The sequence below is a fragment of the Serratia sp. root2 genome (assembly GCF_031931805.1).
Lineage (GTDB): Bacteria > Pseudomonadota > Gammaproteobacteria > Enterobacterales > Enterobacteriaceae > Serratia > Serratia inhibens.
Map to the genome: position 1 here is coordinate 1 of NZ_JAUJXB010000008.1, position 56,615 is coordinate 56,615.

Annotated in this window: 52 protein-coding genes, 1 tRNA gene and 7 pseudogenes (1 of these 60 running past the window's edge); 36 read left to right on the top strand and 24 right to left on the bottom strand. The window is 55.4% G+C overall.

What is annotated here, in order from left to right:
- Window positions 1-102 precede the first annotated feature (102 nt).
- The 5 genes from QZQ97_RS22735 to QZQ97_RS22755 are packed head-to-tail and all read left to right on the top strand — an operon-like array spanning window position 103 to window position 3,163.
- Window positions 103-852, top strand: a complete 750-nt coding sequence (locus QZQ97_RS22735) for a fimbria/pilus periplasmic chaperone (RefSeq protein ID WP_311995375.1) — start codon at window positions 103-105, stop codon at window positions 850-852.
- 38 nt (window positions 853-890) lie between these two features.
- Entirely contained in the window at window positions 891-1,550 is a 660-nt protein-coding gene (locus QZQ97_RS22740) for a fimbrial protein (RefSeq protein ID WP_311995282.1), read from the top strand.
- A gap of 13 nt (window positions 1,551-1,563) precedes the next feature.
- The gene (locus QZQ97_RS22745) at window positions 1,564-2,064 is read left to right on the top strand and encodes a fimbrial protein (RefSeq protein ID WP_311995283.1); all 501 of its coding nucleotides are present in this window, start codon (window positions 1,564-1,566) and stop codon (window positions 2,062-2,064) included.
- Between the two features lie 12 nt (window positions 2,065-2,076).
- Window positions 2,077-2,577, top strand: a complete 501-nt coding sequence (locus QZQ97_RS22750) for a fimbrial protein (protein ID WP_311995284.1) — start codon at window positions 2,077-2,079, stop codon at window positions 2,575-2,577.
- Window positions 2,578-2,587: 10 nt separating this feature from the next.
- Window positions 2,588-3,163 (top strand): fimbrial protein, encoded by a 576-nt coding sequence (locus tag QZQ97_RS22755; RefSeq protein ID WP_311995285.1) that lies wholly within the window; start codon window positions 2,588-2,590, stop codon window positions 3,161-3,163.
- A gap of 260 nt (window positions 3,164-3,423) precedes the next feature.
- Here QZQ97_RS22755 and QZQ97_RS24575 read toward each other — a convergent pair.
- A pseudogene (locus tag QZQ97_RS24575) lies at window positions 3,424-3,935 on the bottom strand (transposase); the annotation flags it as partial.
- 117 nt (window positions 3,936-4,052) lie between these two features.
- Here QZQ97_RS24575 and QZQ97_RS22765 point away from each other — a divergent pair.
- Window positions 4,053-4,856, top strand: coding sequence for an MrpH family fimbial adhesin (locus QZQ97_RS22765; protein ID WP_311995287.1), 804 nt, complete (start codon window positions 4,053-4,055; stop codon window positions 4,854-4,856).
- A gap of 4,609 nt (window positions 4,857-9,465) precedes the next feature.
- On the opposite strand, the pseudogene QZQ97_RS22770 reads toward QZQ97_RS22765, so the two are convergent.
- Window positions 9,466-9,762 (bottom strand): annotated as a pseudogene (locus QZQ97_RS22770) (IS3 family transposase); the annotation flags it as partial.
- Between QZQ97_RS22770 and QZQ97_RS22775 the strand changes: the two are divergent.
- A pseudogene (locus QZQ97_RS22775) lies at window positions 9,745-9,906 on the top strand (integrase); the annotation flags it as partial. The pseudogenes QZQ97_RS22770 and QZQ97_RS22775 overlap by 18 nt on opposite strands.
- 457 nt (window positions 9,907-10,363) lie before the next feature.
- On the opposite strand, the gene QZQ97_RS22780 reads toward QZQ97_RS22775, so the two are convergent.
- The 4 genes and pseudogenes from QZQ97_RS22780 to QZQ97_RS24580 form a co-directional block, all read right to left on the bottom strand.
- On the bottom strand, window positions 10,364-10,738 hold the full coding sequence (locus QZQ97_RS22780; protein ID WP_311995288.1) for a hypothetical protein: 375 nt from the start codon (window positions 10,736-10,738) through the stop codon (window positions 10,364-10,366).
- A gap of 962 nt (window positions 10,739-11,700) precedes the next feature.
- Window positions 11,701-12,024, bottom strand: a pseudogene (locus QZQ97_RS22785) (IS3 family transposase); the annotation flags it as partial.
- Complete coding sequence (locus QZQ97_RS22790; protein WP_311995289.1) at window positions 11,940-12,443, bottom strand: toxin HipA; 504 nt, start codon at window positions 12,441-12,443, stop codon at window positions 11,940-11,942. The pseudogene QZQ97_RS22785 and the gene QZQ97_RS22790, both read right to left, overlap by 85 nt.
- Window positions 12,444-12,642: 199 nt before the next feature.
- A pseudogene (locus QZQ97_RS24580) lies at window positions 12,643-12,775 on the bottom strand (transcriptional regulator); the annotation flags it as partial.
- Between the two features lie 665 nt (window positions 12,776-13,440).
- Between QZQ97_RS24580 and QZQ97_RS22800 the strand changes: the two are divergent.
- From QZQ97_RS22800 to QZQ97_RS22820, 5 genes are all read left to right on the top strand, one after another.
- Window positions 13,441-13,764 (top strand): hypothetical protein, encoded by a 324-nt coding sequence (locus QZQ97_RS22800; protein ID WP_311995291.1) that lies wholly within the window; start codon window positions 13,441-13,443, stop codon window positions 13,762-13,764.
- Window positions 13,765-13,852: 88 nt separating this feature from the next.
- A complete protein-coding gene (locus QZQ97_RS22805) occupies window positions 13,853-14,212 on the top strand; it encodes a hypothetical protein (RefSeq protein ID WP_311995376.1) in 360 nt (119 codons plus the stop codon).
- Between the two features lie 113 nt (window positions 14,213-14,325).
- Window positions 14,326-14,928, top strand: coding sequence for a DUF3085 domain-containing protein (locus QZQ97_RS22810; RefSeq protein ID WP_311995292.1), 603 nt, complete (start codon window positions 14,326-14,328; stop codon window positions 14,926-14,928).
- 72 nt (window positions 14,929-15,000) lie between these two features.
- Complete coding sequence (locus QZQ97_RS22815) at window positions 15,001-16,008, top strand: ArdC family protein (protein ID WP_311995293.1); 1,008 nt, start codon at window positions 15,001-15,003, stop codon at window positions 16,006-16,008.
- Between the two features lie 11 nt (window positions 16,009-16,019).
- Entirely contained in the window at window positions 16,020-16,283 is a 264-nt protein-coding gene (locus QZQ97_RS22820) for a TA system toxin CbtA family protein (RefSeq protein WP_311995294.1), read from the top strand.
- 417 nt (window positions 16,284-16,700) lie between these two features.
- On the opposite strand, the gene QZQ97_RS22825 is transcribed toward QZQ97_RS22820, so the two are convergent.
- Window positions 16,701-17,606: a LysR family transcriptional regulator gene (locus tag QZQ97_RS22825; protein ID WP_311995295.1), complete on the bottom strand. Its 906-nt coding sequence runs from the start codon at window positions 17,604-17,606 to the stop codon at window positions 16,701-16,703.
- Window positions 17,607-17,661: 55 nt separating this feature from the next.
- Here QZQ97_RS22825 and QZQ97_RS22830 point away from each other — a divergent pair, with 55 nt between their 5' ends.
- Window positions 17,662-18,708 (top strand): zinc-dependent alcohol dehydrogenase family protein, encoded by a 1,047-nt coding sequence (locus tag QZQ97_RS22830; RefSeq protein ID WP_311995296.1) that lies wholly within the window; start codon window positions 17,662-17,664, stop codon window positions 18,706-18,708.
- 45 nt (window positions 18,709-18,753) lie between these two features.
- Window positions 18,754-19,044 (top strand): DUF1330 domain-containing protein, encoded by a 291-nt coding sequence (locus QZQ97_RS22835; RefSeq protein ID WP_311995297.1) that lies wholly within the window; start codon window positions 18,754-18,756, stop codon window positions 19,042-19,044.
- Between the two features lie 210 nt (window positions 19,045-19,254).
- Here QZQ97_RS22835 and QZQ97_RS22840 read toward each other — a convergent pair whose 3' ends face one another.
- From QZQ97_RS22840 to QZQ97_RS22855, 4 genes are all read right to left on the bottom strand, one after another.
- Entirely contained in the window at window positions 19,255-19,998 is a 744-nt protein-coding gene (locus tag QZQ97_RS22840) for an SDR family oxidoreductase (RefSeq protein ID WP_311995298.1), read from the bottom strand.
- Between the two features lie 341 nt (window positions 19,999-20,339).
- Entirely contained in the window at window positions 20,340-21,092 is a 753-nt protein-coding gene (locus tag QZQ97_RS22845; RefSeq protein ID WP_442995459.1) for an SDR family oxidoreductase, read from the bottom strand.
- 76 nt (window positions 21,093-21,168) lie between these two features.
- Complete coding sequence (locus QZQ97_RS22850; protein WP_311995299.1) at window positions 21,169-21,612, bottom strand: lipocalin-like domain-containing protein; 444 nt, start codon at window positions 21,610-21,612, stop codon at window positions 21,169-21,171.
- Between the two features lie 293 nt (window positions 21,613-21,905).
- The gene (locus QZQ97_RS22855; protein WP_311995300.1) at window positions 21,906-22,847 is read right to left on the bottom strand and encodes an AraC family transcriptional regulator; all 942 of its coding nucleotides are present in this window, start codon (window positions 22,845-22,847) and stop codon (window positions 21,906-21,908) included.
- A gap of 277 nt (window positions 22,848-23,124) precedes the next feature.
- On the opposite strand from QZQ97_RS22855, the gene QZQ97_RS22860 reads away from it, so the two are divergent.
- From QZQ97_RS22860 to QZQ97_RS22910, 11 genes and pseudogenes are all read left to right on the top strand, one after another.
- Window positions 23,125-24,159: an alpha/beta hydrolase gene (locus tag QZQ97_RS22860; protein WP_311995301.1), complete on the top strand. Its 1,035-nt coding sequence runs from the start codon at window positions 23,125-23,127 to the stop codon at window positions 24,157-24,159.
- Window positions 24,160-24,442: 283 nt separating this feature from the next.
- Entirely contained in the window at window positions 24,443-25,435 is a 993-nt protein-coding gene (locus tag QZQ97_RS22865) for an aldo/keto reductase (RefSeq protein WP_330696730.1), read from the top strand.
- 204 nt (window positions 25,436-25,639) lie between these two features.
- Window positions 25,640-26,776, top strand: a complete 1,137-nt coding sequence (locus QZQ97_RS22870; RefSeq protein ID WP_311995378.1) for an MFS transporter — start codon at window positions 25,640-25,642, stop codon at window positions 26,774-26,776.
- The gene (locus QZQ97_RS22875; protein WP_311995303.1) at window positions 26,776-27,909 is read left to right on the top strand and encodes an MBL fold metallo-hydrolase; all 1,134 of its coding nucleotides are present in this window, start codon (window positions 26,776-26,778) and stop codon (window positions 27,907-27,909) included. Before QZQ97_RS22870 ends, QZQ97_RS22875 begins: the two co-directional genes overlap by 1 nt.
- A gap of 21 nt (window positions 27,910-27,930) precedes the next feature.
- Window positions 27,931-28,866, top strand: coding sequence for an aldo/keto reductase (locus tag QZQ97_RS22880; protein WP_311995304.1), 936 nt, complete (start codon window positions 27,931-27,933; stop codon window positions 28,864-28,866).
- A gap of 24 nt (window positions 28,867-28,890) precedes the next feature.
- Window positions 28,891-30,189: an NTP/NDP exchange transporter gene (locus QZQ97_RS22885; RefSeq protein ID WP_311995305.1), complete on the top strand. Its 1,299-nt coding sequence runs from the start codon at window positions 28,891-28,893 to the stop codon at window positions 30,187-30,189.
- 29 nt (window positions 30,190-30,218) lie between these two features.
- A complete protein-coding gene (locus QZQ97_RS22890; RefSeq protein WP_311995306.1) occupies window positions 30,219-30,944 on the top strand; it encodes an NADPH-dependent F420 reductase in 726 nt (241 codons plus the stop codon).
- A 348-nt stretch (window positions 30,945-31,292) separates the two neighbouring features.
- A complete protein-coding gene (locus tag QZQ97_RS22895; RefSeq protein ID WP_442995475.1) occupies window positions 31,293-32,471 on the top strand; it encodes an MFS transporter in 1,179 nt (392 codons plus the stop codon).
- A 300-nt stretch (window positions 32,472-32,771) separates the two neighbouring features.
- A pseudogene (locus tag QZQ97_RS22900) lies at window positions 32,772-33,137 on the top strand (DNA helicase); the annotation flags it as partial.
- A 23-nt stretch (window positions 33,138-33,160) separates the two neighbouring features.
- Window positions 33,161-34,876, top strand: a complete 1,716-nt coding sequence (locus QZQ97_RS22905) for a TraI domain-containing protein (protein WP_311995307.1) — start codon at window positions 33,161-33,163, stop codon at window positions 34,874-34,876.
- Between the two features lie 67 nt (window positions 34,877-34,943).
- Window positions 34,944-35,957 carry a tyrosine-type recombinase/integrase gene (locus tag QZQ97_RS22910; protein ID WP_311995308.1) on the top strand — a complete coding sequence of 338 codons (1,014 nt, stop codon included), beginning with the start codon at window positions 34,944-34,946 and terminating at the stop codon, window positions 35,955-35,957.
- A gap of 198 nt (window positions 35,958-36,155) precedes the next feature.
- Here the strand turns inward: QZQ97_RS22910 and QZQ97_RS22915 are convergent.
- A tRNA-Phe gene (locus QZQ97_RS22915) sits at window positions 36,156-36,231 on the bottom strand.
- Window positions 36,232-36,937: 706 nt separating this feature from the next.
- Here QZQ97_RS22915 and speF point away from each other — a divergent pair.
- A complete protein-coding gene (speF, locus tag QZQ97_RS22920) occupies window positions 36,938-39,100 on the top strand; it encodes an ornithine decarboxylase SpeF (RefSeq protein ID WP_311995309.1) in 2,163 nt (720 codons plus the stop codon).
- 26 nt (window positions 39,101-39,126) lie between these two features.
- Here speF and prpR read toward each other — a convergent pair whose 3' ends face one another.
- Window positions 39,127-40,731 carry a propionate catabolism operon regulatory protein PrpR gene (gene prpR / locus QZQ97_RS22925; RefSeq protein WP_311995310.1) on the bottom strand — a complete coding sequence of 535 codons (1,605 nt, stop codon included), beginning with the start codon at window positions 40,729-40,731 and terminating at the stop codon, window positions 39,127-39,129.
- Window positions 40,732-40,990: 259 nt separating this feature from the next.
- Between prpR and prpB the strand changes: the two genes are divergently transcribed.
- The 3 genes from prpB to QZQ97_RS22940 are packed head-to-tail and all read left to right on the top strand — an operon-like array spanning window position 40,991 to window position 44,590.
- Window positions 40,991-41,881 (top strand): methylisocitrate lyase, encoded by an 891-nt coding sequence (gene prpB, locus QZQ97_RS22930; RefSeq protein ID WP_311995311.1) that lies wholly within the window; start codon window positions 40,991-40,993, stop codon window positions 41,879-41,881.
- Window positions 41,882-41,914: 33 nt separating this feature from the next.
- Window positions 41,915-43,081 (top strand): bifunctional 2-methylcitrate synthase/citrate synthase, encoded by a 1,167-nt coding sequence (prpC, locus tag QZQ97_RS22935; RefSeq protein ID WP_311995312.1) that lies wholly within the window; start codon window positions 41,915-41,917, stop codon window positions 43,079-43,081.
- 57 nt (window positions 43,082-43,138) lie between these two features.
- On the top strand, window positions 43,139-44,590 hold the full coding sequence (locus tag QZQ97_RS22940) for a bifunctional 2-methylcitrate dehydratase/aconitate hydratase (protein ID WP_311995313.1): 1,452 nt from the start codon (window positions 43,139-43,141) through the stop codon (window positions 44,588-44,590).
- Between the two features lie 77 nt (window positions 44,591-44,667).
- Here QZQ97_RS22940 and mltC read toward each other — a convergent pair whose 3' ends face one another.
- The 3 genes from mltC to mutY are packed head-to-tail and all read right to left on the bottom strand — an operon-like array spanning window position 44,668 to window position 47,168.
- Window positions 44,668-45,744 (bottom strand): membrane-bound lytic murein transglycosylase MltC, encoded by a 1,077-nt coding sequence (gene mltC / locus QZQ97_RS22945; RefSeq protein ID WP_311995314.1) that lies wholly within the window; start codon window positions 45,742-45,744, stop codon window positions 44,668-44,670.
- A 54-nt stretch (window positions 45,745-45,798) separates the two neighbouring features.
- Window positions 45,799-46,071 carry an oxidative damage protection protein gene (locus QZQ97_RS22950; RefSeq protein WP_311995315.1) on the bottom strand — a complete coding sequence of 91 codons (273 nt, stop codon included), beginning with the start codon at window positions 46,069-46,071 and terminating at the stop codon, window positions 45,799-45,801.
- Window positions 46,068-47,168 carry an A/G-specific adenine glycosylase gene (gene mutY / locus QZQ97_RS22955; protein ID WP_442995461.1) on the bottom strand — a complete coding sequence of 367 codons (1,101 nt, stop codon included), beginning with the start codon at window positions 47,166-47,168 and terminating at the stop codon, window positions 46,068-46,070. The genes QZQ97_RS22950 and mutY overlap by 4 nt, the downstream gene beginning before the upstream one ends.
- Window positions 47,169-47,344: 176 nt before the next feature.
- Here mutY and trmB point away from each other — a divergent pair, with 176 nt between their 5' ends.
- The 6 genes and pseudogenes from trmB to QZQ97_RS22985 all read left to right on the top strand — a co-directional run bounded on the left by trmB (window position 47,345) and on the right by QZQ97_RS22985 (window position 50,865).
- Window positions 47,345-48,064, top strand: coding sequence for a tRNA (guanosine(46)-N7)-methyltransferase TrmB (trmB, locus tag QZQ97_RS22960; RefSeq protein WP_004948035.1), 720 nt, complete (start codon window positions 47,345-47,347; stop codon window positions 48,062-48,064).
- Entirely contained in the window at window positions 48,064-48,390 is a 327-nt protein-coding gene (locus QZQ97_RS22965; protein WP_004948032.1) for a YggL family protein, read from the top strand. Before trmB ends, QZQ97_RS22965 begins: the two co-directional genes overlap by 1 nt.
- Window positions 48,391-48,633: 243 nt before the next feature.
- Window positions 48,634-49,557 carry a glutaminase B gene (gene glsB, locus QZQ97_RS22970; protein WP_065506855.1) on the top strand — a complete coding sequence of 308 codons (924 nt, stop codon included), beginning with the start codon at window positions 48,634-48,636 and terminating at the stop codon, window positions 49,555-49,557.
- A 30-nt stretch (window positions 49,558-49,587) separates the two neighbouring features.
- Window positions 49,588-50,304: a DUF2884 domain-containing protein gene (locus tag QZQ97_RS22975; RefSeq protein ID WP_311995317.1), complete on the top strand. Its 717-nt coding sequence runs from the start codon at window positions 49,588-49,590 to the stop codon at window positions 50,302-50,304.
- Window positions 50,305-50,401: 97 nt separating this feature from the next.
- Window positions 50,402-50,633, top strand: a pseudogene (locus tag QZQ97_RS22980) (DUF4160 domain-containing protein).
- Entirely contained in the window at window positions 50,617-50,865 is a 249-nt protein-coding gene (locus QZQ97_RS22985) for a DUF2442 domain-containing protein (RefSeq protein ID WP_020439741.1), read from the top strand. The pseudogene QZQ97_RS22980 and the gene QZQ97_RS22985 overlap by 17 nt, the downstream one beginning before the upstream one ends.
- Before the next feature lie 52 nt (window positions 50,866-50,917).
- Here the strand turns inward: QZQ97_RS22985 and hemW are convergent, their stop codons facing one another.
- From hemW to QZQ97_RS23015, 6 genes are read right to left on the bottom strand one after another with little or no spacing between them, the layout of a single operon-like run.
- The gene (gene hemW / locus QZQ97_RS22990; RefSeq protein ID WP_311995318.1) at window positions 50,918-52,057 is read right to left on the bottom strand and encodes a radical SAM family heme chaperone HemW; all 1,140 of its coding nucleotides are present in this window, start codon (window positions 52,055-52,057) and stop codon (window positions 50,918-50,920) included.
- Window positions 52,050-52,643, bottom strand: coding sequence for an XTP/dITP diphosphatase (locus QZQ97_RS22995; RefSeq protein ID WP_041416652.1), 594 nt, complete (start codon window positions 52,641-52,643; stop codon window positions 52,050-52,052). Before QZQ97_RS22995 ends, hemW begins: the two co-directional genes overlap by 8 nt.
- Before the next feature lie 17 nt (window positions 52,644-52,660).
- Window positions 52,661-52,951, bottom strand: coding sequence for a DUF167 family protein YggU (gene yggU, locus QZQ97_RS23000; RefSeq protein ID WP_004948014.1), 291 nt, complete (start codon window positions 52,949-52,951; stop codon window positions 52,661-52,663).
- Window positions 52,948-53,502: a YggT family protein gene (locus QZQ97_RS23005; RefSeq protein ID WP_004948012.1), complete on the bottom strand. Its 555-nt coding sequence runs from the start codon at window positions 53,500-53,502 to the stop codon at window positions 52,948-52,950. The genes yggU and QZQ97_RS23005 overlap by 4 nt, the downstream gene beginning before the upstream one ends.
- Window positions 53,503-53,533: 31 nt before the next feature.
- Window positions 53,534-54,352: a pyrroline-5-carboxylate reductase gene (gene proC, locus QZQ97_RS23010; RefSeq protein ID WP_311995319.1), complete on the bottom strand. Its 819-nt coding sequence runs from the start codon at window positions 54,350-54,352 to the stop codon at window positions 53,534-53,536.
- A 19-nt stretch (window positions 54,353-54,371) separates the two neighbouring features.
- Complete coding sequence (locus QZQ97_RS23015) at window positions 54,372-55,079, bottom strand: YggS family pyridoxal phosphate-dependent enzyme (RefSeq protein ID WP_311995320.1); 708 nt, start codon at window positions 55,077-55,079, stop codon at window positions 54,372-54,374.
- Between the two features lie 20 nt (window positions 55,080-55,099).
- Between QZQ97_RS23015 and QZQ97_RS23020 the strand changes: the two genes are divergently transcribed.
- Window positions 55,100-56,110: a type IV pilus twitching motility protein PilT gene (locus QZQ97_RS23020; protein ID WP_311995321.1), complete on the top strand. Its 1,011-nt coding sequence runs from the start codon at window positions 55,100-55,102 to the stop codon at window positions 56,108-56,110.
- Between the two features lie 8 nt (window positions 56,111-56,118).
- Here the strand turns inward: QZQ97_RS23020 and ruvX are convergent, their stop codons facing one another.
- Entirely contained in the window at window positions 56,119-56,541 is a 423-nt protein-coding gene (gene ruvX, locus QZQ97_RS23025) for a Holliday junction resolvase RuvX (RefSeq protein WP_065506518.1), read from the bottom strand.
- Window positions 56,541-56,615, bottom strand: the 3' end of a protein-coding gene (locus QZQ97_RS23030) for a YqgE/AlgH family protein (RefSeq protein ID WP_065506517.1). Its footprint extends 489 nt past the window's final position; only the last 75 of its 564 coding nucleotides appear in the window; its start codon lies beyond the right edge, outside the window; its stop codon occupies window positions 56,541-56,543. Before QZQ97_RS23030 ends, ruvX begins: the two co-directional genes overlap by 1 nt.

Here is a 56,615-nt window from a genome sequence, read left to right on the forward strand (position 1 = left end):
TCTTAACCGAAATTGTGTGAGGCTGTTATGGCCGGGAATAAAAACATGCGTAAGAGCGAACTGAACATGAAACAACATCACGAAGGCCATCCGGCAGCGTTTATGCGAAATAGTGTCCTGAAGTCGGCGGTTGTGACCGGAGCTCTGCTGGGCGCATTGGTAGCCCAGCAGGCCCAAGCGGCGATAGCCCTGGACCGTACCCGGGTGATTTTTGACGGCAGCCAGACGTCGGTGAGTCTTAGCGTAAGCAACCAGAACAAACAGTTGCCGTACCTGGCGCAGGGCTGGATTGAGGACGATCAAGGCAACAAAATTCAGAGCCCGCTGACGGTCCTGCCACCGGTGCAACGTATTGAGCCGGGTAAGCCGAGCCAGGTGAAAATCCAGGCGTTACCGACGGCGAAGTTGCTTAAGCAGGACCGTGAGACGGTGTATTACTTCAATCTGCGGGAAATTCCGCCGAAAAGCACCAAGCCGAACACGCTGCAAATCGCGTTGCAGACGCGCATCAAGCTGTTCTACCGCCCGACGGCCATCGCAATGGACAAGAGCGCCCCGCCGCCGCAGGAGCAACTGACACTGACGAAGCAAGGTGACAAGTACGTGGTCAATAATCCGACGCCGTATTACGTCACCCTGGTGGATGCCGCAGTCAAAAAAGGCGGCCCGGGTATCAAAAACTTCGAGCCGATGATGGTGCCGCCGAAGGGCAGTCTGCCACTGACGGTGAGCGCCGCTAGCGTGGGGGGGAGCCCGGCACTAACCTATGTCAATGACTACGGTGGCCGACCGGTACTGAGTTTCAGTTGCAGTGGCAGTACCTGCACGGTGGTACCGGAGAAGAAAGCGTAACCCACATGCAAGCATGGCTTGGGATAAGGGGCATGGGTATGACCAACGAAAGTACCCGTCGTCTGCAATACAGCGGGCGATCGGATGAACTGAAGTACTACGCCACGCTGGCCGGATTGGCGCTGATGGTACCGCTGACGCTGGGCATGATGCTGTGGCTGTTGCCCGGTGCGCAGGCGAAGGCAGATAACTGGGACGTTGAAGGGGCCAATGGCTCTCTGTATGTACACGGCGCACTGACGGAAAGCGCCTGTCGGCTGGACATGACCAGCGCCCATCAGGATGTTGCTCTGGGCGAGGTGGGGACGGGGCGCCTGCAAACCCTTGGCGCCCGTGGTGAACCGGTACGGGTCGAACTGCGGTTAACGGATTGCCTGCGCAGCCCGGCGGGCAGCCGCGACGAGCGCACCGGCGGCCTGACCTGGGCGGACAATCAGCCGGCGGTGACGGTGAGCTTTAACGCCACCCGCGACGCCGATAACCCGCAGTTGGTGAAGGCGCAGGGTGTCTCGGGGCTGGGGCTGCGGCTGGAAAGCGCGCAGGGTGAAGATGTGCGGCTGGGCAGCCGGGGAAAACCGCTGCTGCTGACACCGGGACAGAACACGCTGAGCTACACCGTGACCCCGGAGCGTACCCCGGCCCCCCTGATGGTCGGCAGCTATCGGGCCGTGGTGGATTTTCATCTGAGTTATGACTGAGGTGGGCAGGACGATGAAGGAAACCCTGACACGGCATCAGAATGCCTGGCAATCGCTGGCCGGCATGCTGGTCACGTTACCGATGCTGGTATTTGCAGCTTCGTCTACGGTCACGGTCAAGGTGACCGTGGTGGCACCGCCACCCTGCGTGATAAACGATGACCGCCCGATTGAAGTGGAATTTGGGGACGTGATGACCACCCGGGTGGACGGCAGCAACTACAAGATGCCGGTCAATTACACGCTGTCGTGTACCGGGGGCACGTCCAATGCGATGAAGCTTCAGGTGAAAGGCATTGGCGCTGCGTTTGACGCCACGGTGCTGCAGACCAACAAGGCAGAGCTCGGTATCGAACTGCGCCAGGGCGACAGCAAGCTGGCGGTCAACGACTGGCTGAACTTCACCTATCCGAACAAGCCTGAACTGTGGGCGGTGCCGGTGAAACAAAGTGGCGCAACCCTGACGGGTGGCGAATTCAGTGCGGGTGCCACGATGGAAGTGGCTTACCAGTAACGGGAGCGGAACATGACCAGAACGATAAGCGTCCTGTTGCTGACCTGCGGCCTGATGGCGGGCATTGCCCCGGCACAGGCCAAGGACGGAGAGGCGGACATGACGTTTCACGGCACCCTGATAGAGCCGCCGCCTTGCACCATCAATGATGGTAATCAGGTGGATGTCGACTTCGGAGAGCGGGTGGGCATCAACAAGGTGGACGGGGTGAACTACCGTCAGCCGTTGAATTACCAGATTACCTGCGATAAAGCCATCGGCGGCAGTTGGGCGCTGACGCTCAGCCTGAGTGGCAGTGTGGTCGGGTTCGACAGTGACGCCTTGCAGACAGACAAGACCGACCTCGGCATCCGGGTGTACCAGAACGACAAACCCTTTACCCCGAACAGCACGCTGAAGATAGACCTGGACAGCCCGCCACGTCTGGAGGCGGTACCGATAAAACAAGCGGGTGCCACGCTGACCGAAGGGGCCTTTGAGGCCTGGGCCACGCTGCGTGCCGACTATGAATAAGGTGCACGAGATGAAAAAGAAATTGGGCAAGCGTCAGCGTGCAGGACATTCCCACTCCGGGGCCGCCGCCCTGCTGTTGGCACAGGCGCTGATTGTTGCGCCGCCGGTGACCCAGGCCGCGGATGACAACAACGTGCACCTGCACGGCGCTCTGGTGGCAGAGCCCTGTGTGATACCGCCGGGCGATGAAGAAATCACGCTGGATTTTGGCACCATCATCGACAAGTACCTGTACCTGAACACGCGCACGTTGGGGCAAGCCTTCGAGATACACCTGGAGGAGTGTGACCTGACGCTGGGTAATACGGTGAGTGTGACCTTTACCGGCATCGAAAGCAGCGCTTTGCCGGGCCTGCTGGCCCTTGGCGGCGGCAGTGAGGCCACGGGGATTGCCATCGGGCTTGAGACGCCGTCGGCCCAACCGCTGCCCCTCAATCAGGCGAGCGATAAATCCCTGCTGCAGGAAGGTAGCAACATCATTGCGCTGAAGGCCTATGTACAGGGCGAGCCGGATGCCCTCAGGGAGCAGCGTATCGAACGCGGGCCCTTCAGCGCGGTGGCGACATTCAATCTGGAATATGAGTAAGAGAAGCCAAATAGGCAGTGACAGAGAAGCAAACAGAAGAAAGCACAGCGCGGAACTGGGAGATGGCATACCGCTGGTTAGGCCGGCGACGGCCACATGCGCCACCGAATGCTGATGTGTGGGATTTGCGCTTCGCCTGGCCACAACGGAAAAGCGCAGTGGTTTAACAGCGTCCTGGCTGGAGGGTATCGGTTCTTACTCATGGTGGTGTTCAATCACCGCAGTTGGCACTGGGTGTAATGGTTGGCTCATGATGCGCTGGCGAAGCCGTGGCGTTTGGGTTTCTCACGCGTAGTCATTTCCAGCGCGTCGCGCACCTTCGGCAGCAACGTGCCCCGTTTGCGGTTGGCCAGAAAGCCGTAATAACGCACCATCGTAAAATGCCGTGCCGGGATATGGCTGACATAGCGCTGCACATCTCTTCCTGGCCGATCTTTTGACGTTTGTGCTGTTGTGTCCAGCGATCGTAATGCTGATGTACCACGGTACCGCCGCGATTATGCCGTAGCTGGGGGCTGCCACTGGCGGGCGTTTAAGGTATTGACCCAGGTATTTTCACGCTACGCCAGACACCGCAGATCTTTTTGGCAAAGTGCACTTTCCAGACGCGCCGGTATTGGGCACGCAGATATTGGTGCTACCGAAACCCCTCGCGGATGCGACCGAGACCTGGCAGGGCACCGGGGATGATACGTGCGTAGTTGTTGAAGAGCGGCCATAGCAGGTGCGGTATGGCAAACGTGATGTGCTGCCAGTTGCAATCGGGCAGGATGAGGCTGAAATGTACATCGGCTTGCAGGCGAATAATACATTTGCAATATATCCTATAATTTTTTTGGGGGAGGGGGTTACTTCTATTACCCTGGAAAACTAAAGAAACTGAAACATTATGAAACTAAGTTATATCGTCATCTTCCTGAGTCTGATTGGATCGAGTGCCAACGCTGCTATTTTGCATATCTGTAATAATGTTGCAACGCTCCGCGGAACAACTGCCGGTTCGAGCATTCAGACAGAATATGTCTACCAACCTCAATTCAGTTATGATGGAGTGTTTGTTCGTGGTGACACTGCAACTCGTTACACCAGTAATAGTTTATCGGGTACAACAGGACAGTATGGTTGTACTTGGTGTACTGCTGCATGGATGACAACCGCAATGGGTAATGCTATGAGCGGGAATGGACACCTGTTACCAAACCGCATGACTGTAGGACCTGTGTTACAACCCCGGGAGGCTCAATACCGGGAGATTATTCAGGTCGGGCAAATTTGGGGGGGGCAAATGATCTCACCTAGTATCTTTAATGTTATGTATATTCCGATAACCGAAGTTCAGGGATGCCCGACGGAATGCTCTGTGACAGCTGATAACGTGCTTGACTTTGGTACTATTGCAAACAATGAAATTGATGGTCGCAAAAAGACCCTACCTGCCCAGTTACAGTGTAGCGGTGACGCCAACGTGAATATTAAACTTACCTCATCATCCGGAACCGGAACAATCCAGCTGGGTAACAATATAATGGGTAAACTGAGCGTCTCTGGGGAAAGCGGTGAGGTCGGATTTAACTATAAAATCACTGGAAATTCATCTATACCGATTATTCCTGATGTTACCCTGAATTCAATCGGTACTGCGGAACCGGGTACCTATAGCGCGATAGCAATATTGGAGTATTCGGTGCTTTAGGTCACTGAAAGGCCGTCCATTAAAGGCAAGCTGAGTTTCGCAGGGCAAAGTGATCGGGGGGTCAGTGGTGCCCCCGAATAACACCGGAGATTTACTGGACGTGCTTTTGATGGCTGAACGGCGACATAATTGCGCGGCTTTATGGGTTCGCACGTACGCGGACACTGTCGAAGGCAGAGATCCGAAATACGTGTGCGAAAATATCAGGCCCTGTGGATGAATTGGGCAAAATACCACTTACTGAGTATGGAGTGATTGCCTGATAAAACAAATTCAAACCAGCCCTCCGCTGGTCAACCGGATACGCATGTAAATTACGCATGGTGGCTGGTTACGACCCCGCGCCGCGACATCCTCCGTGGCCCTACGGGTCCGTGCCGAATACCACGACGCTGTAATAACCGATAAGGACATCACAACCCGTGCACACAATACTCCGCCTCGCCATGATATTACCTCTCCTCGTCATCCCACTGTCGTACGGGTATGACGCCTGGGTTGGGCCTTACGCGCCGACCGTGCAATCCGGGACGCTTTATTCCCTAACCTATGATTACGGTATCAGTGGTAATGCCGACCCCGCGCAGTCTGGGAACGCGTGTAGCTACGCGCAATGCCACTTCGGCCCTATGCCTCGCACCGGCCTCGGCCCATACGGACCCACGTGCGACGCCGGGGGCGCATGCGCTGGGGGATCAATCGAAGACAGCGTGGTCATTCCCTCGGGGACCACGTGGAATGATGCCTTCGCCCTCTTTCTTCGAAAGTACGGTTCCTCCGGGACGTTCACGTTCCGCAACTGGATCCACGCCCAGTACTTTTCCTACGTCCGGTGGGATTACCTCTGTGTCGGATTCGCCTCCCTCCCGACGAGTGTGGTTACCGTGTCGGTGCTCGCCCCCGCCACAGTATGTGGCAGCGTTCCCCGGCCCGACCTTTATTGCACTGTCAACGTGCCTGGGATCTTAGATATCGGAACTGTCGCTGTGGGGACCTCTGATGCAAGCGGTAATGCGGAGGGGGCTGTCGAGTGCGATCGCACCGCGACGGTGACTGGGAATCTATTGAATCGCCCCCAAATAGACGGGCATGACGTGGCGATCGATATCAATGACCGAACCATGGGGAGTGCTGCCGTTACGATCGGCACGGGAACGAGTGTACCCCTGATGATCAAGGCGACCGTACTTGGTGTCGTACGTAACGCTGGGGTCTACTCAACTGATGCGATACTGCAGATCTCCTATCACTGAATATACCGTGCATTGTCCCGTATGTTCGAAAGCTGTGGCCGGGTTTGGGTGTAAACCCAAGGTAGTAGGAGCTTTAGACCCAGGAGCTTGCGAAATAGCCGGCACGGTGTTTTGTATCGAGTATTTGTCCAGACACACGTGTAAACCGTGCCTGGAGATCTGCTTGAATTTTTTGATTTGGGTGGCTTTGAAACCCACCCGGATAAAACCCAATTAGGCAGATTGAACATGGATTTGATTGGTTGGGAGTATGGTTCACCCCCACGGGGACCTCCATAGCACCCAGAGCATTAGAAAACCATCGTGCACGGCGCACGCGGCTTTACGAGCAGGCCAGAGCTAAAGGGCTGACAATGTCAGCGACAGAGGCAAAGGTGCGGGCGTATGAGGTTCGGTGGAACATATGGGCAGACGGGATGTTAAGAAGGCTGACTTACACCTGACCCTGCGCCCACCCTTCGTCACCCCTACGGTAGATACATGAAAACCATACTCGTACTCCTGAGTCTGCTCGGTCTAACACTTTACGTCACGCAATGTGCCGCCGACGCTGTACCCTTCCCATCACGATTCTACATCAACCCCGGCGCTCTCCTTAATTACTATGGTGAAACCCCTGCGACCACAATCGACATCCCGGCCTCGCTTCTAGACTACCGGATCCCATCCAAACCCGATTTCGTCTATCGCGGGCTGTTCTCCCTAGGGGTCACTGCTACGGGAGTGCGCTCTCGGGAATCGCTGGTCGGCAGCGTCTGGACTGAATCGGGCCGAGCGCCACTCCGTCCACTGGCCATGGCCCTGACCCCACGCGATTACCACTTCTATAGTGCGGGCGTACCCGTCTGTGTCATTGTACAAATACGCGGGCAAACGCACCATACTACAGGATTCGACCGCGTCATATGGGAGTCCCCATGCAAACCGATCGACACGTCTGTCCCAACCGAATGCACCCAAACCGGGAATGTACTTCTTGACCATGGTGTGGTGACCCTCGGGGATTCCATAAGCGTGACGTCTGCAGAACTCATCATCACTTGCAACGCGGCTGCAACGGGCCATCTCACTCTGTCTGCGGCCAACGACCGTATCCCCCTTGGCTTAGGTTACTCAACCATAAAAACGTCCAATGGCCCGCTGAACGCGCCTCTCTCTTTAACCACAGGCGCCAACATCGTCGTCCTTACGTCTGAGCTCACCGGGGTCGGTGCTGGCTCTTGGTCTGGCAATGGCGTACTCAGCTTAAATCTCGACTGACGCGGTATACAACGGGCCGGTCCAATGCCTGTCCCTTGCCCCCTGTAACGAGTCGCCAGTACGCCCCTGAGGCGTTCCGCGATAGAGGGAGGGGCTCCATTCTAAGCCTACAGGTGTGTAAACCCAAGGTAGTAGGAGCTTTAGACCCAGGAGCTTGCGAAGTAGCCGGCACGGTGTTTTGTATCGAGTATTTGTCCAGACACACGTGTAAACCGTGCCTGGTGATCTGCTTGAATTTTTTGATTTGGGTGGCTTTGAAACCCACTCGGATAAAACGCAATTGGGGAAAATTGAACATGGCTTTGACTGGCTGGGGCTATGGTATGCCCCCGAAGGGCCCCGGATAGCGCCGAGAGCCATAGAGAACCATCGGGCACATATTGCGCGGCTTTATGAGCAGGCACACAGGAGGAAACTGTCGACGACAGAGACCGACCTGCGTGTGCGGGAATATGAGACCCGGTGGATGACATGGGCAAAACACCTTCTGAGAAATGGAGGGTGATTGCCTGATTTCTATCATCCGCATCGAGATTGAAAAAACCATGAGACTACTGCCTCTCATCATTGCCGTAGCACTCGCGCTCCCGTGTCGCTCCCTCGCGACCCTTGTAATCACGAGTATCGAAAATAAGTACCAGTACGAACCCGGGTTCGGGTACCACCAGAACGACTACAAGATCACGTGGGCGCAAGTACCGGGTCCCAAGGACAATGAATTGATCGGGGACGGGATCAACATGTACGGCGCGATGGAAGAACATGATCACTCGGTATTCGCCTGTGATTCCCGCGGCTCTGGGATGTTTCCGGGGGTACCGGGGACCACCTGCGTGATGGTTCATAAGGGCATGACGTGGGGGCAGGCCGAAGAGCTCTGGATGAGTACCTACGGTGCTCGTGGGCCGGGCGTTGTGGGGCACTCCTCGAGACTCCCCGGGTCCCGGGAGTGCGTGATGTTCGCTGGGCAGTTCGGCACCGGTGCGGCCATCGGCGGACAAAAAAACAACGGGGAACTCGTGTGCGTCGGCGCCCCGACAACGCCTGACCCCCTGTGTTACGTGGATTCTAGTCCCGTTCTTGAGTTTGTCACTTCCCCCGACCGCATTGCGGATTATGCCGAAACCAGCGCCCAGCTCATCTGTGGACATCCCGCCTCCGTGGTCCTTATGAGTGGGACCGGGGTATCGACCATCACCTTCCCCTGGGGGCGAGCCGACGTCACCGTCAATGGCCGCCCCCTGCCTGCGCATTTGGCGCCCGCCCCTATCGCCAATATCACTGTCGGCGCAAGTATCTCAGGGGCCCGTGCGGAACCCGGCCTGTACACCGGGTCTCTTGTCCTGGTCGTGGGGTACGAATAAAACTGTCAGGCGGGAGCCGGCCCAGCCGTGGACTGACACTCCCATACCTCGTCCTCTCGACCGTAGGAATTCCTCCTGGTTGTGTGTTCGTACGTAGTGGGACTCCGCACCCGGTGTCAATCCCATGGTGTGACGTACCTGCCTGGGTCACGTATGCGCACAGTTGCGGCCTATACTTCGCCCGGGTACGGGTGGACAAGCAAAGACAAGGCCCTGATGGATGCAATTGTAGTGACCGCCTCCTGGTACCCGGGACCAAGTGGGGTGGTCCTGTCAGTCGTGTCCAAAAGACGAGTGCACGATCGGGCAAAAACACGCTCGTGGCTGCGCGGCGTTCGCCCGTCGGTCATGCCGGTAGGGTCACTTGGGCAAAATGAAAGGGGCTGAAAAGCCCCTTTCTGCTGTAACCACCGGCGAAAGGGATTCTTCGACACGGTACGCTGACGATCTCCCAATAGAGGTCAGACAACAGACCGTCGCCTAGATACGCGCCGCGCGTACCTATTATATTAGCTGCGACTCTGGCTGTGCTGCTAAAAAGCGAGGGGAACATGCAATTTAAAACATAGGGCTGCAGCAGGCTAATAAAATATTCGAAAGCGATCCTAGAATTTTCTAACTGAACACTCACGGTATTCTTTGATCAAGAACTGAATGCTGATATTGATGATAAGTGCTGCGTATTACCGCTCTGAGAGATCGCCTAATAACATCCATCGAGATCGGGTAATAACATGTAAGGCACTTGATCCTGCGACCGGTGGCCAATGCGTCCATGACGAAATCCATCGACCAGGTCAGATTGGGCGCCGCCGGACGAAGCAGCGGCAGATGTTCTGTTGCCAGCCCTTTACGACGTCTTCTGCGTTTTACGCCCAGGCCACTGAGGTGATAAAATCGGTACACGCGCTTATAATTAACCTAAAACCATTCACTGCGCAGCAACGGCGCGATGCGACGGTCGCCAAAACGCCTGCGCTCCAGTGACAGCTCAGTGATGCGCCCTGATAAATGCGCTTTGCCACGTGGGGAGAGATCGACCTTGAGCGTGCCATCTGGGAGCTTCCTGTCGAACGTATGAAAATACGCCGCCCACATATTGTGCCGCTCTCTACTCAGGTGGTTGAGCTATTTAAACAGCTCCAACCTATCACTGTTCACTATCCTTACATTTAGGATCGACTTCCCCTAGCCGCGAGCCCGGCAGACAACGTTACGTGTAGTGGTCAACTAAAACTAGCCACCATTTTAGAGCTTTCAAGCATCGATTTTCCGATTCATTAGGTACTTATCCACCGTTATATTTGTGGGCCTGAACGTAATGTAATCTGTGATTGAGGTTTCAGTGAAATTCATGTGGCCCATTACCGGTATCCACTTCAGTAGCAAATGCGGGCTTGACTAATTATGGAGTTTCATATGGATATCAAGATCACAGAAATTATTTTTTCATTTAAACCACAGTTTTCTCATTAATCTGCGGTGAGACGTGCTATTAAACCCTCAAGAATGACCAAGTGTGAGAGTGGGATGAAATTTCATCCCACGCCAGAACGTTCGTTGCATATGGTCTTTTAGAGTCAAGTCTGGCAGGGAGTATAAGAAACTACTGGATACGTCTTAGTCTGGTTCAATAGGGGGACGCTATTACAATGGCAATCCCTGCATAGTCCCCTGGTTCTGCTTTTATTGCAGTAAGTGTTGAGGTAAGACGTATTCGGTCTTCCCCAATCATTTCCGGGGTTATCAGAGTGTACAGTCCCGGAGCGAGGTTTATTTTTCCGCCTCCTATTATCTCCAAAAGAGGAGCAGCTCCGCAATTTACTGTCCCATCAATAGCAACTACCGAGTGATCGGTGGTTTTAATTAGCTCATGATCAATAACAGAAGGAACAGTGATAGCGCACGTTTGACCAGGTGGAGGAGGTTTCTGGCAGAAAGTGTTTCCAGCGTTGGCAATCATATCAGGGGTCAAAGTTCCATATATAGTATAGATAATATTCATGGAGTAGCCGCGTTCTTGCACAAACAGTACACACTCTCCTCCAGGTCCGGCACCAATGTGCTCTCCCCAACTATATGTATCAAGCTTACAGTTGGATGTGTCATCCAATTCCCACGACTCGGTTGATTTCAGACGGCAATTACTAATATTCGGGCGATGTGAAAGGTCAGTTCTGAAATCACATCCTGTGAACGGGATCCCAAGTTGGCCGCTACCCTTTGAACAGTGCAAACCAATGGCTATCAAATTAGTTCCCTCATCCTGTTTTGGTGGTAAAACTTCAGGTATATCAATTAGTTGTAATCATTCCGCACGATAATTGACATTGTCAGTGCATGGTATTGCGGAATTACTGCAGGAGGTGATTGTGGGGTTAATAAGGGCGGGGTGCAGCGTTGCATGGGAGTAATTCCCTACGAAGATGATAATCGTTGCCAAAAGTGAGAAAGACCTCATAATCATACCTGTTTGTATTGTTTGATAAGGGAGAGATTCATCTGTCGCATCGTAAGTGATTTTATTCTTAATTGATTCCCGGGTTTAAAATCCTCTGTACAAGCGTGATTGTAAAATCACTTCTATGGAGGCCACAACAGAGTACATCTGTCGCTCTTATCGGCACCTTATAACTGTTGCCGTCGCAGAGGGGAGCAATACGGTCAAGAAATCTAAGTCAATAGACCTGTCATTTCTCTGGCAGGCATTATTATATCTCAAAAAAACATCTCAACATATACCTTTCATCTAACAGAAAGAAAAAAAACATAAAATCTATCAATCTTAGCTTTTAAAGAAAACAGAGAAACATAAAACTATCAACAACCAAAAAAAACACTAATCTAAAGTGTGTGAAAATTAGGGGTAAATTTTGTTAATCTAGATGACCATTATCTATAACTTTTACAAGTATAGACCCCACCATTTTTAATAATGATATTACCACGCCTAATGTGGGCACAGCGCTAAGCGAGGGTCTGGTTTTCAAACTGTACCGGGCTGAAGCCACCGCATGCACTGTGGCGACGCCAGCGATTGTAGTTGCACTTAATATAACTGAATACTGTCGTTCGCATTATTTCCCGGATGGTAAAACGCTCCCCATGGATACATCCCACCTTCAGGGAGTGGAGGAAACTCTCTGCGCAGGCATTGTCATAGCAGTTGCCTCTGGCACTCATGCTGCCGCGCAGATTGTGTCGTTTCAGCAGCGCCTCATAATCCGCTGAGCAGTACTGCCCTCTGCGATCCGTGTGAATAATGGCATTTGTTGGGCGCTTACTCCGCCAGTCCTGTCATCGAGAAATTCACCTTCATCTTCAAGTTTATAACGTAGAGCGCCTACCCGATAAAGGTCATGCACGCCCAAGAGATAATCTGATTCGTATAGCCGAGTTCCCACCGCTTTACTGCCTGCACGAATATCTCGTTCAAGGCGCCGCTTCATCAGCAACCGGCCCCAGCGATCGGGGCTGGAATCGCCAAATACCCCGAACTTATCTTTTGGCGGAGTGGGGTACCGGGCGCCGGTAAACAACAGTATCTCTGGATCAAGTTGCAAACGATTGAAGCAGGGATCGGTCAACGCCAGAGGGTCGTACTCAAATTCAAAGAGTTCTCGCGTACGCGTTTGTCGACTATGCAAGAAACCCATCCGTTTTGGTTCTGGTAATCCATCCCAGTCTGCGTATACACCGATCATTGCCATTGTTAATTGCCTTTTATTGGTTTCTTCAATGGTTTTAGTAAGGACGCCAGATCAGCCGAGGTAGTGCCTGTCGTTTTTCGGACGGTATTGTTTGGAGGCAAACTGGCTTTTGCTGTTACTTGTTTGTCTGACTCTGCGTTCCCGGCATCAGTCATGGGTTTGTTGCGAGGTGGAGTAACGTTAAAAGGAAAAGCGTTTACGTTCTTTATCAGGCGAGAATCCTGAAGCTGGCGACCCATTTCGTCTTCGGCTGCCAGCTTATTCAGGTCATTTTCAAGCCCCAGCACCTGCATGACGGAGAGGTAAGCGCCAATCGTGACGCCTGCGCCCCCCTTGCTCTGAGCGGCTAACATTGATTACAGAGCGCTATTTTTCACGAGAATTTTTATTTAAATATTATCAGCATGATAAATTTAATTACACCCTCATGATTCTTAATGCAGTTATTATAAATGCAATCATAATGGTTTTTTATGATAATAAAAAAACTACTCTGTATTTAAATAAACTCATCACGTTTCTGAATCAGAAAGCGTTCATCCGTGCGGATAAGGAAGCATGATGAAAAAAGAGCGACGCTTGACGCAGGATTACGCCTGCACGCTACGCGATATTTGCCTGGAATATCACGCTGTGCATTGACCCACTATACTTTGTATGCCTGAAGCGCTGGAGAATGGGATGCGCTGTCGCCTGTGTCAGGGATGTTTCCCAGCCCAGAGATTCAGGGCTCCTGGCCAGAAAGCGAAATCGGACTGATACTGATTGACTCCATGATGACTGCGGTTGATTACCCTTCCAGTGAGGGAGGTAATGAACTGATTCTGATTAAAAACACAGCGGCTAGCTCAGCAGGACATTGAGCTTCGCCGTCGAAACAGTAAACCGGAGCACATATGTTCGAGCCATCCTTTCCAGAGAATGAAGCCGAACGTCTGTCGGTTCTGAATTCGTTGAACGTATTGGACACGAATTCAGTGGAGAAATTGGACCGTCTGTGCGCGTTTTGGCACCGAATTCAGCGGGGCCAGCCGGGGCGGAGGACCTCATTGATATAGAGTGGTTCACCAATGAAACAGGCAATGTCAGCTGTAAAGCCGTTATTTACCCAATGACGTCCGGCGGCTGGGGAGCGACTGTCGTTTCGCGTAACGGTTATCACAAAAGGGATTTTTCCTACGACTATAAATGCTTTACGACCCTCTTCCCCTCTCAGGTCGCAGCGCTGCGTGCAGCTGAACAGCTTGCAAAGCAGTTTGTCTGTCTGCGTCATCGTTACTATTACGGTGTAAAACACCTGGTATGCGCGCCGGCGGCGTAAGCGATAGGCAGTAACACACCCTGACGGGGATTTATTCCCGTTCGGGGATAGATCCCCCTTCATTATTTCCGGAGGATTTATCGTGAAAATGAACGTAGCCTTTTTAACAACAGCGCCTCAGTCACTTACTCAGGATTTGTGCGATCTGGCGAACCTGGAAGGGCATTTGTTGGCCGTACGCGCGCTGATGCGTCTCGATACGGGTAATGAAAAGGGCGAAGGCGAAGCCTACTCGCTTAACCAATGTGGGGTGGCTAATGCCGCCTATCGTTTTGGTTTTGCCTGGTATGGGGGACGCTTCGACAGCTCAGCCTGCGAGCCTCTTATCAAGGTACTGCACACACTCGGGACCGATATCGATCCGGCAGTGTGGAAGAGCTGCTTTGACGAAGGGTGTAATGACGCAGAGATTGAACAGGAACAAGTGAACCTGATCTCACCCATGTAGTACGCACTGTCGGTCTTGTTGATCGCAACAGGACTTCAACGATTTAACTGATTTTCCCTGGAGGGGCCTTCCCCTCTCAGGGAAGTCCGTCTCCCTAACACAGGAGACTTACCATGTTGCATTTTAACCCCGCAGAACTGCGCGCTGTTGTTGCCGAAATCCGCACCAATCAGTGCGCGCTGGTGTTGGCCAAAGACGACGGCGTTTATCTGATGCCGGCCGAGGGTGAGCGAAACGCCACAGGCCGTATTAAACACCTGGCGTATGCCGATGGGTGCCATCCCCAAAAGGATGATGCCTGGTATGAAACGTCCCGGCAGCTTGTCGGCGGCGATGACTTTGGCGAGGAGCTGGTGCTGACCGGCAGTTGCATCGAACGAATACTGTCACAAGGGCATGAGCTCTGGATACATCTGTTACCGGAGACGGTCTATATGCACGTCGCTCTAGTTAACTGGGTGTGTGTCGCCGACTACCGCCGTATGACCGCCCGCATGCTGCAGCTGGCCGAGGTCCATTACTCGGTCTGTGTCAGCCAGGATGAGTTTAAAAGCTGGCGTGAACGGGCTATCAACCTGCTGGCCACTGCCTGCCATACCGATTGCAAGCGGGCAAAGCCCGCCGATCGGGAAGACTATCTGGCCATGTTCGAACGGCTGAAACAGCGTGTTGACACCGTTAACCCTAAAGGGGCGCTGCGTTACCCCGCGTTCTAACCACTTTTTTGTCCCCTGGGCGTATTCTTCGCCGCCAGGGGAGGAATGCGCCTTTTTTACGAGGAGCACTCCATGACAAAAACATCATCACGTCGGCCGGCAAAAGCCCGTCGAGAACGTCCCGACTTGTATCAACAGGTGACGGACAAAATTATTGCCGCCATCGAGACGGGAACGTTGCCCTGGCGCAAACCCTGGCGGACCGGCAAGGCCCGCGGCGCGTCGACTGCCATCATGCCGCAGAACGGCACGACCGGTTACCACTACAGTGGCGTGAATATGCTGCTGTTGTGGATGGCCGCGGAAGAAAGGGGATTTCACGCCAATCGCTGGCTCACCTACAAGCAGGCGGAAGCCGTCGGTGGCCATGTACGTGCCGGCGAAACCGCGACCCTGGCAGTGGTATTCAAACCCTGGGACAAGCAGGTCGAGGATGCTGATGGCCGGCAGCTGTTTGACGAAGAGGGGAACCCGCTGAAAACGCGAATACCCATGCTGAAGCCGCTGTACCTGTTTAACGTTGCCCAGTGCGACAACCTCCCGGAAACCGTTGTCGGCATTACGCCTGCAGAGGATCTGGAAGAGGATGGGGCGTTGGTCGATGCGAGAACGCAGGCTCAGGTCAACACCCTCGTTGATGCCTGTGGTGTTCGGCTCGAGCAGGTTTACCAAGACAGGGCATTTTACTCCCCGTTCCGCGACCAGATTGTTTTGCCGCAGGTTCAGCAATTTCGAACCGAGGCGGATTACTGGTCGACGTTATTGCATGAACTGGTGCATAGCACCGGTCATGCAACACGCCTCAACCGGGAGGGGATCACGTCTTCCTCTCAGGCGTTCGGAGACCCGGTGTACGCGTTCGAGGAACTGGTGGCGGAGCTGGGCAGTGCCTTTATGTGCGCACAGCTTGGCGTCTTTGGCGACGTCCAGCACGATAGTTACCTAGAGCACTGGCTCAAGGTATTACGTAAGGATAAGCGCGCGCTGTTTCGGGCGGCCAAACAGGCCCGTGAGGCTTCAGAGTTTCTGCTGAAGCCCCTGGTGGTACCGGTGATAACAGATCCTGCCGTTGCGGCATGAGGAGTCAGGTGATGACGATTGAACAGTGCTATTGGCAGACCATTGCTGGCAGGTTACTGGCCAAATACTTTGGTCTGACGTTAAACGATACCGATCTGTGTGAAGCAGATTGCGTGATGGCTTTACAGGAAGCGGGTGTGCGGCCGTTTGAGGCGATCAACAACCTGGTGGATAAATACCACCTGGTACGCCTGGGCGCCAATCCCTTTACCCCATCATCACCGTATTTGCGCCAGGTGGAAGAGCAGGGCGTGATCGGTGAGCATGAACTCTAACGACAGGGCAGTACCCTTGTCCTGGCCATCATGATTTAACACCTAACCCATCGGGGGAGACTTTCCCCCGCTGGGGAAAGCTTCCTCTTTTTTAAGAAGAGGAGAACTACCATGTCGAACTGGTGCAAAAACCGGTAGGAATTGCACTGAATGCTCAGGCATGTGATTTTCTGGAGATGACCTTCATGCTGTTGGAGCTCTAGGATAAACACCGTGGACAGTTTCTCACGGCCCTGTAGCGTGGCATCCATGAGGGTCAAGCTGCAGTTCACCGGGCGGGAGTAAAAGTTGCAAACTCAGCCGTTTATCACCATCGGTGAACCTGGCTGTGGTGCTGGCAGTTGTGCCGTGCTCACAAACGTCACCTAACCTATCATTGGGCTTCTTCCCTCCGCCGTTCATTCTGGCCGTACCGGGTCAGACCTTATTCGCCAGCACAAAATCTACAAAAGCGCGCAGTTTTGGAAGAACAGAACTACGACTAGGGTAGTAGAGAGCCAATCCCGGAAATTTTATTGAAAAGCTGCTGAGAGTAACTTCCAGAGTTCCCGCATGAATATTGCGCGCGACAATGGAACGAGGAAGCCTGAAAAGGCCGACGCCTTGTTCTGCCGCGTGGACGCAGGCTGCAACGTCGTCGAGTATTAAGGGGCCGCTCACGTGGATGCTAAAGGGTTCTCCTCCTAGATTGAATGCCCACTCGTCAAGCACTATACCGGCCTGTTTGTACGTGATGCATGGAATGTTTCGAATGTCTAGGGGGGTTGCTGGTCGGCCGTAGCGTGCCAGAAACGCAGGTGAGCCCACTACTACTTGCGGTTCCTCAGGGGTAAGTGGTACCGCCACCATGTCTGCATGGACGACCGAACGGGGACGCACACCTGCGTCACACCCCTCAGCAATGATGTCAATCATGCGGTCATCGCTGACGAACTCCAGTTGCAATTGGGGGTATGCGGCAAGAAGTCCCACAGCGTACCTCTCAGTCAGTATCTGCACACTTGCTTTTGGGACACTGATTCGCAACAACCCTGTGACTGAATGGCCCAGGCTGCGAGCGGACTCTATTCCTTGGAGCATTTGCTGAGTTGCCGGTCCCACTTGAAGCAGTAGGCGCTCTCCCGCCTCGGTCAGGCCAACACTGCGAGTTGTCCTGGCCAGCAATGTCACTCCAATCCTTTTCTCGAATGCGCGGACAGCCTGGCTAACAGCGGAAGGCGTTATGCCCAAGCGTTTGGCTGCTGCTCGAAAGCCCCGCTCCTCGGCAACAGCCAAGAATACTACCACGCCGTCAAGATCACTTCGACCAATTGTGTAGTTCATCTTCACAGTATGAGCAGTTGCATGCGGATTGTCAAAAACGAACTGCTGGTGAAATATGGAGTACCCAATTATCGAGGACTTTCATGTGTACAATAAAACCAAACAATCCCGAGCTTATGGCATTGACGAAGCAGTTGGTGTCACTGGCCTTTCCGTTCGCACGCTTCCCATTCCCGAGCCCGCACCCGGTGAAGTACTTGTGAATGTAAGGGCGTCTACATTGAACTACCGAGACCTGATCATCCTGGAGGGTAATTACTACGTGCCCATCCCGGCAGGCCGTATTCCTCTTTCGGATGGGGCTGGCGAGGTGGTGGCCGTTGGGCAGGGGGTTACTAGATTTAAAGCAGGCGATCGTGTGGTCAACGCATTCTTCCCTGAATGGATCGATGGTCCCTTCACCGGAAAGTATTCGCAGTACTCCGGTGATGTGGATGGCTGGCTTGCTGATTATCGCACCGTGGCTGCAGAAGCATTGATCTTGATTCCAGACGGTCTGGATTTCGACCAAGCAGCTGCGCTGCCGTGTGCGGGTGTTACGGCATGGTCTGCCGTCAAAGGTGTGAAGGCAGGCGATACCGTTGTTACTTTGGGAACTGGCGGTGTGTCGTTATTTGCAGTCCAACTGGCGAAGGGGCTGGGAGCCAGAGTGATTGCGACCACGTCCAGTGATGCGAAGGCCCAGCAACTTAAAGCGTTGGGCGCGGACGAAACGATCAACTACAAAGAACAGCCCGAGTGGTCCACGCGGGTGCGCGAACTGACGGGCGGAGGCGGTGCGAACCGCATCGTGGAAGTTGGTGGCGCAGGAACTTTTGAACAATCGATCAAGGCTATCGCAGTGGGTGGACAGGTATCAATAGTGGGCGCGGTGGCAGGTTTGCAGGGCAAGGTTGAATTCATGTCTATGTTCATGAGCCATGCGTGTTACCAGTGCATCGCACTGGGCAGCCGCCAGGACCTCGAGGACCTGGTGCGATTCATCGCCGAACACAAGATCCGCCCAGTTATTGACAGCCGTTTCGCATTCGACGATGCAAAGCTTGCATATGAGCGGCTGATGACACGCAACGTGTTCGGAAAGGTGGTTGTCAATCATTGACTGTAGAGTTGACCGCTACGAACATTCACAAATTAGGAGTCCATCATGACTGCTTACGTTATATTTATTCGAGAGAAAACGCTGGATCAAAGTGAAATGGACATATATGCCGAAAAGGTCACATCCACGTTACCCAGTGTACCCGTCCAGATGCTTTCTGCCTACAGCCGTCTGGAAGTGTTCGAGGGTGAAACGCCAGAGGGCGTTGTACTGTTCTCATTCCCGACTATTGAAGACGCCAAGGTTTGGTACTACAGCGAGGCTTACCAATCGGTTGTAAAGCACAGGCATGCAGGTGCAACGTACAGGGGATTTGTTGTAGAAGGTGTGACATGACAGATAACAATACTTACTGAATAAGGACGTTATTCTGCTGATTTCAAACTTCTGGCGGTGAAGGAAGCTTAAGATGATAGTTTTTCCATCCGCCAGAAGATTGTAAAACATGAGTTAGCGTTGGCGCCCAGCGCTTTTTATACCTGTGTGCCGATTAATACGTACAAGAGTACCCCTTCGCGTTTTCGTAGGGTTGTTATACCTTGGTTCTCACCAAGGCTGATTGGACGGCCCTACGGTGAATTCGTTGATAGTGGTGTCGCCAGGTTGACCAATTGCAAAAGCGATGATATCCGCGATGCGGTCAGGTGAAATGCCGTAGGTGTCATAGATCCCCTGCATGGATTCGCGGGTCTGATGCTGGGAGATCGTTTTAAGCAACTCGGTGTTGATGGCTGCGGGGTATATGATCGCTGTACGGATGTTGGTGCCTTCCTGAGCTGATTCCATCCGAAGTACTTCCATGAAATCACGGACAAACCACTTGGTGCCGCCGTAAACGGCACCATTAGGGTATGCCTTCAGGCCTGCCACTGATGAGGTCGCGATAACATGACCTGATTTCTGTTGGGTGAACACTGGTAGCACAGCGGCTACGCCGTTTAGAACACCCTTGATATTAACGTCGACCATCTGGTGCCATTCGTCTGTCTTCAATGCGGAGAGCGGAGAGTTCGGCATGATGCCAGCATTGAGGAAGATTACATCCAGATTGCCAAACGTATCCAGGGCCAGTTTGACGATGGCATCATTTTCCGATTGGTTTGTGACGTCCAGTGCCTGGTAGACGGCATGGCCGCCTTCTTTGGTAATCTCTGCGGCGAGCTGCTTCAGCTTGTCCGTGCGACGTGCGCCGAGTACAACTTTGACCCCTTCGCGGGCAAGACGCCGTGCGGTGGCTTCACCGATACCAGATGATGCGCCTGTGATGATGACGACTTTATCTTTAATCATAGTGTTTTTCTCTTTAAGACGGGGCAACTTGATTCACCAGATATGAAAACCGGGAGGCTCGTTCTTAGGTACAGTTACGTCTGTGTTGGGTGTCCAATTTCGCTGTTGATGACTATTTGTTCATTGACGAACTAGTCTAGTTCTAGGTTGGACACGCGTTTTAGCAGGAACGAAGTCGCTCAGGTTGCCTACTGTATCAGTCTTAATCACGATATGAGCCGGTTAATAGATTAAAGCTCATCGCAATGGGTGCCTCAAACAGAGTGCACATCAGACTCACCCTGAGCGGATTCGGTTTCGATGTAGGACCTGAACTGCAGGCCCCCAGTCGATTAATGTGGTTACTCAGATTGCTTTGTCGGACGGAACAGGATCTCGTTGATATCCACGTCGGCAGGCTGTGCGATGGCAAACGAAACTGCGCGTGCAAAGCTGTCAGCAGGAATGGCGATTTCGGCGACAAAGTCCTTTATCTGATCCACAACATCCTTCTGACCAATGCTGTTGAGCAATTCTGTCGCCACTGCACCTGGAGAGATGATGGTGGTGCGAATGTTGTACGGTTTGGCCTCTTGGCGGAAACCTTCGGAGATCGTCCGCACTGCGGCCTTGGTCGCGGAGTAAACGCCCGAGCCGGGAACAACAATATGACCGTACACTGACGAAACGTTGATCAGGTGACCCGACTTCTGCTTCTGAAAATGCGGCAGCGCAGCAGCAATGCCGTACAACACACCCTTCAGATTAACGTCAATGACCTGTTCCCACTCATCAACCAGCACGCGCTCGAACGGCGCCAATGGCATTACGCCTGCGTTGTTGAGCAACACATCGATCTGGCCGAACGTGTTCACTGCGGTATCGACAAGGTTCTTCACATCCGCGCGCTTGGTCACATCGGTTGCTACGGCGATGGCTTCGCCTCCGGCGTCTCGGAGTTCCTGAACAAGCGCTTCAAGTCGCTCGGCGCGGCGTGCACCAAGGACCACCTTGGCACCTTCGGTGGATAAACGACGTGCGGTGGCAGCACCCAAACCTGAACTAGCACCAGTAATGACGACTACCTTGCCTTCAATTCCTTCGATCTTAGACATGGAAACTTCTCTCTATAGTTGATGGGGTTGATGGGGACGAACGCGTGGTATCCCCGGATGGCCGGCTAATTGCCGGTCACTTCTGGTAGCGTTCGTAAGTGACCCGCCAGCCTTCGCTCGGATCAATCGGTGAAAGCACCATTCGATTGCCGGAGACTTTGAACGTGCGTTCCATCTTCTTACCAATGAGGTTGCGTACCAGTGCAGATTGCACGGTGGCGACAAACGTATTGGTTGAATCGTTGATAACGACAGTTCCATATAGGGCCTCATATCCATTGGCCGTGAAGGGGGTGGGTGCGGCATTCGGGTCCGGGTTCATGGCTTGGGCCGACAATGTGCCTGCTTCTGTGATGATGAGCTGACCAGAATAGGGGACAGGCTGGAGCTTTCCTTTAGAAGCTACTTCAAACTTTATCATCCGCCATGCGCCTTCCAGGGGGGACTTGTCTTTAGCAAAAGCTGGCGACGTGCTCGCCAATGCTAACAGCAGGGCTGCTAACTTCATCTTCACGTGCATTATCCGTCACTCCTGTCTCATGGTGATTGATTCATTCTAAGATGAACATTTTCCATAGCAGTGGTGCATTCAGTTAGCACATTTCGATGTTTTTCTTGCCTAATACTATGTGGTGATTGCCTTAGTGTGAAAGTGAAAAGTAGCTTGCCTCCGCACTGGTAGTACAGATAGCGGTTTGCTATCTACGTATGTACATAGGGACTAATATTCCGAAATCGGCACATTGAGAAATGTATGCAAATGTACCAACGGGCTCATGTGACGCTGTTCACTGCGCCACATGAGAGTGCTATCTAACCCCCTCCAGCTGATTGGGACTGAGAGCGCAGTTGAGTAATGTCCCGCTTGGGTGCAACGCCAAACTGTCGGCTGTATTCACGGCTGAACTGCGAAGGGCTTTCGTAGCCAACTTTGAACGCCGCACTAGAGACATCCAAATGTTCATTCAACATCAAGCGCTTGGCTTCGCTCAATCGAAGCCACTTCTGATACTGCAGCGGGCTCATCGCGGTTAACTGCCGAAAGTGCTGGTGAAACGTCGGGGGACTCATCTGCACGCGGGCCGCAAGTTCTTCCACACGAAACGGCGCACAATAGTTCACCTTGAGCCAGTCGATGGCTCTTGCGATGCGGTGGCCTTGGCTATCCACCGCAGCGATCTGTCGTAGTTTGATCGCCTGATCGCTCAGCAACAGACGGTAGTGTATCTCGCGCTGAATCAGCGGTGCCAGCACTGGGATCGCATCGGGCTCATCCAACAGCTCCATGAGGCGAACAAGAGGTCCCAGAATGTCCATCGTTGCGGTGCCGATGCCTGCGCTCATGCCTTCGGTTCGGTCGCGACGCGTCGGAGGACAGCCTTGTGCAAGCAGTTCCGCCATGATGCGAAGGTCAAGCTTTAACATCAGGCCCAGGCACGGTTCCTTCGCACTAGCCGCTAACACCTCCGAATCACCTGGCAGTTCCAGCGACGTCACAAGGAATCGCGAAACGCCGTAGGGATAAGGTTCACCACCCAGCCACATCTGCTTGGTGCCTTGGACGTTCAGCACGATGCTAGGGGGAATGATGCATGACGCAGGTGCTGAAGGTTTCTCACGCCGGTACAGGGCTAGGCCATCGATGATCGTGCCGAAGTCACCCGTTCCTTTTGTTCTAGTGCCGATAGCATGCGCAAGCTCAGCCAACAACGTCTTGCACTGTTGCTGTTCATGATTGTTTCTTTCAGTTGTCATGGTTAGAGACCTCCGAAGCTTATGGTACTTATTGCGTCGCACGCTGGTTACGCAAAATCAGATCATTCATCGGATCGGGCAAGAAATCCATAGAAACGTGCTAACGGGAATTAAGGTAACTACGGAAAATGCTTAATTATCGTAGTCGGCCTCAGCGAATTTTCCTGGTTGAAATATCCAGGCATGAGGACAAAAGCGATATCGTCTGCCGCGACGAAGCTGCACATGGGCATCGTCGATAACGCCGCAGTGTTTGATAGATAAGGAGAGAAAATCTATGAAGCAACTTAGCCTCGCCATGGCGCTTGCCTTGAGCTTTGCCTCGTTCACCGTTGCAGCACAGGATATGTCCCGCGGTGCGGACAATTTTTACAAAAGTGACATCGTCAGCGTTGAGAAAATCTCCTTTAACAACCAACTGCGCATGAAGATCGTTGGTAATCTGTTCAGACCGAAGGATTTCGATCCGAATCGCAAGTATCCGGCTATTGTGGTCGGTCACCCTATGGGGGCCGTAAAGGAGCAGAGCTCCAATTTGTACGCACAAAAGCTGGCGGAGCAAGGATTCGTCACGCTCGCGATTGACCAGTCGTTCTGGGGGGAGAGTGAAGGTGAGCCACGTAATGTGGTGGTGCCCGATATCTATGCGGAAGCGTTCAGCGCGGCCGTGGACTACCTAGGTACGCGGACCTTTATTGATCGTGAACGTATTGGCGGGTTGGGTATCTGTGGCAGTGGCAGCTTCATCATCAGTGCGGCTAAGATCGATCCACGGATCAAGGCGATCGCAACCGTCAGTATGTACGATATGGGCGCAGCCAACCGCGATGCGTTGAACCACTCGCAGACCCTGGAGCAGCGCAAGAAAATTATCGCGGACGCCGCGCAACAGCGGTATACGGAATTCAACGGCGGCGAAATCGCTGTAGCCGGGGGCACAGATCTTGTGCTGAACGCACAGACTCACCCGATTCAACGCGAGTTCTTCGATTTCTACCGCACACCGCGTGGTGAGGTCACGCCTGCAGGCGCATCCAGTGAGCGCACGACAAAGCCCACAGTGACCAGCAACGTGAAGTTCATGAACTTCTATCCGTTCAACGACATTGAGACGATCTCGCCGCGACCAATGCTTTTCATCGCCGGGGATCAAGCACACTCACGCGAGTTCAGCGAAGAGGCTTATCGCTTGGCTGGCCAACCCAAGGAACTGTATTGGGTCAAGAACGCTGGCCACGTAGACCTGTATGACCGTACTGACGTCATCCCCTTTGCCAAGCTGACTGAGTTCTTCAGCGGCAATCTCAAATAGGACACGACCTCCGAGCGAGTACCGAGTTTCACTCTGTTTCAGACTGGGTTCCGCGCGGCACTACTGGTCTTTCATTCTCAACTTTAGGGGTATAGGAATCATGACTTCATCGCCGATCAACAAGGCAGATTCGAATGAGGCGGCACGAAATCCCGCTCGTCGCGGATTTCTCAAGGTGGCCGGCGTAGCAGCCGCCGCTGCGGTACTTCCGAGCGGTGTAGCCTGGTCCGGGCTGGCAGCCGCACAGTCGGCAGCACCACGCGGAGTCAGCGGACAGTACGCGATCAGAACACGCAAGCTAGGCAGCCTGGCGGTTTCTGAGCTGGGCTATGGGTGTATGACGAACACTGCCGGCCCATACGGGCCGGGCGTGGATCGCGCTCAGGGCATCCGCGTCATCCGTGACGCCTACGACCGGGGCATTCGCTTCTTCGATACAGCTGAGGTCTATGGTCCCTACCTCAACGAAGAGCTGGTTGGCGAAGCTTTGGGGTCTGTGCGCAACGATGTGGTCATCGCAACTAAGTTCGGCTTCAAGATCGATGGAACCAATGGACTGAACAGCCGACCGGAACATATCCGCCGTGTGGTCGAGGAGTCGTTGCGCCGCCTCAAGACTGACCGCATCGATCTTTATTACCAACACCGCGTCGATCTGACCGTGCCGATCGAGGACGTGGCCGGCACTATCAAAGACCTGATACAGCAAGGCAAAGTGTTGCACTTTGGCCTCTCTGAGGCGAGCGCTAAAACTATCCATCGTGCGCATGCGGTGCAGCCGGTGTCGGCGATCCAAAGCGAATACTCGATGATGGAACGCAGTGTGGAGCACAACGGTGTGCTGCAGGCGTGCGAAGACCTAGGCATCGGCTTCGTGCCGTGGGGACCGCTGGGCCAAGGCTTCCTGCCTGGCAAATTGCCGGTCGACGTCCAGGCCAGTTTCGACAAGACAGACCTGCGCAAAGGATTTCCTCGATTTACTCCCGAGGTCATTCGAGCCAATCAGCCAGTTCTCGATTTCCTCAAGGCCTTTGGCGAGAAGAAAGGGGCGACGCGCGCGCAGATTGCACTGGCATGGTTGATGGCACAAAAGCCCTGGATCGTCCCGATCCCTGGCACGACCAAGATCGACCACCTGCGTGAGAACTTGGGTTCGATTCAAGTGAACCTGACGCCTGATGATCTGCACGAAATCGACGTAGCATTCGCCAGGCTCCGGGTACATGGCGGGCGTATGAACGCCACTGAGATGGATCAGATTGGCAAGGACAACTGATCCGACTGACAACCGACCATTTTGCGATCTCCATGACGCCGTACTCGTCCGTGAGGGTAGGCACTGCGTTTTTTGTTTTACCTGATCACCAGTACTAAAAATTATGAGGATTTGATGGACAGACAACACGCAGTAGTCTCAGCCGGCATTGCCGACCGTCAAGGTGCCTCAGAGAAGCCTTCCTACTGGAGCGGTGTCGTCGCGATGTCGCTGTGTGTCTTCGCGCTGGTCGCGTCGGAGTTCATGCCCGTGAGCCTGCTGACGCCGATCGCGCAGAATCTGCATGTAACCCAGGGGATGGCTGGCCAGGGCATTGCCATCTCTGGTGCATTCGCGGTCCTGACCAGTCTGTCAATTGCAGCCATCGCGGGCAGTATGGATCGAAAGACCCTGCTGCTCGCCATGACCGCGTTGATGGCCCTATCGGGTGCCGTCGTTGCGTTTGCACACGACTATCCGACCTACATGATCGGTCGTGCACTCCTTGGCGTGGTAATTGGCGGGTTTTGGTCGATGTCAGCGGCGACGGCCATGCGCCTGGTCCCCAACCACCAGGTACCCAAGGCGCTGGCGATCTTTAATGGCGGCAACGCCCTGGCGGTCGTCGTCGGCGCACCCATGGGAAGCTATCTGGGTGCTATCATCGGCTGGCGCGGGGCCTTCTTCTGCTTGGTTCCCGTTGCAGCGATCGTGCTGATCTGGCAGTGGGTCAGTCTGCCAGCGATGAAGACCCAGCCTCGCGGGTCGCGATCGGTCAATGTACTGGGCCTGCTCAAGAAGAGTTCTGTTGCGCTTGGTATGGCTGCCTGTGGTGCGTTCTTCATGGGGCAGTTCGCGCTCTACACCTATGTGCGGCCCTTCCTGGAGAACGTGACGCACGCGCCGGTATCGACCTTGTCGCTCATCCTGTTGACGATTGGTGTGGCCGGCGTTATCGGCACAGCGCTGATCGGTGTGTTTCTCAAGCGTGGCCTTTATCGGACGCTCATGCTGATTCCCGTTCTTATGGCGGTGATTGCTTTGTCCCTGATCCCGTTCGGTGGCGGCGTCATCGCCGTAGCCGCTTTGCTAGGCCTATGGGGGCTGGTCGCCACTGCCGCGCCAGTTGGGTGGTGGACATGGGTCTCGCAAGCCATGCCGGAGAATGCTGAGCTCGGTGGCGGGCTGATGGTGGCGGTGGTCCAACTGGCGATCGCGCTAGGCTCAACCGTGGGTGGATTGCTGTTCGATGGAGGTGGCTATAAGACAACCTTTGTTGCGAGTGCGACAGTACTGCTGATATCCGCCGGGCTGACCTACCTCACGTCGCGCACTGTTTCGGCGCAGCGGGCACAAGGCTGATGGCAAAGCGTCGCTCCCTATTGAGCGGGCTGTTTCCCACCACTCTGATGTTGATTGGGGTTGGAGCGTTGGCAGGCCTCGCGTATCTGCAGCAACCTCTGTTCGGGAAGCTACCCGAAGGAGAGAGACTTTCCCGGATCAGCACGTCTGGCAACCAGGCCGGTGGTACCTTCCGCAACCAGGTCGATACGCCATTGCTGACGACCGACGAGTCCCAGCTCGAGCTGTGGCTGAGCAACTTCAACAAGCAGCGTAATACGCGCCCGCCAGCTGCGATGCCGTCCATCAGAACCGATTTGAAGGCGCTGGATCCCGCGCAGGACTTGGTTGTATGGCTGGGGCATTCGTCGTACTTCGTCCAATTGGGAGGCAGACGCCTCCTCATCGATCCGGTGTTCAGCACCAATGCTGCACCGGTGATGTGGGCCAACGTCGCGTTCGAGGGAACCAGCATCTATAGCGCTGATGACGTTCCTGCAGTTGATGTGCTTCTGATCAGCCACGACCATTATGACCATCTGGACTATCCGACGGTCCGCGCCCTACGGCCCAAGGTCAGGCAAGTTATCGCCGGGCTTGGCGTTGGCGCGCACTTCGAATCCTGGGGATACGACAAGCGCACCGTGTATGAGGCCGACTGGTACGAGACCGTCCAGGCCGGTCCAGAGCTGCAGGTCCACGTTACACCCGCGCGGCACTTCTCTGGCCGAGCCTTCACGCGCGATCGGACCGAGTGGGTCGGCTTCGCGTTGACGACACCCCAGCATCGGATCTTTTTCAGTGGAGATTCGGGCTACGGTCCGCATTTTACCGAGATCGGCAGACGCTACGGCCCCCTGGATTGGGCCGCGCTAGACATGGGCCAGTACGACGGGCGCTGGGCCAATGTGCATATGAATCCTGAGCAGGCGGCACAGGCTGCAGAAGACCTTGGGACGCGGGTACTCACTCCTGGACATGTCGGGCGCTTTTCGATCGCACCGCATGACTGGGACGATCCATTCAAGCGGATCGAAGCAGCAAGCCGGCAACAACGCTACGCCTTATGGACGCCGGTAATCGGGCAGCCTGTCTATCTGGACGGACGTCCACAAGAGTTCTCCCCTTGGTGGGAGAGCGTGAAACCTCACTGACCCAACCCGTTGGAGCAGACCATGAATTTTCAATCTATGACACGCCGACAAGTTACCCTTCTTGGTCTTTCCGCCATGGTCACCGGCAGTTTCACCATGGCCCAAACCGGCGGTGCCGGTGGTAGTGCAATTCCTACTACGACGACGCGCAGAATCCGCCTGCCCGATGGAAGCCTCGCTCCGTCGCTTGGCATGGGGTCCTGGCGGCTTGGGCAGGGCAGGCGTCCGATCACTCAGGAAGAGGACGCTATGCGTACTGGTCTCTCGCTGGGCATGGACCTTATTGACACTGCCGAGATGTACGGTAGTGGGGCTTCTGAGGAAATGGTCGGTAGGGTCATTGCTGGCCGGCGTTCCGAGGTCTTCCTGGTTTCCAAAGTGTTGCCTTCCAACGCGACTACGGCGCGCGGTATCCGTAATGCCTGCACCAGCAGCCTCAAACGCCTGGGTACCGATCATCTTGACCTCTATCTGCTGCACTGGCGTGCTCAGGTCCGCGATTTGGCTCTGGTGGTCGACACCTTCGAGGGGCTCAAACGTGAGGGGCATATTCGACGCTGGGGTGTCTCCAACTTCGACGTTTCCGACATGGAAGAATTGTTCTCTGTCGCGGGCGGCAAAGCCTGTGCGACCAACCAAGTGGAATACAGCCTGGCTAAACGTGACATCGAGCACGACTTGATCCCATGGAGTCGCAAGCACGGTGTTCCGTTGATGGCGTATTCGCCACTGGGCAGCGACGGTCGACTGTTGCGCAATGCGGCTCTGTCTGAAGTGGCCAGCAAGCACGGGGTGACGCCTGCGGCGATCGCTATTGCATGGACCCTGCGTGACGGGTCCACCATATCTATCCCTGAATCCGGGTCTGCGAGCCACATTCGTGAGAATGCCCGCGCGGTGACGCTGTCGCTGGACGCGCAGGATCTCACTGTTTTAGACCGGGTATTTCCCGTTTGAGCGCAACAGGAGGGAGATTGAACGATGCCAGCTTTCTTGCAGCGATTGACCGGGGTCAGGCCCGAGGAAGCACCGGCCATCCTCTGGTCGATGCTATATGTGGTGTCCCTGTTCCTAGCCTATTACGTGCTTCGCCCGATCCGCGATGAGATGGGCGTGGCTGGCGGCGTAGACAATCTGCCGTGGTTGTTCACGGGAACCCTGATTGCCATGCTGGTGGTCAGCCCCCTGTTTGCCCTGGCGGTACGCAAACTGCCACGTAATCAGTTCATCGCCCTAGCGTACCACTTCTTCGCGGCCAATCTGGCGCTGTTTGCCCTCGTGCTGCAGTTTGCGGATGCGCAATGGCAGGTGTGGATCGGCCGAGCATTCTTCATATGGGTCTCGGTGTTCAACCTGTTCGTGGTGTCGGTCTTCTGGTCCTTCATCGTGGACATCTTTGACAGTGAGCAAGGCAAGCGATTGTTCGGTATTCTGGCTTCGGGGGCGACGATCGGCGGCATCCTCGGCTCGGTGCTCACCTCATTGCTCGTTACGAATCTCGGACGCTCGTGGCTGATTATCGTGGCCGTTGTCTTCCTTGAGCTTGCAATCGTGGTGTCGCGCAGGTTGTCCTTTGCTGCGACAGCAATTGAACAGCCTGGCCGTCACCGGGATGCTAACAAGCCCATGGGCGGCGGTATCTTTGCTGGCTTTCTGCATATGGTTCGCTCACCCTACTTGGCTGGTATCGCTGTTTTCATCCTGCTGTACTCGATTACTTCGACCTTCCTGTACTTCCAGCAAGCCAGCATCGTCCAGGCGAGTTTCCCTGATCGGGCGGCGCGAACCGCTTTCTTCGCCAACATCGACCTGCTGGTCAATTCGATCACGCTGTTCTTTCAGCTCTTTGTCACAGGGCGGTTGATCGCCAGGCTCGGCATCGTGACGACATTGTGCATCCTGCCGCTGATCAGCGTGATGGGTTTTGTCGCACTAGCGGCCAATCCAAGTGCGTTGGTCCTAGTGATGGTTCAGGTCGCACGTCGGGCTGCCAATTTCGCCATCGCCCGGCCCGCACGCGAAATTCTGTTTACGTCCAGCGACCGTGAGGATCGCTACAAGGCCAAAAACTTCATTGACACTGTTGTCTACCGCGGCGGGGATCAGGTTGCAAGCTGGAGCTATGCAGGTCTACTGGGTGTGGGGTTTACCCTAGCGCAAATGGCCGTCGTTGCCATCCCCCTGTCTGTTGCATGGCTCGTGCTGAGCTTCTGGCTTGGGCGCACCCACCAACGGCAGGAAGCACAGGCTTATCCAGCGTTGCTGGCTGGCAAGCCCTGATAGCCGATGTCAACCAAGAGGACTTTAATATGATCATTTCTCGTCGAAAGCTATTGCAATCCCTGAGTGTCCTGGCTGCTGCACCCTGGTTTCTTCGCGGTGTCGCTTACGCAGCACAGCCAATGCGGATCGGTGTGCTCGGTGCTGGCTCGCTGGGCAGCACCGTAGGAAGCCTGTGGGTGAAGGCCGGGCACGAAGTCATGTTCTCTTCACGCCACCCGGAAGAACTCGAATCCTTGACGCGAGAACTGGGGCCGCGAGCTTCCGCGGGACTGCCTGTTGCAGCAGCTGAATTTGGCACCGTCCTGTTGCTGGCAGTGCCCTTCGTCGCTATCCCCCAAGTGGGGCACGATCTACGCCACCTGTATGCCGGCAAGGTGATGCTCGATTCCACCAATCCATGGGGGGCGAGCGACAGCGAGGTGTACAGGGAAGCCCTGGATAACGGTGTTGCACAGACAGTGAATAGGTATTTCGCTGGCGCACGACTGGTTCGGGCTTTTTCATGTGTTGATGCGTATGTGGTGGCAACATCAGGAAGACGCTCGGGCGGACGCATTGGCATGCCCATCGCTAGTGATGATCCCCTGGCGATGCAGGTCGCTGCCGGGCTCGTGCGTGACGTTGGCCTAGATCCTGTTGTTGTAGGCAATCTTGCTGCTGCTTCCGTCTTTCAACCTGGAGGCCCAGGGTGGCGAGTACATCTGACCGCCCCCGAGTTGCGCCATCGTCTCTATCTTCCTGCCGATGCCTAGAACTTGAAGTCCGAAACCGTGAGCAACTGCTCTGCTGGTTGCGTAAGGACTCTGAAGTTCGTTTTTATGGGTATTCACGGCATCGCTCCATAACTGCTACGCCCGGCATAACGGTTATGGAGCGAAATAGATAAATCTGGCTCCTTTGGATGCGCCACCCTTTTGGGCTGGCTCTCTTTTCAATTCGGACTGCGTCGCTTAACGAATTAAGTTAGCGCTCCGTATGAACATATATATCGCAGCGCGGTGCTCCCACAAAAGGGCATTGCCAACAGTCACTAACCCCTTAATACAGGATTTTTTTACGTGTCATCAACTGATTCTCTGGTTTCCACAATTGACAAGCATATGCCTTCTGACCAGCTCCCTGTAGGAGCACTTCTGTCTCTGGCTATGACAGGACTCATATCCATCATGACTGAAACCCTTCCGGCTGGACTGTTGCCTGAGATTTCAGCAGGACTTGCGATCACGCCTTCTCAGGGGGGGCAGTTGGTTACTGCTTATGCTCTTGGGTCGATGCTTGCGGTCCTTCCGTTAACAATTTTGACTCAGCACTGGAATCGGCGAACTTCGCTGCTCACTGCAGTTTTCGGCTTCCTAATCTTTAACATCGCCACGGCACTTTCGACAGATTACGTGTTCACGCTTTTCGCAAGATTTATGGCTGGCGTGGCGGCGGGGTTATCTTGGAGTCTGATAGCGGGCTATGCTCGCAGGCTGGTCAAGCCCGAACTACAGGGCCGTGCCGTCGCTGTCGCCATGCTTGGCACACCCCTTGCGCTGTCCTTTGGTGTCCCTGTCAGCACATGGCTCGGCCACATAGTGGGTTGGCGGCAGGCCTTTCATGGAATGTCGTTATTTACCGTCGTTCTGGTTATCTGGATCCTGTGGAAATTGCCTGATTTCCCGGGACAAGTGCAAGCTCAGCGCTTGGGGTTGTGGCGAGTGCTGCGTACACCTGGAGTGCGCCCTGTACTGGTGGTGATTTTCGCCTGGATGCTGGGCCACAATATCCTGTACACCTACATTGCGCCATACGTCGCACAGGCTGGCCTGGTCAGCCAGGTCGACGTTGTCTTGCTGGTATTTGGCGCCGCAGCGCTTGGTGGAATCTGGCTCATCGGACGGTTGGTTGATCGATATCTTCGTATTACCACGTTAGCTAGTCTGGCAGTTTTCAGCCTCGCACTGATAGTGATGGGGGGATGGGCGGATGTAAGCCCAATTGTATATGCATTTACCGCAGTTTGGGGCTTGACCTTCGGCGGTGCAGCTACATTACTGGTCACTGCAGTCGCGGATGCTGCTGAAGAAGGCGCTGACGTCGCAGTGTCATTGACAGTAGTGGTGTGGAACGCCGCGATCGCTGGCGGTGGCTTCTTCGGCGGCGTACTTCTCCAACAAGTAGGTGTGAACGCGTTTCCCTGGACGGCTCTGTTACTCATCATTATTGGATTGGTCGTGGTAGGCACTTCTAATCGGTATGCCTTCCGGTCTGGACCTCGCGTGCATGTAAATCACTAATGGTTGTGGAGCGTATCGATAGCCTCTTCAATCGATAATGTTATATGAGGATCGGTATCAACTCCTCATCCTGTGCTGAAGTGGTCATCAGAGGGTGAATCAAGGAGAGTTTTTTGCTGCGTTGAAATGTACGAGTGAATACACGAATAGACGCCAGCAATGCCAGGTTGATAACTGCCTATCAACCTGAAAACGGCTGACTACGGGAAACTTTTTATTTTGGGAAAAGGGTTTCCTGTGGCGATAGCCGTATTGACCTGCGCAGCATTAGCGCCGGTCAAGTTTTACGGAGTGCTGCTGATGTCTTATTGTGATACGCCTGAACAGGCCGCCATCATCGGTTGGTCTGGAAGCAAACTGGTGGTAAAGGTTTTTGCCGGCACCGGCAGAACGTCCATACTGGTGCGGTTCGCATTTGCGAATCCTGACACCTGGATGCTCTATCTTGCCTATAACCGGGCAGTCAGGAACAATGCAGAGCAAAAACTCCCATTTAATGTGGGATGTAACCCCCCCCATCAACGGGCCTGGCCCGACCTCGGCCGCCACTATCAACAACGGTTGACTGGCAATCTGCGGATCACCGCCGTTGCCCGCCAACTTAATACGCGTTACTCGCCTCTGGCTCGTGTAGCCATTACGACCTTCAATGCCTTTCTCTGTAGTGCTGTTATCACTGGAGGCCAGGTATGTTGAAGACTATCAAAGAGCTGCTTGTCGGGACCCGGGATATGTCAGCAAAGCCAACGGCAATCACTTCAGCCTCACGGGGCCCTGCTGGCTACTATATGCCCGCGTCAGCAGAACAGCTGTTGAGCACGGTATCTCGTAAGCAGTGTTTACAGCAGTTATGGGAAAATTGTGCACTTCCCAAAGATCTCTATGAACAATTTTATCTGCAGCCATTGAAGCAACTAATGACGTTGATGCAGGTGTTGCCGGCTACGTCTCTGGGCGAGTATGCCAGAGAAGGGGGGTTGGTTGATGTCACCCTGCAGACGACGACATATGCGGTGCGCCTGGCCAAAGGACACATGCTGCCTCCCGGGGCCGTACCGGAAGAACAATCGGCCCAGAATGTGCAGTGGAATGTCGTGGTGTTTTACGCTGCGCTTTGGCACTACCTACCGCAGTTGAGCCAGCTGCAGGGGGAGTTTCAAAGTGGCCGTGCCTGGTTACCCGGTCTGACAGTGCCGAGTGAACCCTACCGTTTTCGATTCAGGACGACCCTATCAGCCCCGAAATTGGCGACAAGTCAAAGTGCGATGATTGCTGCACGGCTGCTGCCGGCAGAGGTCATCGACTGGCTATCAACACTGCCGGCGGCTGCACACTCGTTGATGACAATCGCTTCCCGACAGCCCAGTGCTTTATTACCTGTGATAGACGACATTATCCAGAAGGCGGCCAAGCTGGCGCGCGGAGATAGCCTGTCCATAGCATCCTCTCCGGCACCCATCTCCGACACATTGACAGTAGTCTTACCATCGGTGGCGCCGACAACAGAAAATACCACCTCTTCAGTACCCACAATTGATTTGCAAAGTGCAGTCAGTAGCACCAACCCTTCGCGTGTTGAGGAGCAGCTGCCGGCAGAGACATTAAATCCGCCCAAAGAAAATGCAGCGTCAGCAACGGAGGTATTACTGAGCTCGGTTCTGGATGCACCGGTCAATGATCAGCCTTTGGAAGAGATGGTCCTGGCGCCTGAAACGGTGGCCGGCGGCGAAGAGGAGGATATGCAAGCCCTATTGTCATTAATGACGGGTGAGGTGTCTGCTCCGGTGGATCAGACAAAACAGGAGTTCGGGGACGCCCCTCACGAAGATGAAGGCCCTATGACTGCCGATAACCCTGCGCTTACAGCTGAAGTGACACAGGTAGTTGAGGCTGCCGAAATAAACCGGGAGTCAGACGCCATCGATGATATCGCTCCCGAAGCGGCATTTTCAACAGCCGAATTTTGCCCGCCTCAAACTACTGACCTCGTTCCCTCGCAATCACAAAAGCTGGGCATTGAAGGCGATGGGGGCATAACTCCAGGAGAAGTCTTTTGGCGGTGGTTAGCTGATGGACTCAATTCTAATGAGATCCCCATCAACTCCGTAGGAACGCGGGTTCATCTTGTGTCTGGTTTTGTCTTTATCACCGTACCTGGAATTTTTTATCTGTACCTGAAAGAGGCTGGTCTGGATGGCTCTCAACGAGAAGTCCTTCAGGAGGATTTTGAACGTCTGGAGAAACATCGTCGGGTCAAAGGTAAACGATTCTATTTTGCACACCTGCATGAAACATCAGAGCGCACAGGTGCGTTTAAACGAACCAAAGGTTACCTCGTTAAAGCAAGTTTGCTCTATCGGGTGAAAAGCATGCCTGACGACAGTCCGGTACTGGTGATCCCTTGATAGGGATTAATCGCGTCTTATGACTACATTATGTTCACAAGACTTCTATTTAAACTAGGGGGATATCATGCATAAATCGCGTGTTATGGATTGGGACACTTTGCTCGAAGAGTATTTTTTTTCAAAGGCGTTACGTCCGGAAACTGAGAAGAGCTATCGCAGAGTGGTTGCTGTTTTCAGGAAATTTATTGGGTATGACACGTTACCGGATGAAGTCACGAACAGAGAACTGATTTTATGGCGTAGGGACATGTTGGGGAGAGGGTTAACAACAAGTACATGGAATAATAAAGCTCGGCATTTGCGCGCAATTTACAATCAGGGAATAAAGAAAAAATGGCTCAACGTAGAGGAGAATCCACTAAATGAAACGCAAGTACCGCCGGGTAGCAAACGTAAAAAGATACTGAACCGTGACCAACTGGTTAGAGTGAATCTGGTGTTAGAACAATTTGAAGAACGCGAAAAGTTACGGGTAGGTAAATGTCGTCCTTGTGCGCTCTTTCCTGTGTGGTATTGGCGAACTGTCATCGATGTGTTGCGTTCGACGGGGATGCGGCAAAACCAGTTATTACATATACGGCTCGTGGATGTAGATCTGGTGGCAAACTCGATATTGCTATGTAAAGAAGGCAGTAAAACGCATCGCGAGTGGTTAGTTCCTATTGTGAGCTTTGTCCGTGAACGTATGCGAATACTTCTCGACCGCGCGATAGCACAAGGGGCCGAACCGGCAGATTATCTGTTCGATGTGGCGCGATTCTTGAGTCCATTGGGTGAGGTTGACTCAGAACCTGCAATCCAACCTGTTCGCTCATTCTTCACCAGGCTGACGAAAGAGTGTGGCTTTAAGGTGAGTCCGCATCGATTCAGACATACCCTGGCTACCGAAATGATGAAGTCACCCGATCGTAATTTGGCAATGGTTAAAGGTTTGCTTGGGCATCGGAGCGTCAGCACAACAATGGAATATGTCGAACTGGATTTAAAGGTTACCGGGCAAGCGTTAGAGAATGAGCTGTCACTGTATATGGATGTGATACCAGTGCGTGAAAGTGAGGCCAGACTCGTCTTGACATGACTTTAACAAGCTGTAAAAATCAACAGTGATCGAGAAAAGGACGCTTGTGCGCGAACACAAGCATCCTTTTTAAGAGGAACCTAGTTATTAATATCGAGTGTGCAAATTCGGAAAGCACTGCGATATCAACCTGCCAGTTCCTTTGTTCCGCCCGTTAAAGGGTGTACCTCTAACCAGCGTGCTTTGATGCAGAATTAGTGGTGCCCGGACTCGGAATCGAACCAAGGACACGGGGATTTTCAATCCCCTGCTCTACCGACTGAGCTATCCGGGCAACGGGGCGCATTTAACCCTATTGGCCGGATATCGTCAATCGCTTTCTGTCACAAACCCGATCGGTTGCTCTATTTTCATTCAATGGGGCGGGGCGCTGCCGGGTGTCTGCATCGGCCTGCGGCAATAGATATGCAGAAAATATGTGTATTTATACCGTTTTGATTTTACAGGTATTTATTTTTATATATTAAATAACAATAAGTTACAGAAATACTGATTCAGGGGGAGGTAACATGATTGTTACTTGAACCTCATAAAAAAACATGCAATCATTGCGCAAATTTTAGCACTCTTCGTCTCTTAACGGTGTTTGCGCTCATTTAAGTCAGAGGGTTACTGGCATGACTGGTTTTGTTACTCAAGCGCCATTGCGCACCAGACATCTGATGATGCCATCACGACGCCGTTACCTTTCCCGAACACAGTACGTCAAGAACGCCCTGCCGACCATGCGGTAAGGCATCTTCTGATGCTCGCTGTTAGGCATTATTAAAAATAGAGCTGCGGCTCTGATTTTACTGATGTCTATCGGACGCTGCCGATACCAGTCCCCGATAGCTGCCTGATGATCTCGCGATCATGAGCCGGTCACGGTTGCGCTTTATGCTGCAACGCCGGACATCACTTTGCCGGGATAACCTTTGTTATCTCATCGCCGTGCCCCGTGGCACCACCTCATCCTTAACCGTTTGAGAGTTAGCATTATGAAAGAATTGAAAATAGCAACAAGCGCCAGCCTGGTCGCCACCATTGAAACGCTGCGCCAGATTGTCCGCATTGAACAGACGGACTATACCGATGTGGCCGCGGTAGTCGTGTCGGTTGATGACGTTAACGCCGGGATTTTGGCGCAGTTGAAAGCCACCGGATTCGAGATCCCAACGTTTGTTGCTGTTGAAGGGGATGAACATCTTTCCCCGGACTACCTGCCGTTTATTACCGGCGTTTTTGCCCTGGCAGGCGCCAGCAAGGCGTTCTATATGGCGCAACTGGAAGCCGCCGCCGACGCCTACGAGCAGGCGTTGCTGCCGCCGTTTTTCAAAACGCTGAAGACTTACGTGGAGATGGAAAACTCCACCTTCGCCTGCCCGGGGCATCAGGGCGGCGAGTTTTTCCGCAAGCACCCGGCCGGCCGGAAGTTTTTCGAATTCTACGGCGAAACGCTTTTCCGTTCCGACATGTGCAACGCCGACGTCAAGTTGGGTGACCTGCTGATCCACGAAGGCTCGGCCAAGGATGCGCAAAAGCATGCGGCGCGGGTCTTCAACGCCGATAAAACCTATTTTGTGCTCAACGGCACTTCGGCGGCCAACAAGGTGGTGACCAATGCGCTGCTGACCCGCGGCGATCTGGTGCTGTTCGATCGCAACAACCATAAATCCAACCACCACGGCGCGCTGATCCAGGCTGGGGCGACGCCGGTATATCTGGAAACCGCGCGCAACCCGTTTGGTTTTATCGGCGGCATTGATTCGCGGTGCTTTGACGAGCGCTACCTGCGTGAGCAAATCCGTGAGGTGGCGCCGGAGAAGGCCAATGCGGCGCGGCCGTTCCGCCTGGCGATCATTCAGCTCGGTACTTACGATGGCACTATCTATAATGCGCGTCAGGTGATCGACACCATCGGCCACCTGTGCGATTACATCCTGTTTGACTCCGCCTGGGTGGGTTACGAAGGCTTTATCCCGATGCTGAAAGAGTGCTCGCCGCTGCTGCTGGAGCTGGATGAACTCGATCCGGGTATTTTCGTCACCCAGTCGGTGCATAAGCAGCAGGCGGGTTTCTCGCAGACTTCGCAGATCCACAAGAAAGACGATCATATCAAGGGCCAGAAGCGCCACTGTAATCATAAGCACCTTAACAATGCTTTCATGTTGCACGCCTCGACCAGCCCGTTTTACCCGCTGTTCGCCGCGCTGGACGTTAACGCCAAGATGCATGCCGGCGCCGCCGGCCGCCGCATGTGGATGGACTGCGTAAAGCTCGGCATCGAGACGCGCAAGCAACTGCTGGCGCGCTGTTCGCAGCTCCGACCGTTTATTCCCCTGCAGGTGGCGGGCAAGGACTGGCAGGATTACGATACTGATCTGATCGCCAACGACGCCCGTTTCTTCAACTTTGTGCCAGGCGAGGCATGGCACGGTTTCGAAGGCTATGCGCAGGACCAGTATCTGGTCGATCCGTGCAAGCTGCTGCTGACCACGCCGGGCATCGACGCGGCCACCGGCCACTACACCGAGTTCGGCGTGCCGGCCACCATTCTGGCCAACTTCCTGCGCGAGAACGGCATAGTGCCGGAGAAATGCGATCTTAACTCGATCCTGTTCCTGCTGACCCCGGCGGAAAATCCGGCCAAGATGGAGCACCTGGTCGATATGCTGGTGCGGTTCGAACGCTACGTGGAAGAAGACGCGCCGCTGAGCGAAGTGTTGCCGACGGTGTACCGCAAGAACGAGCAGCGTTATCGCGGCTATACCCTCCGCCAGCTGTGCCAGGAAATGCACGATCTGTACGTCAGTTTCGACGTTAAGCAACTGCAAAAAGAGATGTTCCGCCAGAACCATTTCCCGCAGGTGGTGATGAACCCGCAGGACGCCAACGTGGAGTTTATCCGCGACAACGTCGAGCTGGTGCCGATCGGCCAGGCCGAAGGGCGCATTGCGGCGGAAGGCGCGTTGCCGTACCCGCCGGGCGTGCTGTGCGTAGTGCCGGGGGAAGTATGGGGCGGAGCGGTGCAGCGTTACTTCCTGGCGCTGGAAGACGGCATCAACCGTCTGCCGGGCTTCTCACCGGAGCTGCAGGGCGTGTATATCGAGAAAAAAGATCACGGCTGGAAACGCATCTTCGGCTATATGATCAAGCAGTAAACGCGCCTCGGGCCGCTTTGCCGCAATTAAGAGCGGCCTGCTTCGCGCAGGCGCCGCCACAGCGTGGTGCGGCTGATGCCGAGGTACTGCGCGGTCGCGGCGCGATCGCCATTAAATTGCGCCAGAGCAGCCTGAACGTCTGATATGACGGGCGCAGGCGGCTCGGGCGATAACCCGACGCAAACCAGCTCCGGCAGCCAGCCACAGAGCTTCTGTTCACTCAATGCCTCCGAGGGTTCGGCGCTTAAAAACAGCGCCAGCCGCTCCATCATGTTACGCAATTCGCGAATATTCCCGGGCCAGCTATAGCTCTGCAACCGTTGTAGGCAGGAAAAAATGCCCTGCATCCAGGCGGCGGTAAAAGGCACGCTCAGCTCTGCCAGTGCCTGTTTCAGATACCACTGGGCCAGTTCCATCACGTCCTGTTCTCGCTCACGCAGCGCGGGCAGGCTCAGGCGCAGCGTATTGAGCCGATAAAACAGATCGGGGCGAAACTCGCTGCGGCTCACCGCGTTTTCCAGGCTGCAGTGGGTGGCGCTGATAATGCGCACCTTCACCGGGATAGGGCGCTGTCCGCCAACCCGGGTGATTTCTTTTTCTTCCAGCACGCGCAGCAAGCGGCTCTGCAGAGGCAGCGGCATTTCACCGATCTCGTCGAGAAACAGCGTGCCCCCATCGGCCGTTTCAAACAGGCCGGCGCGCCCACCGCGGCGGGAGCCGGTAAACGCCCCCTCTTCATAACCGAATAACTCCGCCTCCAGCAGCGATTCGGCAATGGCGCCGCAGTTGATAGCAACGAACGGAGCCGCCGCACGGCGGGAAAAGTATTCCTGATGAATGGCCTGGGCGGCCAACTCTTTGCCGGTGCCGGTTTCCCCCTGGATGAGCACCGCGGCGGATGAGCGGCCATAAAGCGCGATCGTGCGGCGAACGTTCTCCATCATCGGTGAATCGCCGCGCAGGTGGTTTATCCCATAACGCGCGCGCAGGGTTTCGCGGCCGGAGGGGGGCTTGCGCGGTTGGGCCGCGCCTTGCAGGGAACGCGTCCTGCCCAGCGCTTCGTGAAAGGCCTGGCGCACCGTGGCGGTCGAATAGATGAGTACGCCTGCAAGCGCCGCTTCCTGAGCCAGATCGGTAATCAGCCCGGCGCCGACCACCGCCTGAACGCCTTTCGCTTTTAATTCATTGAGTTGCTCGCGCGCTTCTTCTTTAGTGACGTAGCTGCGCTGTTCCAGTTGCAAATCAAACGCGTGCTGAAATTCCATCAGCTCCGGCAGCGTTTTTTTATAGGTAATGATGCCTACTGACGAGGCCATGCGGCGCGCCTTGGCCAATGCCTGCACGATGTCAAAGCCGCCCGGTTTGATCAGCACCACCGGCACGGAAAGGCGGCTTTTCAAATAGGCGCCGTTGGAGCCTGCGGCAATGATGACGTCGCAGCGCTCGGTGAGCAATTTTTGGCGGATATGCTGCACGGCTTTTTCAAAGCCCAGCTGAATGGGGGTGATGCTTGCCAGGCTGTCGAATTCCAGGCTGATATCCCGCAGCAAGTCAAACAGGCGCGTGACGGAGACGATCCAGATGGCGGGCTTGTCGCCGGCGCCGTCCGGCAGAGCTGAAGAGTAAGCCATAGGTTCAACATGCATGCGGGAACATACCTATGGTTGTAGGCGTGTTTCACGCATGTTTCAAGCCAGGGGCGTGAAACGTTTCATGAAACGTTAACCGGGGCGCATTTTTTGAAATTTCGGCCTGGCTCAGCGATGAGGTTTGCTTATCTTTTTGATTAACATTGTTTTTTCATGGGGCCGATTTTAAGCCAGGGTTGGTACGCCCCTTGCTTTATTGCCGATACCTGAAAATAACAGCTGTCTGCAAGAGGATAAGCCTATGACATCCCCCTCTCCGGGCCAGGCCTTTCGTGCCGCATTAAGTAAAGAAAGCCCGTTGCAAATTGTCGGGACCATCAATGCAAACCATGCGCTGCTGGCGCAACGCGCCGGTTTTCAAGCCATCTATCTTTCCGGCGGTGGCGTGGCGGCCGGCTCGCTGGGGCTGCCCGATTTAGGCATCTCCACGCTTGATGATGTGCTGACCGATGTGCGGCGGATAACCGACGTTTGCCCGTTGCCGCTGCTGGTGGACGCGGACATTGGATTCGGCGCTTCGGCCTTCAATGTGGCGCGCACCGTGAAGGCCATCGGCAAAGCCGGCGCGGCGGCGCTGCATATCGAAGATCAGGTTGGCGCCAAGCGTTGCGGGCACCGGCCAAATAAGGCCATTGTGTCTACGGCGGAGATGGTCGATCGCATCAAGGCGGCGGTGGATGCCCGCACCGATCCCAATTTTGCCATCATGGCGCGCACCGATGCGCTGGCCGTGGAAGGGATTGAGGCGGCGCTCGATCGCGCCCGGGCCTACATCGAAGCCGGGGCGGATATGCTGTTTCCCGAGGCGGTGACCGAGCTGGAGATCTACCGTCGATTCGCCGGCGCGGTGGAGGTGCCCATTTTGGCCAATATCACCGAGTTCGGCGCGACGCCGCTGTTTACTGCTGAAGAATTGAAAAGCGCGCATGTTGCGATGGCGCTCTATCCTTTATCTGCATTCCGCGCCATGAATCGTGCGGCGGAAAATGTTTATCAGGTTCTGCGCCGGGAAGGCACGCAAAAAAACGTCATCGACCAAATGCAAACTCGTCACGAGCTTTACGAGAGCATTGGTTACTACCAGTTCGAAGAGAAATTGGATGCCTTGTTTGCCCGCGAACGCGGCGAATAAGGTTTTCTTCGCCAATATCACAGAGAGGCTGACATGACAGATACAAGCCCCCAACAGACACCCTCAGGCAATAAACCGAAAAAATCCGTTGCCTTATCAGGCGTGGTCGCCGGCAATACCGCGCTGTGTACCGTCGGCAGAAACGGCAACGATTTGCACTACCGCGGTTATGACATTCTCGAGCTGGCGCATTATTGTGAGTTTGAAGAGGTGGCCTATTTGCTGATCCACGGCAAATTGCCCACCCGGCACGAGCTGGACGCTTATAAGGTCAAACTCAAAGCGCTGCGCGACGTGCCGATGAGCGTCAAAACGGTGTTGGAAGCGCTGCCCGCCGCCTCGCATCCCATGGACGTCATGCGTACCGGTGTCTCCGCATTGGGCTGCGTTTTGCCGGAGAAAGACGCTCATGGCACCCCGGGCGCCCGCGATATCGCCGATAAGCTCCTGGCTTCGCTCGGTTCCATGCTGCTGTACTGGTATCACTATAGCCACAACGGCAAACGCATTGAGACGGAAACGGATGACGACTCGATTGGCGGCCATTTTCTCCATTTGCTGCATGGCGCCAAGCCCACGGAAAGCTGGGAAAAGGCGATGCACGCCTCGCTGGTGCTTTACGCCGAACATGAATTCAACGCTTCCACCTTTACCGGCCGGGTGATTGCCGGTACCGGTTCGGACATTTATTCGGCGATTGCCGGCGCGATTGGCGCGCTGCGCGGCCCTAAACACGGCGGCGCCAATGAAGTCTCTCTGGAAATCCAGCAGCGTTATGAAACGCCGGAAGAGGCGGAGACCGACATCCGCAAACGCATCGAGAACAAAGAGGTGATCATCGGTTTTGGCCACCCGGTGTATACCCTCGCCGATCCCCGCCATCAGGTCATCAAACGCATTGCGCATCAGTTGGTGGAAGAAGCGGGGCAGCCGAAGCTGTTCAACATCGCCGATCGATTGGAGAGCGTGCTGTGGGAAACCAAAAAAATGTTCCCTAACCTCGATTGGTTCTCGGCGGTCTCTTACAACATGATGGGCGTGCCCGCTGAAATGTTCACGCCGCTGTTTGTCATCGCCCGCGTTACCGGTTGGTCGGCGCATATTATTGAGCAGCGCCTCGACAACAAGATTATCCGGCCTGCGGCGGCCTATGTCGGCCCGCAGGAGCGCGCTTTTGTGCCCGTCGATCAGCGTCAATAAACCGGCGGCCGCATGGCGCCGCATTTGCCAATAATCATAAAACAGGAAGATAGCCTTATGTCCGCCTCCGTGCTCAACATCCGTCCGGATTTCGATCGTGAAATGGTCGACATTGTTGATTATGTTATGAATTTTGAGGTTACATCTGCACTGGCATATGAAACCGCGCACTATTGCTTTCTCGATACGCTGGGCTGCGGCCTGGAAGCGCTGCAATATCCGGCCTGCAGGAAGCTGCTCGGGCCAATAGTGCCGGGCACCCAGGTGCCCCACGGCGCACGCGTGCCGGGGACGCAGTTTCAGCTCGATCCGGTGCAGGCAGCCTTCAATATTGGCACCATGATCCGCTGGCTCGATTTTAACGATACCTGGCTGGCAGCTGAGTGGGGTCACCCTTCGGATAATCTGGGCGGGATCCTGGCGGTGGCGGACTGGCTGTCGCGCAATGCGGTGGCCGGTGGGAAAGCGCCTCTGACGATCGGGCAAGTGCTTGGCGGCATGATCAAGGCTCATGAAATTCAGGGCTGCATTGCGCTGGAGAACGCCTTTAACCGCGTCGGCCTGGATCACGTTTTGCTGGTGAAAGTCGCTTCCACGGCGGTGGTGGCAGAGATGTTGGGGTTGTCCCGCGACGAAATCCTCAACGCCGTCTCGCTGGCCTGGGTGGATGGTCAGGCGCTGCGTACCTACCGCCATTCGCCCAATACCGGCACGCGCAAGTCCTGGGCCGCCGGCGACGCCACCTCACGGGCAGTGCGGCTGGCGCTGATGGCGCAAACGGGGGAGATGGGCTATCCCTCGGCGCTCAGCGCCAAGACCTGGGGATTTTGCGACGTGCTGTTCAACGGTGAACCGCTGCGCTTTCAGCGCCCCTATGGCTCTTACGTGATGGAAAACGTGCTGTTCAAGATCGCTTTCCCGGCGGAGTTCCATGCCCAGACGGCGGTGGAAGCCGCAATGACGCTGCATCAACGGATGTTGGCGGCGGGCAAAAGTGCAGCGGATATCGGCAAAGTGAGCATTCGCACTCATGAAGCCTGCATCCGCATTATCGATAAGCAGGGGCCGCTTGATAACCCGGCGGATCGCGATCACTGCATTCAGTATATGGTGGCCATCGCGCTGCTGTTCGGGCGCCTGCGTGCCGCCGATTACGAAGACAATGTGGCGCAGGATCAACGCATCGACAGCTTGCGCGCCAAGATCGGCTGTGTGGAAGATCCCGCTTTTACCGCCGACTACCACGATCCCGAGAAGCGTTCTATCGCTAACGCCATTACGTTGGAATTTAGCGACGGCAGCCGCTTCGAGGAGGTCGAGGTACAATACCCGATCGGGCACGCCCGCCGTCGCCAGGACGGTATCCCTTTGCTGATTGAAAAATTCACCACTAACCTGGGGCGCCAGTTCCCGCTCCGCCAGCAGCAGCGGATTTTGGCTATCTCTTTGGATCGGCGGCGTTTAGAGCAGATGCCGGTGCATGAATACCTCGATCTGTATGTAATTTAAGCGCCGCATCTGCAACGATAAGCCGAAAAAAGGGCCGGTTTTTATGCCGGCCCTGATTATTTTCCGCCTGGAGCGCATTACCTTCTGCGGTAGCTCTTCTGCGCGTTGTTCACCTTCACCAGATAACGGCGTGACTCGCTGGCCGGGTGCTTGGTGGTCAGCGTCTGGTAAATGTCACCCGGCTGCATGCCGTTGATGATACTCACCGCGCGGGTTCTGTCGCTGGAGAACACCCGCAACACGCTGCCTGCGCCGCCGTTATAGGCGGTGATCACCGCATAGCGGCGCGAGGTCGGGTTCTGAATGCCGCCCAGGTAGTTGTTTTGCAGGATCGCCAGATAAGCGGTGCCGGTGTCGATGTTGTTCTCCGGATCGAACAGATAACTGCGGCTTGGCGTACCCCATTTCCCGCGCATCTGGAACACGTCTTTACCGGCGGTGTGCTGCACAACCTGCATCAGGCCAAGCGCATCCGAACCGCTGACCGCATACGGGTTAAAGCTGGATTCGGTCTGCATGATCGCCAGGATCAGCGACTCTTCGACACCGTATTTCTCCGACGCCTTGCGTACCATCGGCAGGTACTTGTGCGCACGTTGATCCAGGTGGTTGGGCACCAACTGAATGGTGACCGAGTAAATCACATGCAGGCCGGAAGTGCGTTTTTGCAGCTTGGTTTGCAGCAGATAGTCGGCAAAGTGCGCCGCACGCCATTCCCAGCGAATCGGTGCGCCTTTGTTATCCAGGACCTGGCCGTACAGGAACGGCTCTTTACTGATCTGGATATCGTTGACGTCGGAATAGAGATCGATTGAACCTGGATCATCCCCCATCAGCAGGGTGCTGATGATCGCCTGGCGCAGGTGAGCGGCAGGATCGGTAGTGGCGATGGTTTCAATGGTGATCGCACCAGAATCAAAGTTGATGTGGCTACGGGTTTGATACTGATCGGTATATTTAACGTAATCTTTTGGCCCGGCGATCAGAACTTCGTTCAGACCCCAGATATTCTCGATGTTGTGGGCAAACTGGCCCATCAGGATCTCGAAACCGTTGGTGTCTTTGACCCAGGCTTCGTTGACTTCGGTGCTTTTTTTGCCGGAACAGGAAATCACCAGGGGCGCTATCACTAGCAAAGCTAAAATTTTCTTCATCTTAAAGCCGTATACGAGAAGTATTGGAAGGGCCAGCGCCTGGCCCCAACAGCATTATTCGCTCGGTGGCGTGTAGCCTTCGATGTGCACGTCGTGCCCTTCGAACAGGAATTTGACCATTTCGGCTTCCAACAGTTTGCGGTCATCCACGTTCATCATGTTCAGCTTTTTCTCGTTGATCAGCATGGTCTGTTTTTTCATCCATTCGGCCCAGGCCTCTTTCGAGATCTCGTTATAGATGCGTTTGCCGACGTCACCCGGGTAAAGCTGGAAATCCTGCCCTTCGGCGTCGCGCTGCAGGAAGGTACAAAAAATGGTGCGGCTCATGCTAATTCCTCATCAATGGCGTTATCGCCATATAAATTTTGTTGGCGCGGAGACTGTTTTGCCAACTGTTGCAACAGGCGGTCAACCGGCGCTGCCAGTCCGACGGCGGGCGGTTGCGCCAGGTTATACCAGAGACCGTCCCCCTCATCCATACTGCCGCCGGCATCCTTCATTTCCAGCCACATTGGCACGATATCGAGATGGAAATGGCTGAATGTGTGACGAAACGCGGTCAACTGCTCCAGGCGATTGCCTTTCAGACCGCGCTGTTGCAGCCAGAGTTCCATCTCTTCGCGTTCGCTGAACTGCGGGAAGCAAAACAGCCCGCCCCACAGCCCTACGGCCGGGCGTTGTTCCAGCCAGGCCCGCTCGCCGCTCTGCAGCAATAAAAAGTAGGCGATTTTTTCCGGCAGCGTCTGCTTCGGTTTTTTGCCGGGGTATTTTGCCCAGCTGTGGTTAGCGTAAGCGATGCAGCCGGTGTTAAGGGGGCACAGCTCGCATTTGGGTTTGGAGCGGGTGCAGACCATCGCGCCCAGATCCATCATCGCCTGATTGAACTGGCCGACGCCCTTGGCCGGGGTGACGTCTTCACTGATCCGCCACAGGCGATTTTCTACCTCTTTCTTGCCCGGCCATCCCTCAACCGCATAGCAGCGGGCCAGCACGCGCTTCACGTTGCCGTCGAGGATCGGATAGTGCTGGCCGAGTGCCAGCGACAGCACCGCACCGGCGGTTGAGCGGCCGATGCCGGGCAAAGCGGCGATTTCTTCAAAGGTTGTCGGGAACTCGCCGCCGTGCTGTGCGACAATGGTCTGCGCCGCCTTATGCAGGTTGCGCGCGCGAGCGTAGTAGCCCAGGCCGGTCCACAGGTGCAGCACTTCGTCCAGCGGCGCTTCTGCCAAGGCGCGTACGTTGGGAAAGCGCGCCATAAAACGCTGGAAGTAAGGAATAACGGTGGCAACCTGAGTTTGTTGCAACATGACCTCGGAGAGCCATACTTGATAGGCGGTCTTATCAAGCTGCCACGGCAGGGTTTTACGACCGTAACGCTGGTACCAGTCAAGCACTACCTGTGCGAACTGTTGTGCTTGCATCATAAGCAGATTCGATATCCGGCAGAAAATGAAGCGAGATTGCAGCATAGAGTCATGTTGCTGTAAACCGGAACTTTCCGACGTCGCACGGCAGGTATCAAGATGAACACTTGCTAAACCAAGGTATCTTTGCATAATGCGCGTTTCCCTAATTGGCAGCCAAACAGACAGAAAGCACTATGATTAATGACGTCATCTCCCCGGAATTTGATGAGAACGGCCGCGCGATGCGCCGTATCCGCAGTTTTGTCCGCCGCCAGGGGCGGTTGACCAAAGGCCAGCAACACGCGCTGGACAACTATTGGCCGGTGATGGGCGTGGAGTATCAGGCTGAACCTGTCGATATCGCCGCACTGTTCGGACGCGAAGCGCCGACCGTGCTGGAGATCGGTTTTGGCATGGGCGCCTCGCTGGTGACCATGGCGAGCAACAATCCACAGCAGAACTTCCTGGGGATTGAGGTGCATTCGCCGGGCGTGGGCGCTTGTCTGGCTGACGCCACAGAAGCGGAATTGAGCAACCTGCGCGTGATGTGTCACGACGCGGTTGAAGTGCTGGAGAATATGATCCCGGACGGGTCGCTGGACATGGTGCAGCTGTTTTTCCCCGATCCGTGGCACAAAGCGCGCCACAACAAACGCCGCATCGTACAGACGCCGTTTGTTGAACTGGTGCGACGCAAACTGAAAGTCGGCGGCGTATTCCATATGGCCACCGACTGGCAACCTTATGCAGAACATATGTTAGAGGTTATGAACGGGATCTCAGGCTACCGTAATCTTTCCAGCGATAATGATTACGTGCCGCGTCCGGATTCACGCCCGCTGACAAAATTTGAATTACGCGGCCAGCGTCTGGGACATGGCGTTTGGGATTTGATGTTTGAGAGGAAAGAATAATGGCTAAGAACCGCAGTCGTCGTTTACGTAAAAAGTTACACATTGAAGAGTTTCAGGAGCTGGGTTTCTCCGTAGCATGGCGCTTTGCCGAAGGCACCGCGGTTGAGGATATCGACAGCACGCTGGACGCTTTCATCGACGAAGTGATTGAGCCGAATGGCCTGGCGTTTGACGGCAGCGGCTACCTGCAGTGGGAAGGGCTAATCTGCCTGCAAACCATCGGGCATTGCACCGACGAGCAGCGCGAACTGGTCAAAAAATGGCTGGAAGCGCGCAAGCTGTCTGACGTTAAGGTCAGCGATCTGTTCGATATCTGGTGGGATTGATTTTCTCTGCCTGATGAGTGCGGCATCGCGCCGCGCCGTTCATTGGATTTAAGGTGCCTTACGGCACCTGAGTTTGATGACAAAGTTGTCTTTGAACCCGAGATACCTGGGCCTAGCGCACCGAGGGGCGCTCCGGCGGGCAAGCCGCTACGACCCCTTCGGCACGCTCTCCCTAATAACGGGCTTTGTCAGCAGTCTGAGGTGCCTTAACGGCACCTTTATTTTGTCCGGAGTGTGACCGAGGTGGTAACGACATTGGATAACGCGTTGCTGGATGACATCCTGCAACAGGTGCGCCCGCTGATTGGCAAAGGGAAGGTGGCGGATTATATACCGGCGCTGGCGGAAGTGGCCGCCGACCGCCTGGCGATCGCCGTTTGCACCGTCGACGGCGAGATGTTCCAGGCCGGGGACGCCACGGAACGTTTCTCCATTCAGTCTATTTCCAAGGTGCTGAGCCTGACGCTGGCGCTGACGCGCTACCAGGAACACGAGATTTGGCAGCGGGTCGGTAAAGAGCCTTCTGGCCTGCCGTTCAACTCGTTGTTGCAGCTGGAAATGGAACAGGGCAAGCCGCGCAATCCGTTTATCAACCCCGGTGCGCTGGTGGTGTGCGACATGCTGCAAACCCGGCTCAGCGCCCCTAAACAGCGGATGCTGGAAGTGGTGCGGCAGCTGACCGGCGAAGACGATCTGGCGTATGACTCCCGTGTGGCGCGCTCCGAGTTCGAACACTCCGACCGCAATGCGGCGATAGCCTATTTGATGAAGTCGTTCGGCAACTTCGAAAACGACGTGCTCACCGTTCTGCAAACCTATTTCCACTACTGTGCGCTGCGCATGAGCTGCGTGGAGCTGGCGCGCAGCTTCGCCTATCTGGCCAATCACGGGCGCGATCTCAGTGGGCGTGAAGTGATAAGCCCGTTGCAAGCCCGCCAGATTAATGCGCTGATGATGACCAGCGGTATGTACGACGGCGCGGGGGAGTTTGCCTACCGGGTGGGCATGCCGGGTAAATCCGGCGTGGGCGGCGGCATTGTCGCTATCGTGCCCGATGAGCTGTCGATAGCCGTCTGGTCGCCGGAGCTGGATGCGTCCGGTAACTCCCTGGCGGGAACTGCGGCGCTGGAACTGTTGTCTCAACGGATTAGCCGTTCGATTTTTTAATCCCACCACGGAAGGGAGTCAGGAGAAAATATGTTAAAGAAAACCGGGTTAGCCTTACTGCTGTTGACCGCTTCACAGGCGCATGCCGAATACCAGTGCAGCGTTAAGCCTCAGGACGACGTGATCATCAGCCCGCAGAACGTGCAGGTGACGGGCGCCAGCGGCAATCTGCAGATTTCGGCGGATGGCGATGTCACCCGTAACGGCCAGGCGCTGAGCCTCAACGACGGCCAGCGTCAGAAAGCGTTCAGTTACCAGAGTGCGCTACGCAAAGAACTGCCGTGGATCGACAAGGGCGCGCAGCAGCATCTGGAAAAAGCGCGAGTGGCGCTGGACAAGGTGATCGTGAAGGAACTGGGTAGCGACAGCAATGTGCGCAACCGTCTGACCACGCTGAACGACCAGCTTAAGCAGCAGATGAACCGTATCATCGAACACCGCAGCGACGGCCTGGCCTTCCACCACAAGGCGATTGACCAGGTTGAGCAGGATGGCCGCAATCTCGTGCAGCAAAGCATGGGCGGCGTGCTGCAAGACAGCCTGAACGAGATGGGCGTCAAGCAGGCGGCCAACAGCGGCGGTAACCCGTTACAGGCGATTATGGGCAACCTGGGTGGCCTGCAGAAGGCGATTCAGAACGAATGGAACAACCAGGAGCAGGATTTCCAGAACTTTGGCCATGACGTCTGCAACCGCGTTACCGGCCTGGAAACCCAGCGTAAAGACCTGCTTAACGCGTTGAAGTAACATTAGCTTTATCACTATCGGAGCGTTTTTTGACCTGCTGACGACTATCTGACAAACTGGCTAAACTATAATCAATTGCCAAAAGGATTTTGCATTGATGCCAGTGATATTTCGTTTTAAAGGGTATAAGTTTTTCTTTTACTCAAATGAAGGCGATCCGTTAGAGCCAGCTCATATTCATGTCAGAGACGCGGGGACGGAAGCCAAGTTCTGGTTGACGCCGGTTGTGCAACTGGCACGCAATGATGGGTTTAATTCCAGAGTATTAAAAGAGTTAACTGGATCACCAGTCGCTGTTTTTGGAGGCCTGGAATGAGTATTTCAGCTAAAGCCGTCCGCTTTGATGAGGTGACAATGTGGGTGGAGCTGAGCGATGCCAGAATTATTGGTGTTCCGCTAACATGGTTCCCCCGGTTGCTGAATGCAACGGATGAACAACGCGTTTGCTATGAGTTGAGTGCTTGTGGGATCCATTGGGATGCGTTGGATGAAGATATTTCCGTTGAGGGTTTGCTAAAGGGGCGTGGCGATGTGACACATCGCCCCCATCAGGCGGCCTGAGACACAGGTCCGTTGAATCAATAAAAAAGCGCTGATAATTCAGCGCTTTTTTTTATTCATCCGCCAGGAACAGCTCCAGCAGCGAGTTAAGGAACAGCTTGCCTTTTTCGGTGATCTGCCAGTATTCCGCCGTTTCTTCCAGATAACCTTTCTCCAGCGCCTCATCCAACTGTGGTCGAATAACGCTTTCGTCCAGCCCGGTGTAGTTGGCGAAATCGGCACGCGGCGCGGCCTCCAGCAGGCGGAAGCGGTTCATAAAGAACTCGAACGGCCGATCTGCCGTCGTCACCTCATGCTGCTTGTCCATGTACTTGCCCTGCATAAAACCGCGCGGATGCTTGGTTTTCGCGGTGCGCAGAATGCGGCCGTCGCTGAAGGTCAGCTTGCCGTGCGCGCCGCAGCCAATCCCAAGATAGTCGCCGAAGCGCCAATAGTTGAGGTTGTGCTGGCACTGGTAGCCCGGCTTGGCGTAGGCCGAGGTTTCATACTGCCGGTAGCCGGCGGCGCTCAGCAGTTGGTGGCCGCGTTCGAAGATGTCCCACAGCGCGTCGTCGTCCGGCAGCACCGGCGGCCGCGAGCTGAACAGGGTGTTTGGCTCGATGGTCAGCTGATACCACGACAGGTGCGGCGGGTTCAGAGCGATCGCCTGGCGCAGATCGTCCAGCGCCTCTTCCAGCGACTGGTCCGGTAAACCGTGCATCAGATCGAGGTTAAAACTGCGCAAGCCGAGACCGGTGGCCAGGTGTGCCGCGCGCTTGGCCTCTTCGGGGCCGTGAATGCGCCCCAGACGGGTTAACTTCTCCGCGCTGAAGCTCTGCACGCCGATCGAGATGCGGTTCACACCGGCGCGCTGGTAGCCGCTGAAGCGATCGGCTTCCACGGTGCCGGGGTTGGCCTCCATGGTGATCTCCGCGTCATCGGCGACGCGAATACGCGCCCGCACGCCGTCGAGCAGCGATTGCATCGCCTCGGCGCTCAGCAGGCTGGGGGTACCGCCACCGATAAAAATGGTGCTGATTTCCCGGCCGCTGGCCAGCGGCAGATCGGCATCCAGATCGGCCAGCAGGTGATCGACGTATTCCTGATGCGGCACTTCACCCTTCAACGCGTGCGAGTTGAAGTCGCAGTACGGGCACTTCTGCACGCACCACGGGATGTGAATGTACAAACTCAGCGGGGGCAACTTAAGCATTGCGCATGGCTTCCAGCATCAACTTCAGCGCCTTGCCGCGGTGTGACACCGCGCTCTTCTCGTCGCGGCTCAGTTCGGCGGCGGTGCGGCCCAGTTCCGGAACGTAGAAGACAGGATCGTAACCGAAACCACCGGCACCGGCGGATTCAAAAGCGATTTCACCCGCCCAGCAGCCGTGGAACACCAGCGGCGTCGGGTCTTCTGCATGGCGCATGTACACCAGCACGCAGTGGAATTGTGCGCCGCGGCTGCCTTGCGGCACGTCTTTCAGCGCCACCAGCAGCTTGTCGAGGTTTTGCTGGTCAGAAGCGTCTACGCCGGCGTAGCGCGCAGAGTAGATGCCAGGCGCGCCGCCCAGGGCGTCCACTGCCAGACCGGAGTCATCGGCGATCGCCGGCAGGCCGGTGATTTGCGCCGCGTGACGGGCTTTCAGAATGGCGTTTTCGATAAACGTCAGGCCGGTTTCCTCCGCGGAATCCACACCCAGCTCGGTTTGTGCGACCACGTTCAGACCGAAATCGGCCAGCAGGTCGGCGAGTTCACGCACTTTTCCCGGGTTACCGGTGGCAAGAACGACTTTTTGCATGATGACTACCTTGAAAATTATTCGATAAGCGCCGCGACCACGGCGGGGATCTGTTGCGGATTAACGATGCGTAACTGTTTATGCCGCCCCAGTTCGCCTTTCTCGATGGTGACGTTGCTTTTCGCCACTTTAAACTGCTTGGCGATAAACTTGATCAGATGGGCGTTGGCCTGGCCGTCAACCGGCGGAGCGGTAATGGCGACTTTAAGTTCGTCGCCATGCAAACCGATAATCTGGTCGCGGCTGGCTTTCGGCTGAATATATAGCCTGATTGCCAGCCCGTCCAGCACGGGGGTGACTGCACTCACAGCAGGAACCAGATCTCACCGAACAGATCCATCCCCAGGTAGTTGATCAGATACAGGATCAGGATCACCACCATCGCCGAAAAATCGATACCGCCCATGGCCGGAAGAATGCGGCGGATCGGGGCCATCAGGGGTTCTGTCAACTGATACATCACATAGTCAATCGGGCTGCGGCCCTGGCTGATCCAGCTCATCAGGGCGCGGATAATCATCACCCAGAAGATCAGATAACCGGCCGACTTGACCAGCGAAATCAGGCCAAACAGCAAGTTATACGGGCTGAGTGACATCGCGCCGCCCTGAATCAGCAGCAGCAGCGGATACTTGATGGTCATCAGCAGGAAAGCCAGCAACAGCGAAGCGCTGTCGACAGGCCCCAGTGATGGGATAATACGGCGCAGCGGGCCGACCACCGGCTGGGTGATCTTCACCACAAACTGGGCGAACGGGTTATAAAAATCGGTACGCGTCCACTGCATCCAAATGCGTAGCAGCAGCACCATAACGTAAAGATCAATAACGGTTTTGACCAAAAAAGTCAGCGTTAGCATGAAAGGGTCCTTCTCCTTAACTCTCGGTTATTTAAAATGATTTTTCCATTTCCTGCGCACGGGAAACCGCCGCACGCATGGCTTTGGCCACGGTCTCCGGCAGCTGCTGCTCGTTGAATACCCGCAGCGCTTCGGCGGTGGTGCCGCCTTTGGAGGTGACCTGCTCGCGCAGGGTCGATAATGGCGTATCCGGGTTGGCTTCCACCAGCGCGGCGGCGCCGGAAGCGGCCTGTTGCACCAGTTCGCGCGCGGTTTGGCTGTCGAAGCCCATGCGCTCGGCTTCTTGCTGCATGGCTTCCATAAACAGGAAGAAGTACGCCGGTGCGCTGCCTGCGGCGGCGATGACGCTGTTGATGCCGTTTTCGTCATCCACCCAGCAAACCTTTCCGACGGAGGCCATCAAATCGCCGGTATAGTCGCGATCCTGTTGGCTGACCTGCGGCGGCGCGTACAGGCCACTCATGCCTTTGCCAACCAGGGACGGGGTGTTGGGCATAATTCGCACTATGCTCAGTTTGTCACCCAGCAATTGGTAAAAACGGCTGACCTGAATGCCGGCGGCGATCGACAGCACCAGCTTGCCGGAGAAGTCGACCTGCTGCAGCGGCTGGCAGACGTCGGCCATCATCTGCGGTTTTACCGCCAGCACCACGACCTCGGCTTCGCGCGTGCAGGCCAGGTTGTCGCTGCTGCTGACGATGCCGTAATCCGCCGCCAGCGCATCGCGGTTTTTAGCCGAAGGCGCGCAAACGCTGATGGATTGAGCCGGGTATCCGCCCGCCACCAGGCCGGCGATAATCGCGCGCGCCATGTTGCCGGCGCCAATAAAGGTAATCTTACGGTGTTGCATCAAAATTCCTCGTCATATGTCAGGCCGGTGAATAATCACGAGCGCCAAAAATTGCGGTGCCGATACGCACCAGGGTGCTGCCTGCGGCGATCGCCGCCGCCATGTCGTCCGTCATGCCCATCGACAGGGTATCCACCTGCGGATAATGCAGTTGCAGGGCCCGGAAGGCGTCGCTCATCTGGCCGAATACCGCCAACTGGCGCTGGTAGTCTTCTTCCGGCGCGGGAATCGCCATCAGCCCACGCAGCCTAAGGTTCGGCAGCGCGGCTACCGCCTCCGCCAGCGCCGGTAATTCAGCCAGTACAATGCCAGATTTACTCTGTTCATCGCTGATATTAATTTGGATCAGAACGTTAAGCGGCGGCAAGCCAGCCGGGCGCTGATCGCTGAGCCGCTGGGCGATGCGCAGCCGATCCACGGTGTGGCACCAGGCGAAGTGCTCGGCCACCAGCCGGCTTTTATTGGATTGCAGCGGGCCGATAAAGTGCCAATCCAGCGTTGCGCCTTCCGGCAGCGTGGCGAAATGCTGAACTTTATCCACGCCTTCCTGCACGTAATTCTCGCCAAAGGCACGCTGGCCAGCGGCGATGGCTTCTGCGATCGCCGCCACAGGTTTGGTCTTGCTGACTGCAAGCAGAGTGATTTCTTCTGGAGCGCGTGCGCAACCTTGAGCGGCTGCCGCGATGCGGCTTCTGACATCCTGCAGATTCTGTTGGATAGTGCTCATTATTGACCCAGGAGATTGATATGGATATCGATGAATTCGTGGCCCTTAGTGTAAAGCATAATGCTTCCGATCTGCACCTTTGTGCGGGTCACCAACCCATGTTGCGCATTGATGGTGAACTGCAACCGCTGGAAGGGGCGGAAATGCTGACCCAGGAGCGCATGCATCAGTTGTGCGGCGCGCTGCTGCAACCGCCTCAGTGGCAGCATTTGCAGCAGCGGGGCCAGCTCGATCTGGCGTTGACGCTGGCGGGCGATATCCGGCTGCGCGCCAATTTCTTTTTGCAGAATTTGGGGCTATCCATCGCGCTGCGGTTGATTGCCGGCCACTGCCCGACGCTGGCGGCCTTGGCGGCACCGGGCATTGTCCCCGCGCTGCTGCAGCGTGAGGATGGCCTGATACTGGTCACCGGCGCGACCGGTAGCGGGAAATCCACCACGCTGGCGGCGATGATTGACGACATCAATCAGCATCAACGCCGGCATATCATCACGCTGGAAGATCCGATCGAATTTATGCACCGCAGCCGAAAGTCGCTGATTCAACAGCGTGAGCTGGGCCGCGACAGCCACAGCTTTGATGAAGCGCTACGCGCCGCGCTGCGTGAAGATCCGGATGTGATTCTGTTGGGGGAACTGCGCGATACCACCACCATTCGTTTGGCGCTCACTGCGGCGGAAACCGGCCACCTGGTGCTGGCGACGCTGCATACCCGCAGCGCGCCGCAGGCGGTGGATCGTCTGGTCGACGTTTTCCCGGCGGAAGAAAAGCCTTATGTGCGCTCACAGCTGGCCGCCAGCCTGCAGGCGGTGATTGCGCAAAAGTTGCTAAGCAGGCCCGGCGGCGGGCGGGTAGCGATCTTCGAGGTGCTGACGGCGACGGCGGCGGTCAGCAGCATGATCCGCGAAGGCAAAACCCATCAGCTTGCCAGCGTGCTGCAAACCGGTGCGCAGTCCGGCATGCAGACCTTTGAGCAGGGATTGCAGCAGCGAATCAAAGCCGGGTTGCTCGGTGGAGAAGAAGGGGCGTGACGGGCCGGTCAGCCCAAGTGCCGTTCGAACCAGCTTTCCAGAATCACGACGGCGGAGGCGGAGTCCACGCTGCCTTTGTCCAGAGCACGGAAACCGCCGCGATCGAACAGATTGGCGCGGGCTTCGACGGTGCTGAGGCGTTCGTCATGCAGCGCGACCTGCACGCCAAAGCGGCCATGCAGACGGTTGGCGAACTTGCGTGCCTGCTCGGTCACCAACTGCTCGGTGCCATCCATATTCAACGGCAGGCCGACCACCACCAGGTCCGGTTGCCACTCTTTCAGCAGCTTTTCAATCTTTTGCCAATCCGGAGAGCCGTCCTGTGCCTTGAATGCCGCCAACGCGCGGGCGCTGCCGGTGAGTTCCTGACCTATGGCTGCGCCGATGCTCTTGGTGCCGAAGTCGAAGGCGATAATGGTACGGTTGGTCATCAGGCGTGTCCTGCGTGGTTGGCGATGCTGCGGATATCGATGCCAAGACGGTTGGCGGCCTCGCGCCAGCGGCT

Bases quoted from the DNA above. Each gene is read 5' to 3' on its own strand.
- QZQ97_RS22940 (WP_311995313.1), top strand. From the start codon at position 43,139: ATGTCCGCCTCCGTGCTCAACATCCGTCCGGATTTCGATCGTGAAATG.
- QZQ97_RS22830 (WP_311995296.1), top strand. From the start codon at position 17,662: ATGGAGTACCCAATTATCGAGGACTTTCATGTGTACAATAAAACCAAA.
- mutY (WP_442995461.1), bottom strand. From the start codon at position 47,168: ATGATGCAAGCACAACAGTTCGCACAGGTAGTGCTTGACTGGTACCAG.
- QZQ97_RS22815 (WP_311995293.1), top strand. From the start codon at position 15,001: ATGACAAAAACATCATCACGTCGGCCGGCAAAAGCCCGTCGAGAACGT.
- QZQ97_RS22965 (WP_004948032.1), top strand. From the start codon at position 48,064: ATGGCTAAGAACCGCAGTCGTCGTTTACGTAAAAAGTTACACATTGAA.
- trmB (WP_004948035.1), top strand. From the start codon at position 47,345: ATGATTAATGACGTCATCTCCCCGGAATTTGATGAGAACGGCCGCGCG.
- QZQ97_RS22985 (WP_020439741.1), top strand. From the start codon at position 50,617: ATGAGTATTTCAGCTAAAGCCGTCCGCTTTGATGAGGTGACAATGTGG.
- QZQ97_RS22850 (WP_311995299.1), bottom strand. From the start codon at position 21,612: ATGCACGTGAAGATGAAGTTAGCAGCCCTGCTGTTAGCATTGGCGAGC.
- mltC (WP_311995314.1), bottom strand. From the start codon at position 45,744: ATGAAGAAAATTTTAGCTTTGCTAGTGATAGCGCCCCTGGTGATTTCC.
- QZQ97_RS22735 (WP_311995375.1), top strand. From the start codon at position 103: ATGCGAAATAGTGTCCTGAAGTCGGCGGTTGTGACCGGAGCTCTGCTG.
- QZQ97_RS23020 (WP_311995321.1), top strand. From the start codon at position 55,100: ATGGATATCGATGAATTCGTGGCCCTTAGTGTAAAGCATAATGCTTCC.
- QZQ97_RS22855 (WP_311995300.1), bottom strand. From the start codon at position 22,847: ATGACAACTGAAAGAAACAATCATGAACAGCAACAGTGCAAGACGTTG.
- QZQ97_RS22950 (WP_311995315.1), bottom strand. From the start codon at position 46,071: ATGAGCCGCACCATTTTTTGTACCTTCCTGCAGCGCGACGCCGAAGGG.
- QZQ97_RS22975 (WP_311995317.1), top strand. From the start codon at position 49,588: ATGTTAAAGAAAACCGGGTTAGCCTTACTGCTGTTGACCGCTTCACAG.
- QZQ97_RS22890 (WP_311995306.1), top strand. From the start codon at position 30,219: ATGATCATTTCTCGTCGAAAGCTATTGCAATCCCTGAGTGTCCTGGCT.
- QZQ97_RS22750 (WP_311995284.1), top strand. From the start codon at position 2,077: ATGACCAGAACGATAAGCGTCCTGTTGCTGACCTGCGGCCTGATGGCG.
- QZQ97_RS22880 (WP_311995304.1), top strand. From the start codon at position 27,931: ATGAATTTTCAATCTATGACACGCCGACAAGTTACCCTTCTTGGTCTT.
- QZQ97_RS22885 (WP_311995305.1), top strand. From the start codon at position 28,891: ATGCCAGCTTTCTTGCAGCGATTGACCGGGGTCAGGCCCGAGGAAGCA.
- QZQ97_RS22845 (WP_442995459.1), bottom strand. From the start codon at position 21,092: ATGTCTAAGATCGAAGGAATTGAAGGCAAGGTAGTCGTCATTACTGGT.
- speF (WP_311995309.1), top strand. From the start codon at position 36,938: ATGAAAGAATTGAAAATAGCAACAAGCGCCAGCCTGGTCGCCACCATT.
- QZQ97_RS22905 (WP_311995307.1), top strand. From the start codon at position 33,161: ATGTTGAAGACTATCAAAGAGCTGCTTGTCGGGACCCGGGATATGTCA.
- QZQ97_RS22835 (WP_311995297.1), top strand. From the start codon at position 18,754: ATGACTGCTTACGTTATATTTATTCGAGAGAAAACGCTGGATCAAAGT.
- QZQ97_RS22860 (WP_311995301.1), top strand. From the start codon at position 23,125: ATGAAGCAACTTAGCCTCGCCATGGCGCTTGCCTTGAGCTTTGCCTCG.
- prpB (WP_311995311.1), top strand. From the start codon at position 40,991: ATGACATCCCCCTCTCCGGGCCAGGCCTTTCGTGCCGCATTAAGTAAA.
- QZQ97_RS22805 (WP_311995376.1), top strand. From the start codon at position 13,853: ATGAACGTAGCCTTTTTAACAACAGCGCCTCAGTCACTTACTCAGGAT.
- QZQ97_RS22820 (WP_311995294.1), top strand. From the start codon at position 16,020: ATGACGATTGAACAGTGCTATTGGCAGACCATTGCTGGCAGGTTACTG.
- QZQ97_RS22875 (WP_311995303.1), top strand. From the start codon at position 26,776: ATGGCAAAGCGTCGCTCCCTATTGAGCGGGCTGTTTCCCACCACTCTG.
- prpR (WP_311995310.1), bottom strand. From the start codon at position 40,731: ATGGCTTACTCTTCAGCTCTGCCGGACGGCGCCGGCGACAAGCCCGCC.
- QZQ97_RS22825 (WP_311995295.1), bottom strand. From the start codon at position 17,606: ATGAACTACACAATTGGTCGAAGTGATCTTGACGGCGTGGTAGTATTC.
- ruvX (WP_065506518.1), bottom strand. From the start codon at position 56,541: ATGACCAACCGTACCATTATCGCCTTCGACTTCGGCACCAAGAGCATC.
- QZQ97_RS22740 (WP_311995282.1), top strand. From the start codon at position 891: ATGACCAACGAAAGTACCCGTCGTCTGCAATACAGCGGGCGATCGGAT.
- hemW (WP_311995318.1), bottom strand. From the start codon at position 52,057: ATGCTTAAGTTGCCCCCGCTGAGTTTGTACATTCACATCCCGTGGTGC.
- QZQ97_RS22780 (WP_311995288.1), bottom strand. From the start codon at position 10,738: ATGAATATTATCTATACTATATATGGAACTTTGACCCCTGATATGATT.
- QZQ97_RS22810 (WP_311995292.1), top strand. From the start codon at position 14,326: ATGTTGCATTTTAACCCCGCAGAACTGCGCGCTGTTGTTGCCGAAATC.
- QZQ97_RS22840 (WP_311995298.1), bottom strand. From the start codon at position 19,998: ATGATTAAAGATAAAGTCGTCATCATCACAGGCGCATCATCTGGTATC.
- proC (WP_311995319.1), bottom strand. From the start codon at position 54,352: ATGCAACACCGTAAGATTACCTTTATTGGCGCCGGCAACATGGCGCGC.
- QZQ97_RS22745 (WP_311995283.1), top strand. From the start codon at position 1,564: ATGAAGGAAACCCTGACACGGCATCAGAATGCCTGGCAATCGCTGGCC.
- QZQ97_RS22755 (WP_311995285.1), top strand. From the start codon at position 2,588: ATGAAAAAGAAATTGGGCAAGCGTCAGCGTGCAGGACATTCCCACTCC.
- QZQ97_RS22995 (WP_041416652.1), bottom strand. From the start codon at position 52,643: ATGCAAAAAGTCGTTCTTGCCACCGGTAACCCGGGAAAAGTGCGTGAA.
- QZQ97_RS22910 (WP_311995308.1), top strand. From the start codon at position 34,944: ATGCATAAATCGCGTGTTATGGATTGGGACACTTTGCTCGAAGAGTAT.
- prpC (WP_311995312.1), top strand. From the start codon at position 41,915: ATGACAGATACAAGCCCCCAACAGACACCCTCAGGCAATAAACCGAAA.
- QZQ97_RS22870 (WP_311995378.1), top strand. From the start codon at position 25,640: ATGTCGCTGTGTGTCTTCGCGCTGGTCGCGTCGGAGTTCATGCCCGTG.
- QZQ97_RS23005 (WP_004948012.1), bottom strand. From the start codon at position 53,502: ATGCTAACGCTGACTTTTTTGGTCAAAACCGTTATTGATCTTTACGTT.
- QZQ97_RS22895 (WP_442995475.1), top strand. From the start codon at position 31,293: ATGCCTTCTGACCAGCTCCCTGTAGGAGCACTTCTGTCTCTGGCTATG.
- QZQ97_RS22765 (WP_311995287.1), top strand. From the start codon at position 4,053: ATGAAACTAAGTTATATCGTCATCTTCCTGAGTCTGATTGGATCGAGT.
- QZQ97_RS22790 (WP_311995289.1), bottom strand. From the start codon at position 12,443: ATGGCAATGATCGGTGTATACGCAGACTGGGATGGATTACCAGAACCA.
- QZQ97_RS23015 (WP_311995320.1), bottom strand. From the start codon at position 55,079: ATGAGCACTATCCAACAGAATCTGCAGGATGTCAGAAGCCGCATCGCG.